A 56355-nucleotide genomic window follows, 5' to 3' on the forward strand; every position below is an offset into this window, starting at 1 on the left:
GCATTCTCCCTCTCCCACCGGGAGAGGGCCGGGGTGAGGGGNNNNTATCAGGCGATTGTCACTTTGCTGTCGAGATAGACATCCTGCACGGCGTTAATCAGCTTCACGCCGTCCGTCATGGATTTCTTAAAGGCTTTGCGGCCCAGGATCAGCCCCATACCGCCCGCGCGTTTGTTAATCACCGCCGTGCGTACCGCATCGCTCAGGTCGGTGTCGCCCCCTGACGCGCCGCCGGAGTTAATCAGCCCGGCGCGGCCCATATAGCAGTTCGCCAGCTGGTAGCGCACCAGATCGATAGGGTTATCGCTGGTCAGTTTGCTGTAGACGCGTTCGTCGGTATAACCGTATTTCACCGCGTTATAACCGCCATTATTTTCCGCCATTTTCTGCTTCACAATATCCGCGCCAATGGTGGCCGCCAGATGGTTGGCCTGGCCGGTTAAATCGGCGGAGGCGTGATAATCGACGCCGTCTTTCTTAAAGCCGCTGTTGCGCAGATATGCCCAGAGCACCGTCACCATGCCCAGTTCGTGCGCCCGCTCAAAGGCGGCGGAGATCTCCTCGATCTGGCGACGGGACTCCGGCGACCCAAAATAGATGGTCGCGCCCACGGCCACCGCCCCAAGGTTAAACGCCTGCTCGACGCTGGCATACAGCGTCTGATCATAGGTGTTGGGGTAGCTCAGGGTTTCGTTATGGTTAATTTTTACCAGGAACGGAATACGGTGCGCGTAGCGTCGGGAGACAGACGCCAGCACGCCATAGGTGGAGGCCACACAGTTACAGCCCGCCTCGATAGCCAGCTCAACAATATTTTTGGGATCGAAATAGAGCGGATTCGCCGCAAAGGATGCGCCAGCGGAGTGCTCCACGCCCTGATCGACGGGCAGGATAGATAAATAGCCGGTGCCTGCCAGGCGGCCGGTGTTGTAAAGCGTCTGCATGTTGCGCAGTACCGCAGGCGGACGGTTGTTATCCATCATCACGCGGTCAACGTAATCATGTCCAGGAAGATAAAGCTGATCGGCCGGAATGGTCATACAACGATGTTGCAGCAGGCTGTCGGCGTCGTTGCCCAGCAATTGCGTAATATCAGTCATAGCGATGCTCCCGTAAGTTGATAAGCAGAGTAAGCCTGGTACCGACCTTTGCTTAACGCCACCCTGGAATATTTATTCAGCACAATCTGATGGCACGATCCATAACTCAAAAAAATGTTATTCTGATCAAAGATCCAGCACAAAGGTATCTAAAAGGTATTATTAACTGGTATGGTCATACCGTACCCTTTGCTTGTCATGAAGGAAGACCGATGAAAACAACTGCTAAGCTGTCGTTCATGATGTTTGTGGAATGGTTTATCTGGGGAGCGTGGTTTGTCCCGCTGTGGCTGTGGTTAAGCAAAAGCGGCTTTACCGCCGGGGAGATTGGCTGGTCCTACGCCTGTACCGCCATCGCCGCGATCCTCTCGCCTATCCTTGTGGGTTCGCTGACTGACCGCTTCTTCGCGGCGCAGAAAGTGCTGGCGGTGCTGATGTTTGCCGGCGCCGTTCTGATTTACTTCGCCGCCCAGCAAACGGAGTTTGCTTACTTCTTCCCGCTGCTGCTGGCCTACTCTCTGACCTATATGCCAACCATTGCGCTGACCAATAGTATTGCTTTCGCGCATGTGAAGGATGTCGAGGCTGACTTCCCGCGTATCCGCGTGATGGGCACCATTGGCTGGATCGCCTCAGGGCTGGTCTGCGGCTTTCTGCCGCAAATGCTCGGCTATGCGGATATTTCCCCGACCAATATTCCGCTGCTGATCACCGCGGGCAGTTCGGTGGTGCTGGGTGTCTTCGCGCTGATGCTGCCGCATACGCCGCCGAAAAGCACCGGCAAGCTGGACGTCAAAGTTATGCTCGGGCTGGACGCGCTGGTGCTGCTGCGCGACCGTAATTTCCTCGTCTTTTTCTTCTGCTCCTTCCTGTTTGCCATGCCGCTGGCGTTCTATTACATCTTCGCCAACGGTTACCTGACCGAAGTCGGCATGAAAAACGCCACCGGCTGGATGACGCTGGGGCAGTTCTCTGAAATCTTCTTTATGCTGGCGCTGCCGTTCTTTACTAAGCGTTTTGGTATTAAAAAGGTTCTGCTGCTGGGCTTACTGACCGCCGCTATCCGCTATGCTTTCTTCGTCTATGGCGGGGCGGATCACTACTTTACCTATGCCCTGCTGTTCCTTGGCATTCTGCTGCACGGCGTGAGCTACGACTTTTACTACGTCACCGCCTATATCTACGTCGACAAAAAAGCCCCGGTGCATATGCGTACTGCCGCGCAGGGTTTGATCACCCTTTGCTGCCAGGGCTTCGGCAGTTTGCTGGGCTATCGTCTTGGCGGCGTGATGATGGAAAAAATGTATGCCTACAAAGAGCCGGTTAACGGCCTGACCTTTAACTGGGCAGGTATGTGGGCGTTTGGCGGCATCATGATCGCCGTCATCGCGGTGCTGTTTATGCTGTTCTTCCGTGAATCGGATAGAGAAATTACCGCGATTGTGGTGGACAACGATAAGAGCCCCACTCGCGGAGAGGTCCCACAAGGAGAGGTAAAATGAAATCAGAACGTATTCTCGGTGCGTTATATGGCCAGACATTAGGCGATGCGATGGGGATGCCGTCAGAGCTGTGGCCCCGGTCACGGGTGAAGGCGCATTTCGGCTGGATCGACCGTTTCCTGCCAGGTCCGGCGGAAAACAACGCCGCCTGTTATTTTGATCGCGCCCAGTTCACCGATGATACGTCGATGGCCCTTTGCCTTGCCGATGCCATTTTCGAATGCAACGGCAGGATTGACGCCGAGGTTATCGCCCGGCACATCCTGCGCTGGGCCGAAGATTTTGATGCCTTTAATAAAAACGTGCTTGGCCCCACCTCAAAAATCGCCCTGCGGGCGATCCGCGAGGGGCGTCCGGTGAGCGAGCTGGAAAATAACGGCGTGACCAACGGGGCGGCGATGCGCGCCTCCCCGCTGGGCTGCCTGTTGCCGACCCACTCCCTCGATCAGTTTATCGATCAGGTGGCGCTGGCCTCCAGCCCGACCCACAAGTCCGATCTGGCGATTGCCGGGGCGGTGGTGATTGCCTGGGCGATTTCTCGCGCAATTGACGGCGATCGGTGGCAGGATATTGCCGATGCCCTGCCCGCCGTGGCCCGCCATGCGCAGGAAAAACGCGTCACCACCTTTAGCGCATCGCTGGCGGCACGCCTCGAACTGGCGTTAAATGTGGTGCGCAATGCCTCCGGCGTGGAGTCTGCCAGCGAGCAGATTTATCAGCTGGTCGGCACCGGCACCAGCACTATTGAATCGGTGCCTGCCGCCATTGCGATGGTGGAGTTGGCGCAAACTGACCCGAACCGCTGTGCGATCCTGTGCGCGAATCTGGGGGGCGATACGGATACCATCGGTGCCATGGCTACTGCCATCTGCGGCGCGCTGCACGGAGTTTCCGCCATCAATGCCGCCTTTAAGCAGCAACTGGATGACGTCAATCAGCTCGATTTTTCGCATTACAGTGAAAAGCTCCTGGCTTATCGTCAGGAGCGGGAGGAAGCATGAAACCAGGCTATCTCGTCAGCCTTCTGCACCGGCTTGAAACCCGGCGTCCGGTGACGGTGTTAGGGGGCGCGGTGATCGACGTTATCGCCAGCGCCTATGCGCTGCCATTTCGCGGCTGCGACATTGAACTGAAACAGCAAAGCGTCAATATCGGCGGCTGCGCGCTGAACATCGCTGTCGCCCTGCATCGTCTGGGCATGCGCGCGCAAAACGTGCTGCCGGTAGGACACGGCATCTGGGCAGACATGGTCAGCAACGCGCTCAATTCGCACGGCATTGAAAGCGTGCTGAACGTGGATGAAGGGGATAACGGCTGGTGTCTGGCGCTGGTGGAGCCGGACGGCGAGCGTACCTTTATGACCTTTTCCGGCGTCGAAACCCGCTGGGCGAAAGCCTGGCTGGATCCGCTTACCGTGCCGCCGGGCAGCCTGATTTCACTGTCGGGTTATCAGCTCTCCGCCGCCTGCGGTGAAGTGCTGGTCAACTGGCTGGAAACGCTGCACGACGTGACGCCTTATATCGATTTCGGTCCGCGTATCGAAGACATTGATCCGGCGTTGCTGGCGCGTATCCTGGCGCTGAAACCGATCGTCACCTTAAACCGCCGCGAATCAGAGATCGCCGCGCAGCTGCTGGACGTGGAGCCGGAACTTTTAGGCCCGGCGTGGCAGAAAGCGTACGGCGCGCCGCTGATTATTCGTCACGATCGCGACGGGGCCTGGTACTATGATGGCGATGAGCAGGGCTTTGTGCCGCCTTTCCCGGCCACCATGGTTGACACCATAGGCGCAGGGGACAGCCATGCGGGCGGCGTGCTGGCGGGGTTATCCTCCGGCCTGTCGCTGGCGGATTCAGTCTGCCTGGGCAACGCCATTGCGGCGATAGTGGTCAGCAAGCGCGGCGGCGACTGTGCGCCGACGCGCGAGGAATTACTCCTCGCATACAAAGACGTATAAATCGCTGCGACAGGTACTGATGCTGTATTCAATGGGCCGGTTTTGTTGATCAAGAGCCACCTGGCTTATCACCAGAACCGGCACCGTGTTTTCCAGCTGAATATGCGTCTGAAATTCAGCGTCCGGCATCCGGGCGCTGACCCGCGACTTCGTGCGCTGGGGATAGATACGCTGGCTGCGGAAATAATCGTATAGCGATACGCCAATCGCATCGACATCCTTGATCAGCGGCGCAGGCACCCAGGATTCCTCAATGGAGACAGCGTCTTCATCCGCATAACGAATGCGCTTGAGCAGGAACACGTCGGAATCGGTATCGATGGCGAGTTTTTCCGCTACCTCCGCCGGACAGGCAACGATGCGCTTGTTCACCCATAAGGTATCCGGCTTCTTACCGCGCAGCACTACCTGCTGGGAAAATCCCCGCGCCTCCTTGAGGGAATATTCAAAGATGTTATTGATTTGCGTGCCATAACCGCGCGAACGCGTGACCACGCCTTCATCTTCCAGCGTTTGCATCGCCTTGCGCACGGTAATGCGCGAAATCCCCGTTAATCCGCTGAAATCGCGCTCGCCCGGCAGAATATTACCGTGGGCCAGCAGCCCGCTCCGCACGGCGTCTTTCACCGTCCCGGCAAACTTCAGGTACAACGGCATGTTGTCCGCGGCGGCAATCCGCTCTTTCAGCTGTTCGATTAACTGGATATGCGCTTGTTCCATTTCGGGTATCCTGGCAAAAAAGTCCGGTGGTTATACTACCACCACTCATGGAAATGATGCACCGGCCCGATCCCCTCCCCCACTTCCAGCGTGTCGGCCTGCGCCAGCGCGGCGCTGAGCCAGCCTTTGGCGTGCGCCACCGTGGTCGCCCAGTCAGCATAGCGCGGGCGCAGCGCCGCCAGCGCCGCCGACAGGGTACAGCCGGTGCCGTGAGTATTTTTGGTGTGAATACGCGGTGCGGTAAAACGCGTCGCCCCGTCGCGGGTAAACAGCCAGTCCGGGCTTTCGGCATCCTCCAGATGACCGCCTTTCATCAGCACCGCTTCACAGCCGAGCGCCAGCAACGCGCGGCCCTGCTCATGCATCTCCTGCTCGTTGCGGGCGTGAGGCGCGGCCAGCAGCGCGGCGGCTTCCGGCAGGTTGGGCGTGATCAGCGAGACCTGCGGCAACAGATGCCGACGCAGGGCGTCAACGGCACCGGGGGAGAGCAGCGCATCGCCGCTTTTGGCGAGCATCACCGTGTCCAGCACCACATTCTGCACCTGATAACGCCGCAGCCGCTCCGCCACGGCTTCCACAATGTCAGTTTCGGCCAGCATGCCGATTTTGGTGGTGTCGATACGCACATCGCTGAACACCGAGTCCAGCTGTGCGGCGACAAATTCCGGTTCGATGCGGTACACCGACTGCACGCCGCGGGTATTCTGCGCCACCAGCGCGGTAATGACCGAACAGCCATAGGCGCCCAGCGCCGAGAAGGTTTTCAGATCTGCCTGGATACCCGCGCCGCCGCTGGGATCGGTACCTGCAATGGTCAGGGCATTGATACGTTTCATGCCAGCGCCTCCCCGTCCAGACGATACAGCGCATCGAGAAACGCCGGGATAAACGAACCCGGCCCCTGACTGGCAGCGACGGCACGGCTGCCCGCCTGCGCCATAATGCCGCAGGCAGACGCCACGTTAGTCAGGCGATCCCCCGGCAGCGCACAGCTGGCGGCCACCACCGCCGAGAGCGCGCAGCCGGTGCCGACCACCCGCGTCATCAAAGGATCGCCCCCCGGCACCGCGAGCATACGCTCGCCGTCGGTGATGTGATCCACCTCCCCGCTCACCGCCACCACCGCCCCGCTCTGCCGCGCCAGCGCCACGGCCGCAGGCAGCGCCGCACGGATAGTATCTGTGGTATCGACGCCGCGACCGCCCGCCTGCATGCCCGCCAGCGCGAGGATCTCCGACGCATTGCCGCGAATAGCTGCCGGGCGCAGGATCAGCAGTTCCCGGCAAAAATCGGTGCGGAACGTCAGGCCGCCAACCGCCACGGGATCGAGCGTCCAGGGTTTTCCCGCCTCGCGGGCGCTGTTAATGGCGACACGCATAGCTCCGGCGCGATCCGCCGTCAGGGTGCCGACGTTAACCAGCAGCGCGTCGGCGATAGCGCTGAACTGCACGGCCTCTTCCGGCTCGATCACCATCGCCGGGGACGCGCCGAGCGCCAGCAAAACGTTAGCGGTAAAGCTCTGCACCACGTCGTTAGTCATACAGTGAACAAGGGGGGAATGGCGGCGGAAGTGTTGTAACAGAGTGGCGATATGCGCCGGATTTAGCAGGTCAGGTTGCATTTTTTGCTCCTGCCAGACTGCGAAGAAGGGACGCCGGCAGAGGCATCTGACTTCCCTACGCTGGCATTATCCAGATCAGGTGGTACGGGTATTTCTCAGCCTTCACGCAGAAGGGCACCCCGAGTCATTTGAATCAAAATCAATTATTTACAGTTAACACTGCAACAGAATTTAGTGTAGCCGCGGGCTGTTATCGGGCACAAGGAATTTCATAAAGTTTCTGCCGCCCGGCTTTTAGCCTCTTTTAGGTATTCATGCTTAGTGTGATCTGGATCAACATTTACAAATCTTGACAGGAGGATAGTAACGGCGCTGAACTAATGCGTCTCTTTTATAGATACAATCTTTACTATTCACGAAGTCAATCAATATGAAAATCTCTACTCTCGCCGCGGTCGTATTAGCGGCAATTGCCTTTAACGCAGCGGCAAATGAAAGCGTTTCCATTATGAACAATCGCCTTTCAAGCGCCATGCAGGATCAAGCCAATAACCATAATGATGCGACAGCAAGCCGTGTACATGATGCGTACAACGCCGTTAAGCAAGCTGAAAATGGTTCAATGGATAACTCGCACATGGGGAGCACGACGCAAGCCACACCAACCGCAGCCAGCTATGGTTTTAACGCGTACTCCGGATACTCAACCCGCCCCGGCACCTTCGCGCCAACGGCAGACGATCGCAATAATCATATTCCGGACGCCATACCCTCTGTGAAAACAGATGGCGTTCCGCAGGCAACGCCGCAGCGCGTGCCCGCTTTGCAGCTGACTCCGAAAGCGGTTGAACAACGTACGCCTGTGCTGAATCTCACGCCTGCGGCCATTGCACAGAAAACACCGCAACTTACCAACGCTGTGCCCACGCAACTCACGCCGCAGCGCGTGCCTGGCGCTATTCCGGCACAGCGTTATCAAAAAGTGCCTGTTGCCAATTTACAGGCGCCGGGCACGCTAACGCCTGTAGCCACCTATTCTGTAGCCAAGCAGGCAATCAGCTATAGCGGTGCTTCTCGCCGACCGGGCACTTATCAATCTTCTGTGACCGCTCCCGCCATGGTGAAAGGTATTATGCAGTCTCCTGCAGTCGCCACACCTGAGCAGGTTGACAGCATTAATGTCAGCGTTAACAGCCTGAAACCAGATACACAGGTTAACGTCACTGTCGAAGGCAAAACCTTCACCACAACGGCGGGCGCTATTGCTAAGGTCGATCCTCAGGCGCAAATTAGCGTGCCACATATGCCGGTACTGGTTCGCACCCAATATAACGGGGCTAATCACGGTAACAATGGCGCACGGAAAGGCGAGTCTAATGGTCGCGGTGCAGATAATGCCCATTCCCATGCCTTTGGCGGACATGGCTATGGTCATGATAATAGCCGATCAGAAGGCTTCGGCGGCCATTCGCATTTTCATTAATAACCTTAGTCTGTATTTGATAAGAATACAGCAAATTACCGGGTTGATTCATAATAATCAGCCTGCTCAATATAAAAAATGCTCAAATACATTTTATGTAGCGCCCTGCTCTATCTGTCCTGTTTTGTCATTGGTTTTACAGGCGGCATGGAGTATATAAAAATATTTACCGACTCATGTGATATTTATAAAATAAGCGATAGCAATAATGAAAAAGTTAATGATGATAGCAATCATAACTGGATTAGTCACTTCTAATGCCTATGCCATAAATGCCAGCTTTCGTAAGCAACTTGAAAAATCAGGCTGCACACAAGTTACTGAAGCTAATGGTACATGTGACATAAATAAAACAAAGGCACAAAACAAGAAAAGTAAAAGCGAGGAAACTAAGAATATCCGGAATAAATAATTAACGTCACTGCTGCCCATTCTGCACAACGGGCGGCAGTGACAGCTTGCCGCAAAAGTTTTACTTATCCTCACGCCCCGCCGATTAAACTTACTTAATGCGAAGTGAAAATTTCTCACTTTGTCACCCTCTCTTACACGCCAGCATGATTAATGTAGATGTTTATCAAACACTTAAATTTAATATTTACTTACCTGACTAAGCGTTCCGCATCCGGTTAGCTCATTTTTTAATCAAATCCTGAAATCTCATACAAGAGATATTCTGCCTGCCATGCAAAATGAAGTTCGACTACAGACGCATTAACTTTTGGGCAGGAGAGAACCGTGAGTATCGAAGAAAAAATTGAAAATCATATACGTCAATTTCCGGTATCGCTGGTGAATTACCTTAAAAGCGATTACCAGGAAGATCTGATGGTGGTGATAGATGATTTGCTGCCGCATGACGTTCGTGAAGGGATGGAAACGGAAGCGCGCCGCCTGTTGAGTGAAGAAGCATTACGGCGTGAAGTGATAATTGCCCAGAGCGGCAATACGCCGCGCGCTTACGACAGCGTTGGACGGAATGTCATCCGCGAACAGGGGGAATATATTCCCGCGTTTTTTGACAGCCCAAGCATTCTCAATTTTTTCAGCCGCATTACCGGCGAAACGCTTTATCGGGTGCCTTACGCCCCGGAAGAATTCATTATTAATTCACAAAACAAAACCGGCGACACCCACGGCTGGCACTGGGATGACTACTCCTACGCGCTGGTATGGGTGATCGACGAGCCGGACGTTTTCGCCGGTGCGCGCGTGGAGTTTATTCCCCGGGTACCCTGGAAAAAAACTGCCACCCGGGAATGGATTAAAGATGTGCTGACGGAAAACACTATCCGTAGCCGCCATGTCTCGCAGGGACAATGTTATCTGCTGCGCGCCAGAGATGCGTTACACCGTATCTCCCCGTTAACCAGCGCGTCCCGCAGAACCGTTATCGTCTTCACTTATGCCAACGATTTAGATCTTAACGATCCTGAACTCACCCATGACTCCATGGAAACTATTTATCCGCAGGACACTCAGGCGCAGCTGTAAATAATAACGAAGAAGGAAGACACCATGAGTATTAATGAATGTTCGGGCGGGATGAATGACCAGGGCGGATTCCCGGTATTTTTTACTGAAATCTCTGACGATCTGGGTCGCTATGATGAATATACCGATGCCGCCCGGGCAATTTCACAGGCTTTTCCTCCGGCTTCTTATCCCGCCGCGCTCGATATTTGCTGCGGCATTGGCAAGATGAGTAAAGCGCTCCATGAGTGTGGCTATCGCGTCACGGGACTGGATTTATCCGCCGCGCAGCTGGAGATTGCCCGTCAGATTTCCCCTGGCCCGCACTATATCCGCGCCGACATGGCAACGCTGCCTGCCGGAGAGTTTGATTTATTACTTAACGTTTATACCAGCTTTGGTTATTACCAGAGCGAAGAAGAGGATCTCAGCGTGCTGCCCGCCTGGTTCGCCGCGCTGAAGCCCGGCGGCGTGCTGATCATGGAACTCGCCGACATGGATCGGGCGCGTAATCGTATAGATACCTCAGGTCTGCTGGTACGTCAGCATAACGGCGTACAGGAGACATTAACCATGGACTGGGAAAAACGAATTCTTACCGTTGCCTATGAAAAAGATAACAGTCAGTGGACCTGCTTAACCCGCCTGTATGAAAAAGAGTATTTGCGGGAGGCATTACTTGCCGCCGGGTTTATTGATGTCGGGATCTTCGGCAGCTTCGATCTCAAATCGAAAGAAGTTGACGACAACCTTGTTCTTATTGCCACCAAAGGTAAATAACATGTCTAAAACAATCTGCATTGTTGATGGTTATTCCACAGGCGCGGAACTGGCGCCGCTGTTCAGAAAAGAAGGCTGGCGCTGCGTTCATATTCAAAGCAATCCGGTGATCCCTGGGGATTATCTTTTATCGTATCGCCCTGAGACTTTTGATAAGCATTTAATCTTAAGAGACCATTCGCCTGCGGCGATGCGGGAACTGGCAGTAAGCCTCGCGTTTTATGGCCCGACGGTTATTATTCCCGGCACGGAAACGGGCGTCGAACTTGCCGATTTTCTCTCAACCGAGCTTGGCACCGCGGGCAATGACTATGCCACCAGCGCATTACGCCGCAATAAATTCAAAATGCAGGAAGCGCTGCGCCAGGGTGGTTTACGCGCCATCCCGCAGATGGTGACGGATTCGCTGGCCGATGCCTGGATTTGGGTGAAAACCTCCGCCTGCTGGCCGGTGGTGGTAAAACCGGTCGACAGCGCAGGGGCCGATGGCGTGCGCTTTTGTCATAATTTTGAAGAGCTGAACGAGGCCTTCAACGATATTCACGGCAAAACCAACCGTCTGGGTTTACATAACAGCGAAGTGCTGTTGCAGGAGAGATTAATTGGCCGCCAGTTTATCGTGAATGCCGTCAGTATTAACGGCGAGCATTTGATCAGTGAAATCTGGTCTGACGATAAAAAGCAGGTCAGAAACGCTTCACTCATTTGTGAGAAAGAGGTGCTGCTGCCCTATCAGGGTAAAGAGCAAGAAGCGTTAATTGCCTATGTGCAAAAAGCCCTGACGCTGTTAGGCATTAAAAACGGCCCGTCGCACAGTGAATTAATGATGACCGCCAGAGGCCCGGTATTAATCGAAACGGCAGCCCGTATGCAGGGCACTATTATGCACAATGCGGTAGTGGCAGCCCTGGGTTACAGCCATGTGACCTTAACCGCTGAGCGTTATCTTAATCCGCAACGCTTCGCCGCCCGGCTACAGCAGCATTATCAGCTCATGAAAACGCTCTATTGCGTCACGCTGGCGTCGGATGTGGATGGCGTGGTAAGACAAAACCGTTGTCAGGAATTGCTCGCGCAACTGCCCTCTTTTTATGGCGTTATGCATACGCCGGATGCGGGTGAAAAAATCTACCGCACCACCGATCTGTTTACCAACCCTGGCATTATTTATCTGTGCCATGAAAGCCAGCAGCAGATCGAAGCGGACTATGCGCAGATCAGAGAGTTTGAAAAAAATGGCGTCTTATTTGAATTAGCCTGAGATAACTATGAATAATTATAGTGGTGCAGTGTTCGGTTTTATTATGGTTTTCATTTACAACTTTCTGGACGCCGGAAAAGAGGTCTATTCGGGATTCCTGGTACAGTCTGCGCATCCGATGATGGTCACCTGTATTGTCTTCTCAACCGTGCTGGTATTTTTTCAGATCTTCTGCCTGCTCCGCTTGCGAAAGGAATACCTGCGTCCTTACAGAACCTGGAAGCCTCTGGTTGCGCTTAATATGACAACAGCGGGATCGTGGATCACGTTCTTCTACTGTTTAAAATATTTAGAGCCTGCCAGCGCGTCGGCGATTATCACCGGCGTTGCACCACTTTTAATGGTTATGATTGTGCCTTTCTTTATCAGAACCGAAAAACGGGAATACCGCTGGTTGTTGCTGACAGGCATTGCCTGTAGCTCATTATGGCTGGGTGTTATCAGTCTGCAGGAGGGGCGTAATACCTATAATTTATCCGTACAGGAAGTGATCATCGGTATTGCCCTTTCCGTCGGCTGCGCCCTGTTCAGCATTTTCTCCAATATCCTCAGTAAGAAACTCAGTGAGGATGAATGCCGCCCGGAATCCATTATGGCGCACCGCTTTTACCTGACGGTGCTGGTGACGCTGCTGTTCAGTTTTCAGCTACAGGATGTACAAAGCGATCTGCAAAACCTGTTTCCCGGCGTGCTGCTGCTGGCAGTGCTGGGGTTGATTATTCCGCTATGGTGCCTGCAATATGGCATAAAATCCTTACCACCTTCGCGGGTGATGGTATTAATTTCTGTCAGCCCGGTCTTTACCTTTGGCTTTCAGATTTTTGACCCCCGACTGTCGCCGACAGCGTCCTCCTTTGTTGCCATTCTGTTAATATGCTTCTTTTCTCTGGCTGCGGAAGTGTGGCGTATTCAGCATACAGGACGGGTGAACGATGGCTATCACAGGGTATCGGAAGACAGGAACGGTTGAGATCACGCTTTCTGACAGCACCAACCATGTTTTTCCCCGGCACTCCCACGATGAATTTTATCTGGGCGCAAACCTGGCCGGCAGGGAGAAAATCTGGCTTGACGGTAAACGTTCTGAAGCCAGTATTGCGGATATTACCGTTTATAATCCCGGCCAGGTACAGGCCGCCACGCCCACCCCCTATAACTGGGTTTATTACAGCTTTTACATTCCGCCTCAGGTGCTGGCCGAACTTACCGGCCTGCCTGAGGATGATGAATTCAGAAAGAGCGTATTCACCGCGCCCGATATTGCCGACGACATTATTAAAACCGGGGCGTATTGCCTGGATTACGCGCATTCCGATGATGAAGTGCTGGAACGCCTGGCGGTATTATTAAAAAAGGTGCTGCAACGCACCGGTTGCCGCACCAAACTTATTCTGTTCGATCAGGACGCGGTGCTGGCCGCGAGGATCGCCGCCCAGCTGAAAGATGAACTGCTCGAACCGCCGTCCCTCAACGATCTTTCCGCGCAGTACGGACTCAGCGCCGTGCAGCTGGTGCGTATTTTTTCCGCCTCTTATGGCCTGCCGCCCTTCGCCTGGCTAAAAGTGGAAAAGTTAAAAATAGCGAAAAATTTATTATTACGCGGCCTGAGCTTATCGGATATTGCCGCCGGTCTTAATTTTGCCGATCAATCCCATTTCACCCACAGCTTTAAGGAAATGTTTAATATCACCCCCGGGCGAATGTCGCGTTTATATAAAGGGGCGTGATTTTCACTCCCGGAGGATAAGTCCTGCTTTTTAAGCCGGGTGTTTCCCGCGCCGGCGGGCGGCTATGCTGAATACATTCGCTCAACACCATGGAGTAGTTATGAAAGCAATCGCCATTACCGCCGCCGCGCAGAACGGCAGCAACCTAGATTTCCTGCGTGACATCGACACCGAAAAACCTGTTGCCCGGGGTCACGATCTTCTGGTGCAGATCCAGGCCATTTCCGTCAATCCGGTGGATACCAAAGTGCGCGCGGGCTTTAACGCTGACGCGCCGCGTATTCTGGGCTGGGATGCTGTGGGCGTCGTGAGTGACGTGGGCGAGTCCGTGACCCTGTTTAAGCCAGGCGATACCGTCTGGTATGCCGGGGCGCTGACCCGTCCGGGCAGCAATGCCGAATATCAACTGGTGGACGAGCGCATCGTGGCGCATAAACCGGCATCGCTGGATAATGCCTCTGCGGCCGCGCTGCCGCTCACCGCCATTACCGCCTGGGAGATGCTGTTTGATCGCCTTGGCGTCGCGGAAAACGGCAACGAAGGCGATGTGCTTTTGATCGTCGGCGCGGCGGGCGGCGTGGGTTCGATCATGACCCAGCTGGCGCGTAAGCTGACAAAAATGACGGTGATCGGCACCGCCTCACGACCGCAAAGCCAGCAGTGGGTGCGCGATCGCGGCGCGCATCATGTGATTGACCACAGCAAACCGCTCAGCGAGGAGCTGGCGCGCATCGGCATCAAACAGGTGACGCACGTCGCCAGCCTGACCAATACCAGCGATCACTATCAACAGCTGATTGATGCGCTGATGCCGCAGGGAAAACTGGCGCTGATTGACGATCCCGACACCCTGGACGCCCGTCCGCTGAAAGCGAAAAGTATCTCCCTGCACTGGGAATTTATGTTCACCCGCTCCATGTTTGAAACCCCGGACATGATCGAGCAGCACCACCTGCTGACCCGCGTGGCCTCCCTTATCGACAGCGGCGTGATTGAAACCACGCTGGGGGAGCATGGCGGCACAATTAATGCGGAAAATCTGCGTAAGGCGCATAAGCTGATCGAGACACAACGGGCGGTGGGCAAGATTGTCCTTGAAGGTTTCTGAGCCAGGAATCATCCCAAAAGCCTTTCCACGATGAAAGCGGAGCGCGGTTAACGCGCTTCGCTGCTTCTGCTTTGCCCCGCCTTTGCTTACACTTTTTCGCAAAGCGCTGTTGCTTTCAGTCATAAATCGCAGCAATGTTAGCGCGCATGATTTACCAGAGGGCGGTAGAAAAATAAAACGCCTGTCAAAAACGGAGAGATTATGGGTAAGACGAAGATGTTACTTCTGGGCGCGCTGTTGATGACCTCAGGCGCGGTACTGGCTGCGCCGCAGGGAACCGGTATTCAGAAGTATGAAATTCAGGAATTTATTGCCGACTTCACCAAATTTAAACCAGGCGATACGGTGCCGGAAATGTACCGCACTGAAGAATACAATATTAAACAGTGGCAGGCGCGTAACCTGCCGGCGCCGGATGCCGGAAGCCACTGGACCTATATGGGCGGCAACTACGTGCTGATCACCGATGCCGACGGGAAAATCCTTAAAGCCTACGACGGTGAGATTTTCTACCACCGCTGATCGACAGGCCGGGATAAGAGATGCGCATACGCAACTGGACAGAGAGCGATCGCCCTTTTTTACGCACGCTTTATTTGCAGGCACGTCGTCACAGCTGGACATGGCTTGAGGGCGAGGAGTGGCAACTGGAAGATTTCGACGCCGCCACCCTGGGCGAACAGATTTGGGTTGCGGAAGAAGACGGGCACCGGCTGGGCTTTGCCTCGGTTTCGGTGAGCAATAACTTTCTGCACAATCTGTTTGTGGATCCCCACGCGCAGGGAAAAGGCGTCGGCAGCGCGCTGCTGAAAAAGGTGCAGTCGGAATTTACCAGCACCGGGGCGCTGAAATGTCTGGCGCAAAACAAGGCCGCGCTGGCATTTTATCAGCGTCATGGCTGGCATGTGGAAGCGAAAGGCGAGTCGCCGGAAGGGGAATATGTGCTGCTGCACTACCGGCTAAGCTGATGAACGAAAAAGAACCCCTCACCGGACGGCGAGGGGTTTTGTTTTACAGCGCGCGGAATGCGATTTCCGCCGGGATCACATCGCCCTGCCAGTACAGCTGCGCGGCGACACGCCCCGCCAGCTTACGGTACATTGCCGTAAACTCGCTGTCCGGACGGCTGACCACGGTCGGCGTGCCGTTATCCAGATCTTCACGCAGGCTGATGTGCAGCGGCATCTGGCCCAGAAGCTGGGTGTGATACTGCTCCGCCAGCTTCTCTGCGCCGCCGGTGCCGAAAATCGGTTCGTGGTGACCACAATTGCTGCAAATGTGCACGCTCATGTTTTCCACGATGCCCAGCACCGGCACTTCCACTTTCTCAAACATCACGATGCCTTTTTTCGCATCGATCATCGCAATATCCTGCGGCGTGGTGACGACCACTGCGCCGGTCACCGGCACGTTCTGCGCCAGCGTCAGCTGAATGTCACCGGTGCCCGGCGGCATATCCAGCACCAGATAATCCAGATCCGGCCACAGAGATTCCTGCAACAGTTGCAGCAGCGCTTTGCTGGCCATTGGCCCGCGCCACACCATCGCGTTCTCGTCGGTGACCAGATAGCCAATGGAGTTGGTGGCAAGGCCGTGGGCCATGATTGGCGCCATGTGCGTACCGTCCGGCGATGTCGGACGTTCACCTTCGGCACCCAGCATGGTGGGGATCGACGGGCCATAAATATCGGCATCGAGAATGCCAACTTTCGCCCCTTCCGCCGCCAGCGCCAGCGCCAGGTTGACCGCAGTTGAGGATTTCCCTACCCCACCCTTACCGGAACTGACCGCGATGATATTTTTCACGCCGTTGATGCCCGGCTGATTTTTCACGCGCTTTAAGGTGGCGACCGTGTGCGACAGCTTCCAGTCGATGGCTTTCGCGCCGGTAAGGCGCAGCAGCTCGGCGCTGCACTCCTCTTTCAGCTCTTCAAAAGCGCTGCGCCACGGGAACGGCATCAGCAGTTCGATGTGCAGCGTGTCATCCATCCAGGCGACATGATGGACGGCTTTCAGGGCCGTAAGATTATGGGTCAGCGTGGGGTGCTGGAAATTTGCCAGGGTTCCGACAACTATTGCGCGCAAGGCTTCCGGGGATTTGGCCTGGGATTGCGAGTTCATCCCGACTCCTTTGTATTTGTATGATTAGCTCGTCATGCAAGTTTACCTGAAAGAGGCGGGTTTGTGCTTACTTAATAATTGCTGTTTTGGTAATATCAAACCCCCTTTTTTCACAGAAGAAGTAATGTTCACTATGACTCAAGTCGCGAAGAAAATTCTGGTAACGTGCGCGCTGCCGTACGCCAACGGCTCCATCCACCTCGGCCATATGCTGGAGCACATCCAGGCTGATGTCTGGGTCCGTTACCAGCGAATGCGCGGCCACGAGGTAAACTTCATCTGCGCCGACGATGCCCACGGCACGCCAATCATGCTGAAAGCTCAGCAGTTGGGTATTACTCCGGAGCAGATGATTACCGAAATGAGTCAGGAACATCAGACTGATTTTGCCGGCTTCAACATCAGCTACGACAACTATCACTCCACGCACAGCGACGAAAACCGCGAGCTGGCCAGTGTGATTTACGGTCGCCTGAAAGAGAACGGGTTTATTAAGAACCGCACCATCTCTCAGCTTTACGATCCGGAAAAAGGCATGTTCCTGCCGGACCGTTTTGTGAAAGGCACCTGCCCGAAATGTAAATCTCCGGATCAGTACGGTGATAACTGCGAAGTGTGCGGCGCGACCTATAGCCCGACCGAACTTATCGAGCCGAAATCCGTGGTGTCCGGCGCGACGCCGGAAATGCGTGATTCCGAGCACTTCTTCTTCGATCTGCCGTCCTTCAGCGAAATGTTGCAGGCTTGGACCCGCAGCGGCGCGTTGCAGGAGCAGGTGGCGAACAAAATGCAGGAGTGGTTTGAATCCGGTCTGCAACAGTGGGACATCTCCCGCGATGCCCCTTACTTCGGCTTCGAAATTCCGGACGCGCCGGGTAAATATTTCTACGTCTGGCTGGATGCGCCTATCGGTTATATGGGTTCCTTCAAGAACCTGTGCGACAAGCGCGGCGATAGCGAAAGCTTCGACGCTTACTGGAAAAAAGACAGCGATGCCGAGCTGTATCACTTCATCGGTAAAGACATTGTCTATTTTCACAGCCTGTTCTGGCCGGCGATGCTGGAAGGCAGCGGCTTCCGCAAGCCGACCAACCTTTTTGTCCACGGCTATGTGACGGTGAACGGCGCGAAGATGTCTAAATCCCGCGGCACCTTTATTAAAGCCAGCACCTGGCTGAACCATTTTGACGCTGACAGCCTGCGCTATTACTACACCGCCAAGCTCTCCTCGCGTATCGACGACATCGACCTGAACCTGGAAGATTTCGTCCAGCGCGTGAACGCCGACATCGTTAACAAAGTGGTCAACCTGGCATCCCGTAACGCAGGCTTTATCGCCAAACGCTTTGACGGCGTGCTGGCGTCTGAACTGGCTGATCCGGCGCTGTATAAAACCTTCACCGATGCCGCACAGAGCATTGGCGAAGCCTGGGAGAGCCGCGAATTTGGCAAAGCGGTGCGTGAAATCATGGCGCTGGCTGACGTGGCGAACCGCTACGTTGACGAGCAGGCACCGTGGGTGGTGGCGAAACAGGAAGGCCGCGACGCCGATCTGCAGGCCATCTGCACCATGGGTCTGAACCTGTTCCGCGTGCTGATGACCTGGCTGAAGCCGGTGCTGCCGGAGCTGAGCGCCCGCGCCGAAGCTTTCCTCAACACCACCTTCGAATGGGATGCCATTAACCAGCCGCTGCTGGCACACAAGGTCAACACCTTTAAGGCACTCTACAACCGTATCGAAATGAAACAGGTTGAAGCGCTGGTGGAAGCCTCGAAGGAAGAAGTGAAGGCGGCAAGCGCACCGGTTTCCGGCCCGCTGGCAGACGATCCGATTCAGGACACCATCACCTTTGATGATTTCGCGAAAATCGATCTGCGCGTGGCGCTGATTGAAAACGCCGAATTTGTGGAAGGTTCAGATAAGTTGCTGCGCCTGACGCTGGATCTGGGCGGCGAGAAACGTAACGTCTTCTCCGGCATCCGTTCCGCGTACCCGGATCCGCAGCCGCTGATCGGCCGCCTGACGGTCATGGTCGCCAACCTTGCGCCACGTAAAATGCGCTTTGGCATTTCTGAAGGCATGGTGATGGCCGCCGGTCCTGGGGGCAGCGACATCTTCCTGTTAAGCCCGGATGACGGTGCAAAACCTGGTCAACAGGTGAAATAATCCCAAATACGCTTAATTGGGCGCTGTTTATACAGCGCCCTTTTTTTATTGCACTATGATTTCAGGGATGGTGATTATTTCTAATATTAAGGAGCAGTATGAACATCTTAAAAAAATTGGGCGCACTCGTATTTACAGCGTTTGTGGTTGTTGCGCTGAGCGGCTGTGGCGATAAAGAAGAAAGCAAAACCTTTACCTGGTCAGACGGTAAAACCGATTTATCCCTGACCTATTACTACAAAAATGACGTAGTACTGCGTCAGACAGCGAAAAATACCCTGCACTATGCGGGTCTGGGCGTTGCGAATAAAGAAGAAGCGATGCAACGTCTGGGGCCAATCAGCGAAAAATATAAAGAGATTAAGGGCGTGGAAGAGAGCCTGGAATATGGCGATACCTCTGCAACCGAAACCCTGACCGTGGATTACAGCAAAGTTGACCGCGACGCGCTGCAAAAAATTCAGGGCGCGGAGTTTACCGGTGATGTGAAAGAAGGCGTCAGCATGTCTAAGTCTGAAGCCCTGCTGAAATCTCGTGGTTTTAAAGAAGTTAAAGAGTAAGTGTGATATTGCCCGGCGGCGCAAGCTTGCCGGGCCTACACAAACCTCATCGCCCTGTAGGCCGGCGTAAGCGCAGCGCCACCCGGCAAATCCCACGCCAATTCACCCTACCCGTAGGCCGGCGTAAGCGAAGCGCCACCCGGCGCAAAATCCTTATTTCGCGGCGTGCACACGGGTCGCCAGACCACGCAGGAAATAGCGCAGGAACTGATCCCCACATTCACGGAAGTTTTTATGATCCGCCGCGCGCATCATGGCGGTGATCTCCGGCATCGACACACGGAACTGCTGCGCGGTTAAAATCGCGAGAATATCGTCGGTTTTCAGGTTATAGGCGATACGCAGTTTTTTCAGCACGATATTGTTATTCACGCGACGCTCTACCGCCAGCGCAGGCGCCGATTCATCCCGGCCACGCTTTTCATAAATCAGACCATTCAGGAAGCAGGCGAGCAGAATATCCGGGCAGCGCACAAAGCCCTCTTCATCTTCCTTGCGCAGCCATGGCACCAGCTGTTCTGCGGTGACATCCGCTTCACCCAGCGCGAAAATACGCAGCAGATCTTGATTGTTGAATTTAGAGATATAGCGGACGCTTCGTAAAATATCGTTACTGATCATAGTGCCTTCGGTGGAGAAAAATACAAAAACGCAGTTTACCACGATCCCCGCGTTTTACAGACCCAGCGCTTCTTTTAGATGTTTCAGATAACGACGGCTGACGGGCACCGTATGCCCTTCACGCAGCAGCAATTCAGCCTGACCATTATCCTCAAAGCGGATCTCTTTTAAGTGCGCCATATTCACCAGATATTGCCGGTGACAGCGCATCAGCGGCGTACGGCTTTCCAGAGTGCGCAGCGTCAGCTCCGTAAAGCCCTCTTTGCCTTCGTGACTGGTCACATACACCCCGCTCAGGCGGCTGCTGACGTACGCCACATCGTCCATCTGCAACAGATAAATGCGGCTGTGCCCGGTGCAGGGAATAAACTTCAGCGGCGCCTGATTTTCCGGCAGCACCGAGACGTCCTGCACGCCGCGCTCCTGGCGTAAACGCGTCAGGGTTTTTGCCAGTCGCGGCGATGCAATGGGTTTGAGCAGATAATCAAAAGCATGCTCTTCGAAAGCCTTCACCGCATATTCATCAAAGGCGGTGAGAAAGACCACGTAAGGCCGGTGCTCAGGATCGAGCATGCCCACCATCTCCAGCCCGCTGATGCGCGGCATCTGAATATCCAGAAACAGCACGTCCGGGCACAGTTTATGCACCGCGCCTATGGCTTCCACGGCGTTGGCGCACTCGCCGACGATCTCAATATCGCTTTCATCTTCCAGCAGAATACGCAGATTTTCCCGCGCTAAGGGTTCGTCATCGACGATCAGCACTTTTAACATGCGCTTTCCTCCACAGGTAAACGTAGGGTAATTCGGGTAAAGCGATCCGGCTCGCAGGTCACGGCGATACCGCAATCATCGCCAAAACGCGCCCGCAGGCGCTTATCCACCAGGCTCATGCCCAGCCCGCTGGCATTGGCCTTCGGCTGGTACAGACCCGCGTTATCTTCAATATCCAGCACCATATACTGCCCGTCGAGACTCGCCCGGATAGTGATCTCCCCCACGCCCAGCAGCTGTGAAGTACCGTGCTTAATGGCATTTTCAACGATGGGTTGCAGCGTAAAGGCGGGCAGTTTGTGCCAGGACAGCGCCTCCGGCACAAACAGCTGCACCTGCAAACGCGACTGGAAACGCGCCTGCTCGATTTGCAGATAGGCGTTCACATGCTCCACTTCATCCGCCAGCGTCACCACTTCCGACGGGCGTTTTAAGTTTTTGCGGAAAAAGGTCGACAGGTACTGCACCAGTTGCCCGGCCTGCTCGCTGTCGCGGCGGATCACCGCCTTCAGCGTGTTAAGCGCATTAAACAGAAAATGCGGGTTCACCTGCGCATGCAGCAGTTTGATCTCCGACTGGGTGAGCAGCGCTTTTTGCCGCTCGTACTGCCCGGCAAGGATCTGCGCCGACAGCAGCTGCGCGATCCCCTCCCCCAGCGTGCGGTTAATGGAACTGAACAGGCGGTTTTTCGCTTCATAGAGTTTGATGGTGCCCATCACCCGCTGATTCTCGCCGCGCAACGGGATCACCAGCGTCGAGCCCAGCTTGCACTGGGGATGCAGTGAACAGCGGTACGGCACTTCATTGCCATCCGCATAGACCACTTCCCCGGTTTCCAGCGCTTTTTGCGTCCAGCGCGAGGAAATGGGCCGCCCCGACAAATGGTGATCGTCGCCGATGCCTTTAAAGGCCAGCAGCTTTTCGCGATCGGTGATGGCCACCGCGCCAATGTCCAGCTCCTGATAGAGCACCTGCGCCACCTTCATGCTGTTTTCTTCGTTAAACCCCTGGCGCAAAATGCCTTCGGTGGAGGCCGCCACCTTCAGGGCAGTGGCGGAAAAGGCGGAGGTATACTTCTCAAACATCGCCCGTTTATCCAGCAGGATGCGCATAAAGAGCGCCGCGCCGACGGTATTGGTTACCATCATGGGCGCGGCGATGCTGCTCACCAGATGCAGCGCGTCTTCAAACGGGCGGGCGATCAGCAGAATGATCAGCATCTGCACCAGTTCCGCCACCAGCGTAATGGCCCCGGCGGTCAGCGGACTGAATACTTTATCGGTGCGGCCGCGTTTGATGAGGAAACTGTGCACCAGGCCGCCCAGCAGCCCTTCGACGATGGTGGACACCATGCAGCTGAGCGCCGTCATGCCGCCCATGGAGTAACGGTGTAACCCGCCGGTCAGCCCCACCAGCCCGCCGACCACCGGCCCGCCGAGCAGACCGCCCATCACCGCGCCAATGGCGCGCGTGTTGGCGATGGAGTCTTCAATGTGCAGGCCGAGATAGGTGCCCAGAATGCAGAAAATGGAGAAAGTGACATAGCACAGCAGTTTATGCGGCAGCCGGACGGTGACCTGCATCAGCGGAATAAACAGGCGCGTTTTGCTCATCAGCCAGGCGATGACCAGAAACACGCACATCTGCTGCAGCAGCAGTAACACCAGATTAAACTCGTACATACCCAAACACCGAAACCGCATAAAGCGCGTAACATACAGGGCGCCGGGGATCCTTTCTGTGAAACCGCCGGAAAAAATCAAAAAAACGTGCCCGCCATCACAATAACGCCGCCTGTTGTCACCCTTTCGTATGCCTGGCGAATAAAAAACAAGCAAATGAGAGCCGTTCGCATAACAGCGTCTACAGTTAGACCAGGACCCGTGCAAAGGTGAAACTATGGCGCTATACACCATCGGTGAAGTGGCTCAGCTGTGCGACGTTAATCCTGTTACCCTGCGGGCCTGGCAACGCCGTTACGATTTGCTGACGCCACAGCGCACTGATGGCGGGCACCGGTTATTTAATGATGCGGACATAGATCGCATCCGCGAAATCAAACGCTGGATCGACAGCGGCGTGCAGGTCGGCAAAGTCAAAACCCTGCTGTGGAATGGCGCGGCGGACAGCGAATATAACTGGCGGGAGCAACAGGAGCGTCTGCTCGGTTATCTGCAATGCGGTAATCTTCCCCGTCTGCGGCTGTGGATCAAAGAACAGGGGCGCGCGTTCCCGGCCCATACTATCATCACGCAATTACTCATTCCTTTGCGTCTGCGCCTGCGCTGCCAGGATCCGACGCTGCTCGCCATGCTGAGTCTGCTGGACGGCGTGCTGATCAACCATATTTCGCTGTGTCTTACCTCGTCGCGGAAGAAAAGCAGCAATGATGCGCTGGTGGTCGGCTGGAATATTCACGATACCACGCGGCTGTGGCTGGAAGCGTGGATCGCAAGCGAGCAGGGCTGGCGCACCGGTGTGCTGGCGCATTCCCTGACGCAGTTGCGCCCGGAGCAGTTTACCGGGCATACCTTAATGGTGTGGTGCGGCGATGCGCCGACGATTTCACAGATACAGCAGATGGCCAGCTGGCGGGATGCCGGGCATGCGATCCAGATGCTCGGCATTTAATGGTTCGTTAACACTTGCGCTTCACGGTATACTCCCTGCGTTAATCATCAGGAGTAAAACATGAAGGCGTCCAAAATCCTTGTCACCACCCTCTTTCTACTTATGGCTATCGGCGGCACAGGCGGCGTGATGCTGGCGGGTTACTTCTTTATTCTGCGTGCTTAGTCATTGTCCGCGCCAGGCGCTCGAATCCGCGATCGACAATAATCGCGGCCAGCGCCACCAGTAGCGCCCCCTGAATGACATAGGCGGTATTAAAGCCGGAAAGTCCGATGATAATTGGCGTGCCGAGGGTATTCGCCCCCACGGTCGAGGCGATCGCCGCCGTGCCAATATTGATGATCACCGAGGTGCGCACGCCAGCTAAAATCACTGGTGCCGCCAGCGGTAATTCCACTTTCACCAGCCGCTGCCAGGCGCTCATCCCCATGCCTTCCGCCACGCTTATCACCCCCGCCGGTACGGCGCTAAGCCCTGCCAGCGTGCCCTGCAAAATCGGCAATATGCCGTAGAGGATCAGCGCGATAATCGCCGGATCGCGGCCAAAGCCCATCACCGGCACGGCAATCGCCAGCACCGCTACCGGCGGAAAGGTTTGCCCCACCGCGGCGATGGTTTCCACCAGCGAGCGAAATTCAAGCCCTGCCGGACGCGTCACCGCGATCCCCGCGCCGACGCCGATGATCACCGCCGTCACGCTGGAAATCCCCACCAGCCAGAAATGCGCCAGGGTTAAGGTAAGAAAGGATTCCTGCTGATAAACCGGGCGCGGCAGCTGCGGAAACCAGGCGCTGAACAGCGTGGCGCTGTGCGGCAGGGCCACCAGCAGTGCAATAAACAGAGCAATAAGCCACAACAGCGGATCACGGATGACCTTCACGGTTGGCCTCCGTACTGAGCAGATCGCGAAAATGCAGGCTGCCGCAGGCAATGCCCTGCGCATCCACCACCGGCAACACGTCGCGCTGCTGTGCCACAAAGGCCGAGAGGGCGTCGCGCAAGGTCAGGTTTTCACTGAGCGGTTCGCCTGCGGTCGCATCCCCGGCGCGCTGATAATCTCCTACGCGGCGCAGGGAGAGCAGACGCACGCCCAGTTCGCTGCGACCGAAGAATTCGCGCACGAATGGCGTGGCCGGATGGGTGAGCATCTCCAGCGGCGTGCCCTGTTGCACCACTTTACCGTTATCCATCAGCACCAGATGATCCGCAAGCTGTAAGGCTTCGTCGATGTCATGCGTGACCAGCACAATGGTGCGCCCGAGCAGCTGATGAATGCGGCGCATCTCCTGTTGCAGCGCCCCGCGCGTCACCGGATCGAGCGCGCCGAACGGCTCGTCCATCAGCAGCACTTCCGGATCCGCCGCCAGCGCCCGCGCCACGCCGACACGCTGTTGCTGACCGCCGGACAGTTCATGGGGATAGCGCGAGCGCAGGCCGGGATCCAGCCCCAGCAGCGCCATCAGTTCATCCACCCTTGCGGCGATACGCGCCCGCGGCCATTTCTGCAACTGCGGCACGGTGGCGATGTTTTCCGCCACCGTCCAGTGGGGAAACAGACCGATGGACTGAATGGCGTAGCCCATGCGCCTGCGCAGCGTCAGCATCGGAAAGGAGCGGATCTCCTCACCGGCAAACAAAATGGTGCCGGTATCGTGCTCCACCAGCCGGTTGATCATCTTCAGCGTGGTGGATTTACCGGAGCCGGAGGTGCCGATCAGCACTGTGAACGCGCCGGTTTTGAAATGCAGATTCAGATCGCTGACCGCGTCCTGACCATTGAATGCTTTGCTGACCTGTCGAAATTCAATCATGCCTGTTTTACCTTCAGCAGCGCGAGCCACAATCCGAATAATGCGTCCACCACCACTGCCAGCGCGATCACCGGGATCACGCCGAGCAGCACCAGATCCAGCGCGCTACTTAGCAATCCCTGGAACACCAGCGCGCCAAACCCGCCCGCGCCAATCAGTGCCGCAATGACCGCCATGCCGATGGTCTGCACCGTCACCACCCGCAGACTGCGCAGCAATAAAGGCAACGCCAGCGGCAGGCGCACCTGCAAAAAGCGCTGCCGTGCGCTCATGCCCATGCCGGCGGCGCTTTCCAGCACCTCGCGCGGTACCTGGTTTAAACCGGCCACCACGCCGCGCACCAGCGGCAGCAGCGCATAAAGAATGAGAGCAATCAGCGCAGGTGTCAGGCCGGTTCCAGCAATGCCAAGCTGTCCCAGCACCGGAAAGCGTTGCACCAGACCGGCGAGGGGCGCGATCAGCAGACCAAACAGCGCCACCGAGGGCACCGTCTGAATAACGTTAAGCACCGCGAACAGCGGCCCCTGGCGCGACGGATGGCGGTAACACCACAACCCCAGCAGCCCGCCCACCAGCAGCGCAGGCAGCAGCGTGCCGACCAGCAACAGCAGATGGCGGGCCAGCGCATCATCAAACACGTCCTGACGGTTGGCGTACTCTTTCAGCAGGGAGAGATCGTTAAGATAGCCATAGTGCAGCAGAAAAAGCGGCAGGATCCAGATTTGCGCATGTAACAGCCAGCGCCAGACCGGGCCTGCCGTCAGGCGACGAATGGTATCGCTGGCGGCAAGCAGCGCAAGCGCCAGCCACAGCCACAGACCGCTGCCCATGGACGTACGGGCAAGCGTACTGCCCTGCTGCGCCAGATCCGTCGCCGCCTGGCCTGCCGCCCATACCAGCACGATAAACAGCCCTTCCGCGAGGATAAGCGTGGCGGCCTGCGGCCAGCGACGGGGCAGAAAACAGAGCGCCATCAGCAGCAACGGCGCTGCCAGCCACAGCCATGACGAGGCCGGCCAGATTTGCCATAACAGGCGGGTTTCGCCGGATACCAGTCGGTTCGGCGCATAATTAACAAAGGGCAGCAGCGAGGCTGCCAGCGCGATCAGCGCCAGCAGCAACACCACGCGATTATGACAACGGATCAATACCATCCCATCCTGTGATTACTTCACCAGTCCTTTTTGCTTCAGGTAGTCAGCGGCGACTTTCTTCGCGTCCAGCCCTTCCACGGCGATGCTGGCATTCAGCTGTTGCAGCGTTTTTTCATCGAGGCTGGCGAAGACCGGCTTCAGCCATTCGTCCAGCTGCGGATACGCTTTCAGCACCGACTCGCGCACCACCGGCGTTGGGGCGTAAATCGGCTGTACGCCTTTCGGATCGCTCAGGGTTTGCAGACCCAGCGCCGCCACCGGGCCGTCGGTGCCGTAGGCCATGGCGGCATTCACGCCGGAAGTTTGCTGCGCCGCGGCTTTAATGGTCACAGCGGTATCGCCGCCCGCCAGCGACAGCAGCTGATCCTGATTCAGGTTAAAGCCATAGGCTTTTTCAAAGGCGGGCAGCGCATCGGCGCGTTCGATAAATTCCGCCGACGCCGCCAGTTTGAAGGTGCCGCCCTCTTTCAGGTAACGGCTCAGATCGTCAAGGGAGGTCAGCTTGCCCTTCTCCGCCACGTCTTTACGCACGGCGATAGTCCAGGTGTTGTTGGCGGGCGCAGGCGTCAGCCAGACCAGCTTGTTCTGTTCGGCATCCAGTTTTTTGACTTTTTCATAGCCCTGCTGCGCGTTTTTCCACGCCGCGTCGTTTTCATCTTTAAAGAAGAACGCGCCGTTGCCGGTGTATTCCGGATAAATATCCAGCTCGCCGGAGGTGATCGCCCCGCGCACCACCGGCGTGGTGCCGAGCTGCACTTTATTAACGGTCTTCACGCCGTGGCTTTCCAGCACCTGCAAAATGATATTGCCCAGCAGCGCGCCTTCGGTATCAATTTTGGACCCGACTTTAATCGGCTCTGCCGCCAGCGCCGGCAGGCTCACCGCCGCGATCAACGCCAGTGAGCCGAGCATCCCCTTCTTAATTGTCATCGTGCTTTCCTCGTTATTTGCCGTCTGCTATCAGCAGCTTGTGTAAAAAGCGTAGACGATATATCGCTAGTCTGCGGCCTTCCCGGGCAGCTTTAACGGTACGGTCATGATACTGGCCGAAAAATAGAGCAGCGCAATGACCCACAGCGTGCCTTCGACGCCCAGCGGCCCCACGCACAGCGTGACGATAACAGGCCCGGCAAAATTGCTCAGCCCCGAGCCAAGATTAAGACAGGAGATGGCGGCCCCTTTGTTATCCGGCAGCAACGAGGGGATCAACGCGCTCAGCGGTCCAAACGCACCAAGGCCGATGGCATAGAGCGCAAGCGCCAGGAACAGCGCGGCATTGCTGTGACCAAAGATCACCGGCGCATAACAGACCGCCAGCGACGCCAGCCCGCAAAGGGTGCCGGAAAACCACATCACCGTATTGCGCCAGCCGATGGTGTCCCCCAGCCAGCCGAACAGATAGCTGGCGAAAATATTCACCGCGTTGACCAGCCCCCAGATGGTCAGCCATTCGGCAATGCTGAAGCCGAAGCGCGGCAGATACACCGGCATGAGGATCACCAGCGAAAATTTGCCGATGTCATTGATGGTTTTGACGATCACCGCGAGGCGCATTTTCGGTTCGCGCACCAGCACCATAAGTCCCTCGCCCATCGCCTGGCGGATGCTCTGGCTGCGGGTGAAACGGGGTCTGTCGCTATTGAGGATCAGCGCGCATACGGCCCCCAGCGCAACAAAAATAAAACCGCTGGCCAGGGTGGCGGTTTCCCCGATGGCAGGCAGCATCAGTCCTGAATACCAGGGTCCGACAATGGTCATGCCGACGCCAAAGGCGATCCAGAACCACGATACCGCGCGGCCTAATATCCGCGCTTCGCAGCGCTGGTTGATCCACACCAGAAAGGAGTAGGCAAAAAGCGGATAGGCCACACCGCGCAGGGCATAGCTGACGATCATCATCGGATAGTGGTTATCCGGCAGAGCGACAAAAATAAAGGGCACCGATCCGGCGAAATAGCACACCGTCGCCGCCCACATCAGCCGCCGCACGCCCAGTACGCCCGCGCCGATGCCGGAAAACCACGACACCGCCGCCACGCACAGGCCGAAAATTGAGGACAGCAGGCTGATATCGGTGGCCGCGAAGCCGCGCGTTTGCAGCATCGACGCCAGCCAGCTCTGTTCGATGGTCGCGCCGGTGATAAAGAGAAAGACGCCGATAAATCCCCAGCAAAGCTCGCGGGGCAAGCCGAGGCGCGCCCAGACGCCCCGCTGGATAAAAAGGCTTTGATCCATGATGTTATCCTTAACAAGATTTTCGTCCCTGAAGGTGAAGGCCGCATTATGCGGATTACCGCCCGCCATTTTTGTGACGCGCTTTCTGAGTCTGGTGAAAACGTACTACAGTGTGCCGATAAATCTTTTACAGGACAGGTTAAGCGAGTATCAGATGTCACAATACTGGTGGAAGGATTTACTCGACCGCAATGGCCACTGGCAGGGGCTGGAACTGCAGGTGCAGGAAAGCGACTCTCCCGTGCAGGCCATGGAAATGTTAAGCGGCCATCATGGCCGTATGGCGCTACAGCTCCAGGGAGAAACACTGTTCTGGGCCACGATGCTTGCGGATCACTCAGGCGTCTGGCTGGTGTTTAATGCCGATCATCCGGGCCAGCAATCCTTGTTGCCGCCGGTGACTTCCGCAGACGTGGAATGGGTCCAAAAGCAGGCCGTACACGATCCGCTAAGCGAATGGTGTCGCTATTTTGCCCGACAGTTAATGACGGCCCCCACGCCGTTGTTGCCCGCGCGTCGGTGGTTGTTAAGACCCATGATGCCAGTAAGCGCAGCTCCGCGCCCCCTGGCGCAGCGACAGCCCGTTGCCGACTGGCGTTTTGAGTCGCCGACAAGCGCCGGAAATATCGGCTGCGACTGGGTGCTCTATGGCGAAGATTTCCCGGATGTAGCAGACCCGCAAAAAGTCATGCTGGTGGACTGGTGGTGGGGAGGCAATTTACTGCGGGGCCGCTATCCGATCGACCGCGATGCGGGACGCCTGAAATGGTGGCGGAAAAAAAGCCGTGAAGGGACATTGCCGCCGGTACTGGTCTGGTACATTGCCGGGCTGGCCTCCTTTGTGATCCTCGACGGACATTATCGCCTGCAGGCAGCAATCGATGAGGGCATTGCCCCTGAATTTGTGGTGCTCAGTGAACTGAATGAGCGGACGTTTACGCCGGATCCGGGCCAGCAGGCGCGGGTCGTTAAGGCATTAGAGATGCAGCAGCAGCGTAATCCGGGGTTTAACGTTGAGGGGATCAATCAGACCTTGATTAACCTTTATGATACCCGCTATCTGTACGCGTCCACCCACAGTCGGGCGATCCTCGGCGAGGGCACGGGCTGGGCGCGGGATTTAAGGAATTATTTGCAAAAGCATCAGTTGAGTGAATATCTGGGACGCATCATGGCACGGGTGAGTGAATAATAAATTTTGTATCCATTGTGACGCGCAGGAAGGCTTTGGCATGTTACACATGAGCAATGCGTTGCCCGGCGGCGCAAGCTTGCCGGGCCTACAAATTAGTCCGTAGACCGGATAAGCCCGTAGGCCGGGTAAAACGGTAGGTCGGGTAAAACACAGTCGCCACCCGGCGAAAAAGAAAAGCAAAAAAAACGCCACCGGACGGTGGCGTTGGGGATTACGGAAAAAGGATCACAGCAGTTCGAACTCGCCCTGCTTCACGCGGGCGGAATCGGTGCCGATAAAGACGTTAAATTTGCCCGGTTCCGCATCGTATTTCATCTGCTGGTTCCAGAACTTCAGCGCATCAATATCGATCGGGAAGCTGACGGTCTGGGTTTCACCCGGTTTCAGGGTGATTTTCTCAAAGCCTTTCAGCTGTTTCACCGGACGGCTCATCGAGGCGGTCACGTCCTGCAGATACATTTGCAGTACCGTTGCGCCTTCACGTTTGCCGGTGTTAGTCACCTCAACGCTTGCCGTCACCGTGCCGTCACGCTTCATGGTTGGCGCAGACAGTTTCACATCAGACACGCTGAACGTGGTGTAGCTCAGGCCATAGCCAAACGGATACAGCGGGCCGTTCGCTTCGTCGAAGTAGCGCGAGGTGTACTTGTTCGGCTTATCAGCGTTATACGGACGACCGGTGTTCAGGTGGCTGTAGTAGACCGGGATCTGCCCGACAGAGCGCGGGAAGGACATCGGCAGCTTGCCGGACGGGTTGTAATCGCCAAACAGCACATCGGCGATAGCGTTTCCGCCTTCGGTGCCCGCAAACCAGGTTTCGAGGATCGCATCCGCCTGCTGATCTTCTTTCACCAGCGCCAGCGGACGACCGTTCATCAGCACCAGCACCAGCGGTTTACCGGTGGCTTTCAGCGCCGCGATCAGATTGCGCTGGCTTTGCGGCAGGGTGAGATCGGTACGGCTGGAGGCTTCATGGGCCATACCCTGGGCTTCGCCGACCACGGCCACCACCACGTCAGACTGATTCGCCGCTTTCACCGCTTCGTCGATCATCGCCTGCGGGGTGCGTTCATCCACCTGCACCGCCGGTTCGTACTGGTTTAAGAAGGTGACGATGTCTTTGTCATCGGTGATGTTCGCGCCTTTCGCGACTATCACTTTGCCCTGATCGCCGATGGCATTTTTAATGCCGGTCAGCACAGTTACGGACTGATCCGCCACCCCTGCCGCCGACCAGCTGCCCATCACGTCGCGCTTGCTGTCAGCCAGCGGGCCCACCACCGCGATGGTAGCGTTCTTTTTCAGCGGCAGCGTATCGAGACGGTTTTTCAGCAGCACCAGGCTTTCGCGCGCCACTTCACGGGCTTCTTTGCGATGCAGACGGCTTTCGGCGTTAGTGTCCTGCGGATCGGTCTCTTTCGCGCCCAGGTGGCTGTACGGATCGTTAAACAGCCCCATGTCATATTTCACGTTCAGCACGTGACGGGTGGCGTCGTCCAGCTCGGCCATGGTCACTTTGCCGTTTTTGATCAGATCCGGCAGGTATTTACTGTAATACTCATCGGCCATGCTCATATCGACGCCGGATTTCAGCGCCACGCGTACCGCATCAGCCGGATCGGCGGCGGTGCCGTGTTTAATCAGCTCTTTGATCGCGCCGTGGTCAGAAATGGTGATGCCTTTAAACCCCCACTCCTTGCGCAGCAGATCTTTTAACAACCAGGGATCGGAGGCGGCAGGGGTACCGTTAAGGGAGTTCAGGGCGATCATTACCCCGCCGCTGCCGGCGTCCAGCGCCGCTTTGTACGGCGGCATATAGTCGTTGAACAGACGCTGCGAACTCATGTCGACGCTGTTGTACTCTTTACCGCCTTCCACCGCACCGTAAGCGGCGAAGTGTTTCACGCTGGTCATTACCGAATAGCGATCCGCCGGGCTTTTACCCTGCATGGATTCCACCATGGTTTTACCCATGCTGGCGGTCAGGTAAGTATCTTCCCCGAAGCCTTCGGAACCCCGTCCCCAGCGCGGATCGCGGGAGACGTCGACCATCGGCGCCCAGGTCATGTTCAGGCCATCGTCAGCGGCTTCATAAGCGGAAATGCGGCCGACGGTTTTCACCGCCTCAAGGTTAAAGGAGGACGCGAGACCGAGGCTAATCGGGAAGACGGTGCGCTGACCGTGCACCACGTCGTAGGCAAAGAACAGCGGGATTTTCAGGCGGCTGAGCTGCATCGCCTGATCCTGCATGGCGCGAATGTCCTGGCGGGTAACGGTGTTAAAAATCGCCCCGACCTGACTTGCTTTGATCATCTCGCGGATGGCTTCTTTCGGGTTATCCGGCCCGACGCTGATAAGACGTAACTGACCGATTTTTTCATCGGTGGTCATTTTGCCGAGTAATTCGGTGACAAAGGCATCACGCGCTTCCGGCGTAAGGGGATGATTGCCGGTCGTTTCTTCCGCCAGCGCGGGTTGCAGCGCCAGACTCACAGCGACACCTACAGAACATAGCCATTTCATGTCGTATATCTCTCGTAATTACAGCCGTATCAGCGGCAGAGCGTGCGAAAACCGCAGTGTGCCATAATCGTAGTAGCTGTTGCAGGGTTATTCTCTTATTTTTCTGACGATTACTTCCGCGTGATGTATTTTCCCGCGCTATGCTTTAAAGCGTCAATTTTGCCCCGCCACAAGGAGTGGATCATGTCTGGTCATCATCCTGATAATAACGCTGCTTTTTTGCAGGAACTTACCCGCCTCGTGGGCCACGCCCATCTGCTGACTGAACCGGCCAAAACCGCGCGCTACCGTAAAGGCTTCCGCTCGGGCCAGGGCGATGCGCTGGCCGTCGTCTTCCCCGGCTCGCTGCTGGAACTGTGGCATGTGCTGAGCGCCTGCGTGCGCGCCGATAAAATTATTCTTATGCAGGCGGCGAACACCGGTCTTACCGCAGGATCAACGCCGGACGGCAATGATTACGACCGCGAGATCGTCATCATCAGCACGCTGCGTCTCGATAAGCTGCACCTGCTGGAAAAAGGCGAGCAGGTGCTGGCGTATCCGGGCACCACCCTTTATTCGCTGGAAAAAGCGCTCAAACCGCTGGGTCGCGAACCCCACTCGGTGATTGGGTCTTCATGCATAGGCGCGTCGGTCATTGGCGGCATCTGTAACAACTCCGGCGGCTCGCTGGTACAGCGCGGTCCGGCCTACACCGAAATGTCGCTGTTTGCGCGTATTAATGAAGACGGCCAGTTACAGCTGGTGAACCATCTGGGGATCGATCTGGGCAGCACGCCGGAGCAGATCCTCAGCAAGCTGGACGACGATCGCATTAACGACGCCGATGTGCGTCACGATGGCCGCCACGCCCACGATCACGACTATATTACCCGCGTACGCGACATCACGGCTGACACTCCGGCGCGCTATAACGCCGATCCGGATCGCCTGTTTGAATCCTCCGGCTGCGCGGGCAAGCTCGCGGTCTTTGCCGTGCGTCTGGACACCTTCCCGGCGGAAAAACGCCAGCAGGTATTTTACATCGGCACCAATCAGCCGGAGGTGCTGACGGAGATCCGCCGTCATATTCTGGCGAACTTCACCCATCTGCCGGTGGCGGGTGAGTATATGCATCGCGATATTTACGACATCGCCGCGCGCTACGGGAAAGACACTTTCCTGATGATCGACAAGCTCGGCACCGACAAAATGCCGATGTTCTTCACCCTGAAAGGCCGCACGGATGCGATGCTGGAAAAAGTGCCGCTGGTGAAACCGCACTTTACCGACCGGGCGATGCAGAAGCTCGGCAATCTGTTCCCGAACCATCTGCCGCCGCGCATGAAAACCTGGCGGGATAAATATGAACACCATTTGCTGCTGAAAATGTCCGGCGAGGGCATTGCGGAAGCGCAGAGCTGGCTGAAGTCGTACTTCGCTGATGCAGAGGGCGATTTCTTCGCCTGTACCACCGAAGAAGGCAATAAAGCCTTCCTGCACCGCTTTGCGGCGGCGGGGGCGGCGATCCGTTATCAGGCGGTGCATGCGGATGAGGTGGAAGATATTCTGGCGCTGGATATTGCCCTGCGCCGCAACGACGAGCAGTGGTTTGAAACGCTGCCGCCGGAAATCGACAGCCAGTTAGTTCACAAGCTCTATTACGGGCATTTCATGTGCTACGTCTTCCACCAGGATTACATCGTGAAAAAAGGCGTCGATGCCCATGCGCTGAAAGAGCAGATGCTGGCGCTGTTGCATGCGCGCGGGGCGCAGTATCCGGCGGAACATAATGTCGGTCACCTGTACGAAGCGGCAGAAAGTTTAAAACAATTTTATCGCAGCAATGACCCGACAAACAGCATGAACCCCGGCATCGGCAAGACTTCAAAGCTAAAAAACTGGGCGTAATACAAACCAAAAGCGTAACCGCATAGCGCAAGCCCGGCGCTATGCATTGCACTGTGATGTATGGGGTATTCCGTGTTCCTTTTTCGTACTAGAGTAGCGCTATGTCGCCATAGAAACGTTTCTATGGCATGCCATTCAGGAGCCTATGCCCATGTCTGTTATTGATGTTTTAACGGGAATTGAAGTGGAGGTTCGCGATGCACGGCCTGACGATGCCCATGCCGTAGCCGCGATCTACGCCTGGCATGTGCTCCACGGGCGTGCCTCTTTTGAAGAAGTCCCGCCCACCGTCGATGAGATGCGCGAACGCATCGAGGCGGTGACCGCCGACGGGCTGCCCTGGCTGCTGGCGCTCTATCGCGGCATTGTGGTCGGCTACTGCTACGCCAGACCTTATCGTCCGCGCCACGCCTACCGTTTCACTATTGAAGAATCCATTTATGTGGACGCCAGCATGACCGGTCACGGCATTGGCGGCGCGCTGATGGATGCGCTGATCGCGCGCTGCGAAGAAGGCCCGTGGCGGCAGATGATCGCCATTGTCGGCGACGGCCATAATAATGCCGGTTCCCTGCGCCTGCATGAAAAACACGGCTTTACCGTGGCAGGCCAGCTGCGCAGCGTCGGCTATAAGAAAGGTGACTGGCGGGATACGTTGATTATGCAGCGCCCGCTCAACGACGGTGACTGGACGCTGCCGGAATAATTAATCGTTCTGCGCGGTTTGCTCGCCTGCGGCACTGCCGCCGCTGCTGACCATTTGCGCCGCTTTCTGGCGCTTATAGGCCAGCGCCGCCGCCGGTACAGGCTGCGCTTTACCGGTTTCGATCCAGGTGCGCAGACGGCTGGCATCCGCAAAGTGGGTGTATTTTCCGAAGGCATCCATCACCACCAGCGCCACGGATTTGCCGTTAATCACGGTACGCATCACCAGGCAATGACCCGCCGCATTGGTGAAGCCGGTTTTGGTCAGCTGAATATTCCAGTTATCGCGGTATACCAGATGGTTGGTGTTACGGAACGGCAGCGTGTAGGCCGGGCTGCTGAAGGTCGCCATCTCTTCCCGCGTGGTGCTTAACTGACCGAGCAGCGGATACTGTTTGGTCGCCACCAGCAAGCGCGTCAGATCCCGCGCCGTAGAGACGTTATGGATCGACAGCCCCGTCGGCTCCACAAAGCGCGTGTTTCGCATTCCAAGGGCTTTGGCTTTGGCATTCATCGCGCGGATAAAGGCGTCATAGCCCCCCGGATAATGGTGCGCCAGGCTCGCCGCCGCGCGGTTCTCCGAAGACATCAGCGCCAGCAGCAGCATATTCTTACGGCTGATTTCACTGTTTAAGCGCACGCGGGAATAGATACCTTTCATCTCCGGCGTATGGCTGATATCCACTTTCAGTTTTTCATCCAGCGGCAGGCTGGCGTCCAGCACCACCATCGCCGTCATCAGCTTGGTAATGGACGCGATCGGACGCACCAGATCGGGGTGACTGGAATAGATCACCTCATTGGTTTTCAGATCGACAATCATCGCGCTGCCGGAGGCAATTTCGGGCTGGGCAGAAGTTGCGACTGCGGAGGTTTTCGCCAGCGCCTGTGGCATTACAGGCACGCTCAGTAATAACGCAAGGCTTAATAAGGAAACACGGAATTTCAGCATGGTGAGGCTTCTGATAATTATTCACGCACGTAATAACGCGCACCGCTAATGTCGGCAATTAAAAAATAACAAAAGCTGGCTAAGGCATGATAGCCGCCCGTTCGGGTTGTCGCCATAGAAGAATCGTTGCATAAGGTTGCATTGCTGGCATTCACGCCAGCAATGCAATTAGCTCAGAACAGCCGGTAACCGTAGCCCCAGAGGATCACCGTCAGCGCCAGCAGCACTTCCAGCACCAGCACGCCGATGGCGAGGGTCGAACCGGAAAAGTTTAGGCTTTCTTCACGATTGATATTGAGGAAGGTGGGAATGCCGACATAAAGCAGATAACCGGTCCACAACAGCGCCGCGGTGCCCACCAGCGCGCACAGCCAGACCAGCGGATAAAGCGCGACGATACCGCTTAAAAACAGCGGCGTGGCGACATAACCGGCAAACACCATACAGCGCGCCAGCGACGGACGCTGCGGTATGTTACGCGCCATCCAGTAAATCACCCGGCCCATCACCGCCACCCCTGCCAGCATCAGGGCGTAAAACAGAACGCCAAGATAAAAGCCGGTGAACAGTGAGAGTTGCATGACGTTGCCATCGCCAAAGTCCCAGCCGATCTGCGTGGTGCCGATAAAGGCGCAAATCACCGGAATGGCGGCCATCAGTAAAACGTGGTGCGTATAGTGGTGCGAAACCGTTTCGTTTTCGCGTTTAATTACCTGCATTTCACGATCGGGATGGGAAAAGAGTCCCCAGACATGGTTCATAACGCCCCCTTGCAGTCAGCCGAACGTCGACCCTGTAAGTATAATGCATGAATTGGTTATTTTTTGAGCGAAACGATAAGTCTGATAAATAGTCAGTCACCGGACGTTGCGATCCGGTTCGCGTTTGAGGGTGTATGCTTTAAAAAATGGATGTAAACAATGAGTTGAATTTGTCGTGGATATAAACGGTCTGATAGCCCAGTACGGCTATGCGGCGCTGGTGATCGGCAGCGTGGCGGAAGGTGAAACCATTACCCTGCTCGGCGGCGTGGCGGCCCATCAGGGTTTGCTTCGTTTCTGGCTGGTGGTGGCGGCGGTGGCGCTCGGCGGTATGATTGGCGACCAGCTGTTGTACCTGCTCGGGCGGCGTTACGGCGAGCGCATTCTGCGGCGCTTTTCCCGTCACCAGAAGAAAATCACCCGCGCGCAGAAACTGATCCAGCGGCGGCCTTATCTCTTTGTGATCGGCACGCGCTTTATGTACGGTTTTCGCATTATCGGCCCGCTGCTGATTGGCGCGAGCCGCCTGCCGCCAAAAGTCTTTCTGCCGCTGAATATTCTGGGGGCCATTGTCTGGGCGCTGATTTTCACCACCCTGGGCTATGTGGGCGGCGAGGTGATAGGTCCCTGGCTGCACCATCTGGATCAGCATCTGAAGCATGGGGTATGGATCGTGCTGGCGCTGGCGATTGCCCTGGCGCTGCGTTACTGGTTTACCCGCCGTCGCGATAAGGACGACGAATAAGCCGGGCTACTGCCCGGCCTGTAAAGCTTATTTTGCGTTGAACTGCGGGTTCGCCAGCATAAAGCCGCCATCGACGATAAACGACTGGCCGGTGGTGTAGCTCGACTCTTCCGAGCACAGCCAGCCCACCAGGCTTGCGATCTCCTGGGTTTTACCAGGGCGGGTCAGGGGGACAATCGGCAGCGAGCCGTCTTTGGCGTCTTCGTCGTCCATATCGTTCATCGGCGTGGCGATAGCGCCAGGGGCGACGGCATTAACCAGAATACGGTGATCCACCAGCTCCAGCGCCATGGATTTGGTCAGCCCGCCCAGCGCATGTTTGGCGGCGGTGTAGGCGCTGGCTTCCGGCAGCGGGGTGTGTTCATGCACCGAGGTGATATTTACGATGCGTCCGCCCTGCCCCTGCTCCGCCATTTTGCGCGCGGCGATTTGCGAGCACAAAAACGCGCCATCGACATCAACGGTAAACACCTTACGCCAGTCGTCAAACGCCACTTCAAGGAAGGGCGCTTTACTCATCGCCCCGGCGTTATTCACCAGCGCATCAATACGACCGAAACGTTCAATCAGCGTGCTGATTGCCTCTGCGCCTTCCGGCAGGTTTCCCAGATCAAGGTGCACATGTTCTGCGCGTCGCCCCAGCGCCTCCACTTCCTTAGCGGTGGCTTTGGCGCCTTCCTCATCGGAATGCCAGGTAATACCAATATCGAAGCCCTGCTTAGCCAGCACCAGCGCGCACTGTTTGCCGATACCTGAATCTGACGCCGTAACGATGGCGACTTTATTCGTCGAAACCATGTAGAACTCCTCCGGGAAATGGGCCTTTAACGGCAAAGAGGTAAGTATAGGTAATTCACGAGGGTTAACAGGCTGATGCAGAAACGATCTTCCCGATTGACCAGGCAAAGCTGCCAATGTGTGCCTAAACTTATTCGTGCAGGCATATGACTCTTAAAAGGAAAGGACGATGAAAATTTTACTATGGGCGGTTTTGATTATTTTTCTGATTGGGCTGTTGGTGGTGACCGGCGTGTTTAAAATGATTTTCTGAAAATTGCCCCCGTTACGGGGGCAAGTCATTTATAAAGCTACCGAATCTATCGCCGCCGCAATGGCGGCCGAATGTTTCAGGATGCGCACCTGATCAAAGAGCGCGGTGGCTTCAGCATATTCTTTACGTAAATACCCTAACCACTGCTTGATACGCGCCACGTGATACAGCCCGGTATCGCCCTGCTTCTCAAGCTGGCTGTAGCGTTGCAACAGTTGCACCACTTCCGGCCACGGCATGCGCGGCGCGTTGTATTTCACCACCCGGCTTAAGTTCGGCACATTGAGCGCCCCGCGGCCAATCATCACCGCATCGCAGCCCGTTGCCGCCATGCAATCCTGCGCGCTTTGCCAGTCCCAGATCTCACCGTTAGCCACTACCGGAATAGTCAGGCGTTTGCGGATCTCGCCAATCGCCGCCCAGTTGATGCGCTCGGCTTTATAGCCGTCTTCTTTGGTACGGCCATGCACCACCAGCTCGCTGGCTCCTGCCTGCTGCACGGCATCGGCGATTTCAAACTGTTTATCGCCGGAATCCCAGCCGAGGCGGATTTTTACCGTCACCGGCAGATGTGCAGGCACCGCTTCGCGCATCGCTTTTGCGCCCCGGTAGATGAGGTCGGGATCTTTCAGTAAGGTGGCCCCGCCGCCGCTGCCGTTCACCAGTCGCGATGGGCAGCCGCAGTTGAGATCGACGCCCCAGGAGCCCAGCTCGACGGCGCGGGCGGCGTTTTCAGCCAGCCATTGCGGATATTGTCCCAGTAACTGCACGCGCACCGGCGTTCCGCTGGGCGTGCGGCTTTGATGCTGTAATTCCGGGCAGATTTTATAGAAGGATTTTACCGGCAGCAGCTGATCGACCACGCGCAAAAATTCGGTGATGCAGTGATCGTAATCGTTCACGCTGGTCAGCAGCTCACGCACCAGCGAATCGAGCACGCCTTCCATCGGAGCCAGTAATACACGCATAACAATACCCAATAATTAAGAGGCGCGTATGGTAGCGTCTCTGTGGCGGGGAGGAAAGAGGCCAGCCGCCGGAGGGCGGGCGGTTTTACGCCTAATCTTGTGTGAATGCATAACGTTAATCTCAGGATTCTTTGTTATGCTCGGCTGCATGTTGTGATCGGTAGCACATTTCAGATTTTAATTGTATGATGAATGCATCTCGTCAAGGGTAGTCACCATGAATAAATCACTCATTGTTGTCTGGCAATATCTGCGTGCGTTTGTCCTGATTTATGCCTGTCTGTACGCGGGTATCTTTATCGCCTCGCTGCTGCCGATCACCATTCCGGGCAGCATTATCGGCATGCTGATTATGTTCCTGCTGCTGGCGCTGCAAATTCTGCCGGCAAAATGGGTGAACCCCGGCTGCTATGTATTGATCCGCTATATGGCGCTGCTGTTTGTGCCTATTGGCGTCGGCGTGATGCAATATTATGACGTGCTGATCGCCCAGTTCGGGCCGGTGGTGGTCTCCTGCGCCGTCAGTACGCTGGTGGTATTTCTGGTGGTCAGCTGGAGCTCGCACATTGTACACGGCGAACGCAAAATCGTCGGTGAAAAGGAGCAGAAACAATGATGGCTTCGATCTGGTGGTCATTGCCGCTGACGCTGGCGGTATTCTTCGCAGCGCGCAAGCTGGCGACCCGTTTTCGTATCCCGTTACTAAACCCGCTGCTGGTTTCCATGGTGGTGATCATCCCTTTTCTGCTGCTGACCGGCATTCCTTATGAGCGCTACTTTCAGGGCAGTAAAATTCTCAACGATCTGCTGCAACCGGCGGTGGTGGCGCTGGCGTATCCCTTATACGAACAGCTGCATCAGATCCGCGCCCGCTGGAAATCCATCATCACCATCTGTTTTGTCGGCAGCCTGGTGGCGATGATCACCGGCACGTCTATCGCGCTGCTGATGGGGGCAACGCCGGAAATCGCCGCCTCCATCCTGCCCAAATCCGTGACCACGCCTATTGCCATGGCGGTGGGCGGCAGCCTCGGCGGTATTCCCGCCATCAGCGCCATGTGTGTAATTTTTGTCGGTATTCTGGGCGCGGTATTCGGTCATACTCTGCTTAATGTGATGCGTATTCGCACCAAAGCATCGCGCGGTCTGGCGATGGGTACCGCCTCGCACGCGCTGGGCACTGCCCGCTGCGCGGAGCTGGATTATCAGGAGGGCGCGTTCAGTTCGCTGGCGCTGGTGATCTGCGGCATTATCACCTCGCTGCTGGCCCCCTTTGTCTTCCCGCTGATCCTTGCGGTGATGGGCTAAAATTTGCGATGCGTCGCGCAATTTTCATTTGAATTTCATAAGTTGCATATACAGTGTGATATGAATCACATATAAAGGCCTGACCGGCCCGTAAACTACGCTCCCATTACACTGTTATGAGGCAATGCCATGCATTCACGTTTTCACGCTGCTTTCGCAAGTGTCGCGGCGGATCTGCAATCCGCGCTGGCGCCGGTTCTGGCGGATGAGCACTTCCCTGCCCTGCTGACCGCGGAGCAGGTCGCCATGCTTAAAAACGCAACGCGACTGGACGAAGACGCACTGGCTTTCGCGCTGTTACCCCTCGCCGCGGCCTGCGCACGCACGCCGGTGTCGCATTTTAACGTCGGCGCTATTGCCCGTGGCGTCAGCGGCACCTGGTATTTTGGCGGCAATATGGAATTTATCGGCGCGACCATGCAGCAAACGGTACATGCCGAGCAGAGCGCCATCAGCCATGCCTGGCTGCGCGGCGAAAAATCCCTCGCGTCCGTCACCGTTAACTACACCCCTTGCGGCCACTGCCGTCAGTTTATGAACGAGCTGAACAGCGGCCTGTCGCTGCGTATTAACCTGCCGGGGCGCGATCCCCATACGCTGGCGGATTACCTGCCGGATGCCTTCGGGCCGAAGGATCTGGAGATTAAAACGCTGCTGATGGACGAAGAAGATCACGGTTTTGCCGTTACCGGCGATGCGCTGGCGCAGGCGGCCATTACCGCGGCGAACCAGAGTCATGCGCCTTACAGTCAGGCTCCGGCCGGGCTGGCGCTGGAGTGTCGCGACGGCACGGTATTCTCCGGCCGTTACGCCGAGAACGCCGCCTTTAACCCGTCGCTGCCGCCGTTGCAGGGCGCGCTGAACCTGCTCAGCCTGAATGGTTATGATTACCCGGATATTCAGCGCGCGGTACTGGCCGAAAAAGCCGATGCGACCCTGACCCAGTGGGACGCCACCGCCGCCACGCTGAAAGCCCTGGGCTGCCAGAATATCGATCGCGTACTGCTGGCCTGATCCCCTTTACTGCGGGCGTTCGCGTCCGCAGTGATGAAAATCCCCGCAATCGAATCGCCGTTTCTTGCGCAAAACCGGCGCGTAAAGTAGCCTGAGTGAAATTTCTTCCTTTACTGAGCTATCTGCATGTTGAAGCGTTTGTTTTACAGCCTGTTAGTCCTTATCGGCTTGCTGCTGTTTACTGCGCTTGGACTGGACCGCTGGATCAGCTGGAAAACCGCGCCTTATATCTACGACGATTTGCAGGATTTGCCCTACCGCCAGGTGGGGGTGGTGCTCGGTACCGCCAAATATTACCGCACCGGCGTCATCAATCAGTATTACCGTTACCGCATTCAGGGAGCGCTCAACGCCTATAACAGCGGCAAGGTGAATTACCTGTTGCTGAGCGGCGATAACGCCCAGCAGAGCTACAACGAGCCGGTGACCATGCGTAAGGATTTGATTGCCGGTGGCGTCGATCCGCAGGATATCGTGCTGGATTATGCGGGCTTCCGTACGCTGGATTCCATTGTGCGCACGCGTAAAGTCTTCGATACCAATGACTTTATTATTATCACCCAGCGTTTCCACTGCGAGCGGGCGCTGTTTATCGCCCTGCATATGGGGATCCAGGCGCAGTGTTATGCCGTGCCGTCGCCGAAAGATATGCTGACCGTGCGCATCCGTGAATTTGGCGCGCGGCTCGGCGCGCTGGCGGATCTGTATGTCTTCAAACGCGAGCCGCGTTTCCTGGGGCCGCTGGTGCCGATTCCGAACGTCAGTGAAACTACTGACGACGCGCAGGGCTATCCGGCGGTGACGCCGGAGCAGCTCAGTGAGCAGCTGAGCAAGCCTAAAGGCCGTTAGGCCGAGATATTATCGGCCCACTCAATCGACTGCTGCATCGCCCCGATAACCGTCGCCTGATCCAGCTTAAAGCTGTCCAGCAGCGCGCCGGCGTTATCCCAGTCCTGTTCCTCGTAAAGACGGGCCAGCGTCAGGAATTGCCAGATCACCCCTTCGTGCTTCGTTAACGCATTCATGACGTTCTCCGGCAGCAGAATTTGCCGGAACAGATCTTCCATGGAAATGCCCAGAATGGTATCGAGCAGCGAGAACAGGCCGCAGAAAAAGGCATCGCCCGAAAGCCGGGCGTTGCCGGTTTCTTTCGCCATCAGTTCACAGAACATGCCGCGCACCAGGCTCATATGATAGAGCTGGTCGGTTTTCACATCCGCCATATTGGTCAGGCAGGAAATGGAGACAAAGCGCCGCACTTCGTTAATGCCTAGATAAAGCAGCGTATCCCTGAGAGTGGCGTTTTTACCCAGTACAATGCCGCGGTTTTTGAACAGCACATTTTTGGTGTAACGCATCAGGGTATAGGAGAGGGTCAAATCACGCTTGAGGTAATTCTCAACTTTGAACATATCAGGATTAGGGGTGTTCACTTCCTGAATAAGCTGAAGCTGTAATACCTTACCGGGGGCCAGGCGCTTGTTTTTGATAATTTCCGGCTTACTGTAGAAATAACCCTGATATAAGTGAAAACCGAAGGCTTTGTAGCGTTCAAATTCCTCGGCGGTTTCGACTTTTTCCGCCAGCAATTTTACCTTACTGAGGTGTTTCTTATGCTGGTTGATGTACTGGGTAATTTCTTCAAAGGAGTAAGCGCGGATGTCGAACTTCACAATGCTGATGTACGGCATAAAGCGTTCCCAGCCGTTCTCCAGCGTAAAGTCATCCAGGGCAATCTTGAAGCCCCAGCCAAACAGACGACGCACCGCGTCAAAGAGCTCATCGGTGGGTTTTGCCGTTTCGAGGATTTCGATCACCACTTTGTCATGAGGCAGCGTATCCGCAAAGCCCTGGACGATCATCTCCGGCGGGAAATTGATAAAACAGTTATTATTGCCGACCAGCTTGGGTAGTGAGGTCGAGAGAAACAGATCGGAGATGATCTGTCTGGTGGCGTATTCCGGCGAGACATCCGGAAACCGATTCGTCATGCCGTCGCGAAAGAGCAACTCATAGGCGACCGTCGACATGTTCTTGTCAAATACCGGTTGCCGGGCGATGAATGAATACATGAGATTGCCTCCATGGCGTATACGCATTGACGGAAATGACTGTCGCGATCCGCCCTCTTAAAACCTGTTTTATCTTATACCATGATTTGGCAATTTATTCCCGGCACGCACGGTGACCAGCTTTAATAGTAATAGCATAGTCTGGCAGCTTTAAACGCGCCTCGTTAAACATCTCACCTATACTGATGGCAGGATTTACAAAACATGACGAATTAGTACGTTTTCCATTTTGCATGGAGAGGCTATGAAAATCAGGTCATCATCTTCCACACCCCCTTCCCCTTCACAACCCGTATCGGAAAATGCGTTCTGGCTGAATTTTGAAGCGAATGCCCGACGCTACGGCTTTTTTCTGCTGCTATTGATCGTCATCGCGGCGCTGTGCGGCGCGTTTTCTAAAGGCTGGCTCAGCCACCAGCAACGTACCACGGCGGATGGCGGCCTGACGCTGGAGTATGAGCGCTTTAACCGGCTGATGAGCGATACGGAAATGAAAATCGTCGTCCACGCAGGCATCCGTAAAGAGGTCACTGTGGTGCTGGGTGGCGATTTTATGGAAACCTTCCAGATTACCACTCTCCAGCCGCAGCCCGATCGTATGCAGGCGCAGAACAACCGGCTGGTGCTGAGCTGGTCACGTGACGCGCTTCCGGCAGACCATGCCATCTGGCTGGGCGTGCAGCCTTTGCAGTGGGGCCAAAGCCAAAGCACGGTAGCAGTGGATCAGGGCCCCTCTCTCCCCTTCTGGCAATTTATTTATCCGTAGGAGCTTGTCATGGATATGGTTTTAAGAGCGATTGCTATCTATCTGATCCTGGTGGTGGTGTTCAAGATTGCCGGACGGCGGGCGCTGCTGCAAATGACCTCCTTTGATTTGATTTTACTGCTCATCATCAGCGAAGCGACCCAGCAGGCGCTGCTCGGTAATGACTTTTCCGTGACCGGCGCGGCCCTGACCATCATTACGCTGGTGGTGGTGGACATTCTGTTTGGCTTACTGAAAAAATATCTGCCGTCCGTGGAAGCCGCCATTGACGGTACGCCGGTGATCCTCGTCGAAAACGGGCGACTGCTGGAAGCGAAAATGAAGAAAGCAGATATTTCCTGTGCTGATATTATGGTGTCCGCCCGCAATAACCACGGCATTGATAAGTTGTCGGATATTAAATTCGCTATTCTTGAACAAAACGGGCACATCTCGATTATTCCGCTGTCAGAGTCTTCATAAAGGCCGACAGGCACATCTTAAGGTTACCTTAAGCTGATAAGCACTATACTTACTGAGGCTTTAACATTATTTTTACACTGAGCCAGCAAGAAGGGGCCTCACCATTGACAGAATAGCCAAAATCGCACTGCGTCGCCGGGGCATTGGCGTAAGAGAAAAAATTGTTCGCTATCGCGGTCAGTCGGTCTTATTCCGGCTGAACGGCGAGGCGTATGATGTGTATACCAACGAAGAAAAGATCGCTTCTCTTGAAACCAATAATATTAACGAAGCCATCCAGCTGTATAAAATTTTAGAAGCGAAACATTAAGTTGCCGGGTGGCGGTTAATTGCAGGCCCGGCAAGCAGAGCCATAAAAAAACCCACGCTAACGTGGGTTTTTTGTTTAAGCCGGTACTTATTTTTTGCGCGCGTACTTCAGGGAGTCCAGCGCCACGGCGAAGATGATGATGCCGCCTTTAATAATGTACTGCCAGTACGGGTTCACGCCGATATAGGTCAGGCCGTAGTTGATGACGGTAAAGATGATCACACCAGTCACCACGCCAAACACCGTACCCACGCCGCCGCTGAAGGAGACGCCGCCCACCACGCAGGCTGCGATGGCGTCCAGTTCATACATAAAGCCAAGGTTGTTGGTTGCAGAGCCGATACGCCCCGCTTCCAGCATCCCGCCGAAGGCGTAGAACACGCCGGACAGGGCATAGATCATCAGCAGGTTCAGCGCCACGTTCACGCCGGAAACTTTTGCCGCTTCCGGGTTGCCGCCGATAGCAAAAATGTTTTTGCCGAAGCGGGTTTTGTTCCACAGCACCCAGACGAAGGCTACGGCGATCAGGGCGTAGAAGGTGATGTAGGACAGACGGAAGGTGCCGAGCGCCACAAAGCCCTGGGTAAAGGTCGAGAAGCCGCTGTCAAAGCCGGAAATCGGCGACGCGCCCACGAAGTCGTAGTACAGGGAGTTGATGCCGTACACGATGATCATGGTGCCGAGGGTGGTGATAAACGGCGTCACGTTCAGGTACGCAATGATGATGCCGTTGATAAGGCCGATAATCGCGCCAATCACGCAGACGATAGCCACAACCGCAATAATCGGCATGGTCGCCATTTCCGGGAACACTTTGTTGGCGTTCTCCATCGACTGCAACAGCGTCGCCGCGACCACCGCCGCCAGACCGACCTGACGACCAGCCGACAGGTCAGTACCCTGGGTGACGATCAGCCCTGCCACGCCCAGCGCGATGATAATACGCACTGAGGACTGGGTAAGAATGTTACTTAAGTTCAGCAGGCTTAAGAAGGTTGGATCCTGGAAAATAATAATGGCCAGTAACACTAAAAGAACGACGTAAATACCGCCCTCTTTCAGATAAGTGAGAAAGCTTTTTTTATTTAACGCACTCATGAGGAGCCCCTGATCTTAAAGGTGCAAAGACGCAAGACGCAAAATTTCGTTTTGCGTTGTCGTTTTAGTGTCAACAATTCCGGAAACGAGGCCATTGCTCATTACCAGAATACGGTCAGTGATCCCTAACAATTCCGGCATTTCAGACGAAATGATAATGATCCCTTTGCCTTTCTTAGCCAGCTCTGCAATCAACTGGTAAATTTCGAATTTCGCACCCACGTCGATACCGCGCGTCGGTTCATCGAGCATCAGGATTTCCGGCTGGGTCAGCAACCAGCGGCCGATAATGACTTTCTGCTGGTTACCACCGGAGAGGGAACCAATCTGCGTGCGATGACCCGGCGTTTTAACACGCATGGCGTCAATTACCCACTGGGTATCGCTCTTCATGCGGGAGTTATCCAGCAGACCGACTTTGTTTTTGTAGTTCTGAATATTGGAAATAAGTGAGTTAAATCCAATGTCCAGATAGGCGTAAATGCCCGTTGAGCGGCGCTCTTCCGTCACCAGCGCAAAGCCGTTATTAATGGCTTCGTTAGCGGTGTGGTTATTAATCGGCTTATCGTGCAGCTTAATGGTACCGGATGATTTTTCGCGGATACCAAACAGGGTTTCCACAATATCGGTACGCTTCGCCCCCACCAGCCCGGCAATACCGAGGATTTCGCCTTTACGCAGATCGAAAGAGACATCGCGAATGGAAGGCTGGCGCAGTGAGGTCAGGTTGCGCACTTCCAGAATGGTTTCGCCGGGGACGTTTTGTTTGTCCGGGAAACGCTGGTTCAGCGAGCGGCCTACCATCATGGCGATGATCTTGTCCATATCCAGCCCTTCCAGCGGCTGGGTGGCAATCCACTGTCCGTCGCGCAGAATGGTGATTTCATCACACAGCTGGAAGATCTCTTCCATTTTGTGCGAGATATAGACGATGCCGCAGCCGCGATCTTTCAGCTTGCGGATAATTTTGAACAGATGATTAACTTCTTTTTCCGTCAGCGATGAGGTCGGTTCATCCATGATGACGATTTTGGCGTCATAGGAGAACGCTTTAGCGATCTCAATCATCTGCATTTGCGAAACAGATAAGGTACCGACGCGCGCTTTCGGGTCAATATCAATATCCAGTTCGTCGAAAATATCTTTGGTGTCTTTATACATTTTGTCCTGATCGACAAACACGCCTTTGGTGGGATAACGTCCCAGCCACATGTTGTCCATTACAGAACGCTGTAATACCAGGTTTAATTCCTGGTGAACCATAGAGATACCGTTTTCCAGTGCTTCTTTAGTAGAATGGAAATCGATCTCTTTCCCCTGAAAAAGAATGCTGCCGGAATCTTTTTGATAGATCCCAAAAAGGCATTTTAATAATGTGGATTTGCCCGCCCCGTTCTCACCCATTAATGCATGGATGGAATGTGGACGAACTTTTAAATTCACATTATCGAGCGCCTTAACGCCAGGAAACGACTTGTTGATACCGCTCATTTCCAACAAGAATTCGCCTGACGACTGAGTAGTATTGCTGACCATATTTATACCTTGTTGGCCTGGCACATCGCGTTATAAAAGGGCGCAAATTAATGCGCCCAGTGGAACGTTCTTATTTGTTGCTGAACTGAGAGAGGTTTTCTTTATCAACACCAACGTAAGGAATACGGACAACTTTATTGTCGAGTTTCCAGTTGGTGCCGGCAGTGGCTTCTTTACCGTCGGCCAGGTTTTTCGCCAGATCGAAGGTGGCTTTCGCCTGGTTGTTGGCATCGTTCAGAACGGTACCGGCCAGCGCGCCAGATTTAACCAGTGCCAGCGCTTCTGGCAGGGCATCCACGCCAAATACCGGCACGGCTGATTTGTTGTGGGCTTTCAGCGCTTCTACCGCGCCCATTGCCATCGCATCGTTGTTGGCGATAACCACTTCGATTTTGTTAGCGTTCGGGCCAGAGAGCCACGCGTCCATTTTGTCTTTCGCCATTGCGGTATCCCACATGGCGGTATCCATTTGCAGCTGCTGGGTTTTGATGCCCTTGTCATTCAGCTCTTTGATAACGTAAGTGGTACGTGCTTCAGCATCCGGGTGGCCCGGCTCGCCTTTCAGCAGCACGAACTGGATCTGGCCGTCTTTGTTCAGATCCCAGCCCTGGTTAGCCGCCCAGTGTTTGGCAATCAGATCGCCCTGGATAATACCGGACTCTTTAGAGTCAGTACCGACGTAATAAGCTTTGTCGTAGCTGTCCAGCGCTTTACGTGAAGGTTCTTTGTTGTAGAAAACGATAGGAACGTTTTGACCACGTGCTTTTTCGATAACCGTGCCCGCCGCTGCCGGGTCAACCAGGTTAATAGCCAGGGCTTTCACGCCTTTTGCCAGCAGAACGTCGATCTGGTCGTTCTGTTTGGACTGGTCGTTCTGCGAGTCGTTCATCAGCAGTTCAACGCCCTGCGCTTCTTTAGCATCTTTCTCAATTGCTTTACGTACAACAGACATGAAGTTGTCGTCGTATTTATAAATGGTCACACCAATACGGGTATCCGCAGCATTTGCAGCCGCGCCAAAAAGCATGCTTGCCATAACAGCAGACAGAGTCAAAACCTTCTTATTCATGGTATCTCCGGGTTTATGCAGGGTAGTTCTTGTGAATAATGATCGGCAGGACAGCAGGTTGGTGAAACGTTACTGTCGCCGAAGGTCACTTAAAATTATTTTCTTCCGTGTTCGGTAACGCTCCAGAATTCGAACGGTTCGTCGTTTTGGGGCCACGGTACGACGAATTAGCTTCATTACCGTTACATGATGTTTCAGCCCCTGGAACGCTGACATCATAGACATGGCGATGTTAAGATACTGTGAATTTACTCACAGATTGAAAACGGTTACATACAACATCGTTATAAGTTAGTGATCGGCGACACAGTTTGCCGCACCGCCACGGAATGACGGCGTACCAGCGTGGGCATAAAGCAATGAGAATCAGCAGGATCCAGCATTCCCGCCGCGCCCTGCAGGGCCAGCTCCGTCGCCAGTTTCGCCATAGAGGCTATCGGATAACGCACCGTGGTGAGCTGCGGATCGGTGTAGCGGGCAATGGGAATATCATCGAAGCCAATGAGTGATAAATGCTGCGGCACCGCAATGCCATTATCTTTCAGCGCCGTCAGCGCCCCGGCGGCCATGCTGTCGTTATAGGCAAAAACGGCGGTGAGTTGCAGGTTGCGGCCCAGCAGTTCCACCATCGCCGCCTCCCCGCCCTGCATGTCCGGCTCGCCGGTGCCGATCCAGTTCTCCGGGGCCACAATCCCCTGCTCTGCCAGCGCCCGCTGCCAGCCTTCACGACGTAAGTCGTTGTCTTCAATCTGATGTCTGGACGCCAGATAGCCGATGCGCTGATGACCCTGGCTCAGCATCATGCGCGTGGCCATCATCGCCCCGCTGACGTTATCCAGCGCCACGCAGCGATGGGCATAGCCCGGCACCACGCGGTTGATTAATACCATACCGGGGATCTGCTCCATAAAACCGGCCAGCTCTTCATCACTTAAGGCTTTTGAGTGCACAATCAGGGCGTTACAGCGCTGACGTATCAGCACCTCAATGGCATGACGCTCTTTTTCAGCTTCATGATAACTGTTGCCGATCAGCACATATTTTTGATGCTGTTGGGCGACCATATCCACCGCTTTGACCAGCGCGCCGAAGAAGGCATCGGAGACATCCATCACCACCACGCCAATGGTATCGCTGACCTGCGTCGCCAGCGCCTGGGCGTTGGCATTCGGGCGATAGCCCAGCTGCGCCACGGCTTTCATGACGGTTTCACGCGTATCAGGGCTGACCAGCGCGCTGTTATTCAGCACACGGGAAACCGTCGCGACGGAAACGGCCGCAAGGCGGGCCACGTCACGAATGGTGATCATAGATATTTTCCTTTCTCAGGTTGCAACAGCTCACAGACACCCCCTGTGTTAAGCAAGGGGGTATTCTGTCAGGCAGAGCGGACAACCAGCGTGAAGGACATCACACAGATGGAAACGGTTACATCCGTTTTGTTAATGATTGTGATCCAGATCGTTATCTGGATGTATGGGACAATGAAACGCCTGACGCCCGCGCGGTAAGCTGACGCCACAGCCATTCCACCGGTCCCTGACGGAAGCGGCGCAACCAGCAGACCGAGAGCAACAGATTAACGGCCCAGATGAATGGCACAAAGGCCAGCAGTTGCAGACGGTCAAATTTCATAAACAGCCCCAGCTGATAAAACAGCGTGGTGCATATCAAAGTTTGCAGCAGATAGTTAGTGAGCGCCATGCGGCCGACGCAGGCCACCGCATGCACCAGCTTCAGGCGGCTTAACTGCGGCCAGTAGCCATAGGCCAGCGCAGCATACCCCAGGGTTTGCAGCGGCGCGCTCAGTTCGCGTGGTACCTGCAGAAAGAAGGCGCACCAGCGATAATCCCAGCCGAGCTGCCACTGGACGAGGGTTGACGGAAGGTTGATCAACAGGCCGACCGCAATCAATACCAGGGCGGTGCGGCGATAATGACGCAGGCTGAACTGCCCTTTTAACCAGCCGCTGCGCATCAGCGCCGCGCCCACCAGCATCAGCCCCGCCAGCTGCCAGCCATACTGCGCGCCGATGGCGAGCAGCGTGTCGGACAGCATATCCGCCCGGTTGCCGATAGCTTCCAGACCGCCGGTGGTTTTCCACCAGGCTTCATATTGCAGGTTAGCCGCATCGGGGATCCAGGCGCGGTTCGGCTCATTGCCGGCGATAAATCCCAGCAGCAACAGCACCGCAATACCGATGAGATAGAGCGCCACGCCGGTGTTAAACAGCGTTTTCAGGGATGCCGCATCGCGTATCATGCGCCAGCACACCAGCCCGACCAGGCCATAGGCGAGCAAAATATCCCCGTCCCAGAACAGCAGCCCGTGGATAAATCCCAGCAGCACCAGCAGCGTTAAGCGACACTGGATCCAGCGCTTGCCCCGCCCCTGCAACAGTTGCAGCCCGGCGCCGAACAGAATGGCAAATAAAGAGAGGAATTTCGCCTGCGCGAAGATGTCCAGCAGTGCCCAGGTCCAGGCGTCCCGCGAGGTGATCTCGCCATACCAGGCCGGATTCAGATAAGCCGCCTTTGGTAAACCAAAGGCGTTAATATTCAGCAGTAAAATACCCAGAATGGCAACGCCACGAATGAAATCCAGCGTGACATGACGTTCCATGGGGTTTGCCTGCCTCAATTATTGTGATGACGCACAGCGCGCAGGAACTCCTGGCGGGTGTTCTGGCTGGATTTGAATAACCCGCCCAGCGAGGTGGTGGTAGTGGCGCTGGTGGCATCGCGAATGCCGCGCGCTTTAACGCAGTAATGCACCGCATCAATAGACACAGCCACATTGTTGGTGCCAAGCAGCGTTTGCAGGGCGATGAGGATCTGCTGGGTTAAGCGCTCCTGCACCTGCGGACGTTGGGCAAAAAACTGCACAATGCGGTTAATTTTGGACAGGCCGATCACCGCATCTTTCGGGATATAGGCCACGGTCGCTTTGCCGTCGATGATCACAAAATGGTGCTCGCAGGTGCTGGTCAGCGTGATGTCACGCACCGTCACCATCTCGTCGACTTTCATTTTGTTTTCAATAACGGTGATCTTCGGGAAATTGGCGTAATCGAGGCCGGAGAAGATCTCATCGACGTACATTTTGGCGATACGCTGCGGGGTTTCCATCAGGCTGTCGTCGCTCAGATCGAGATTTAACAGTTGCATGATCTCGGTCATATGCCCGGCAATCAGGCGTTTACGGGTTTCGTTGTCCAGGTCGGCCGGTGCGCGCAGCGGTGTTTCCAGGCCGCGGGCGACAAGGGCTTCATGAACCAGCGCGGCTTCTTTACTCAGTGATGGCATCTCTTTATTCTCCTGCAGGTGTCGCTACCTTTGCCGCTCAGCAGGCAAAGTGCGCAGTCATTGTGCGTGAGGTCACGCACATAATCCAGTGTATTCACCGCGATAATTAGTGAAATCGTTACGGCCTTTCATGCTGACGTTTCCACACCAGCCCGCCGCCGATAAACAGCGCCGCCCCCGCCAGGCCAAGGGCAGGCTCCAGCTGATGCGTCAGCCAGGTGGAGAGCGCAGAGGTCATCGGGCCGACCAGTTGTCCGATGGCGTAACCGGTGGTCAGCAGCCCGGCCATATAGCGCGCATGGGCCGGAGCCAGTTCACGACCACAGACCAGCGACAGCTGCACCGCGCAGAGAAAACCGCCGCCCACCAGCAGCGCCCCGCTCACCAGCCCCGCCATACCCGGCAGCAGCCAGGCGGCAATCACGCCCGCGCCCTGTAACCACAACACCACCGCCAGACGCTGATGGCTGTGTCCGACATGACGTAAGGCGATGCTGAGCGCAATGCCGATCACCGCCGCCGCGCCGAACACCGGCCAGACAAACTGGGCGAAGACGCTGCCGGGGAAGCGCTGCGCCGCCATCTGCGATAAAAAGGTAGCCGGAAGGATGTAGCCAAAGCCCGCGAGACTGTAGCTCCAGACCAGCCGTTTAATATCGGCGGTGAGCTGTAACGGCTGCGGTTTGTCGCCGCTGCGGTGTAACTGTCCCGGTCGCGGCAGCCAGCGGGCGATGAACGCGATCAATACCAGCGCCAGCACGCCGTACACCTGCCAGCCCGCTGAGGCGGACAGCGCCTTTGACTGGATGCCGATGGCCAGCAGACCGCTCAGGGCGATACCTGCCCCCGGCCCGGCAAACACCGCCGCGTTCAGGCCCGGTTTGCCCGCATGGGCCAGCTGGTCGGTGATCCAGGCTGCGGTCAGCACCATCGCCCAGCCGCTCATCATGCCGATCACCAGCCGCAGCAGACCGTGTGCAATGGCGGTATCCGCCAGCGCGGAAAGAAAAGTCAGCGCCACCGCCCCGAACACACCGGCATACAGACGGCTTTCCACGTGCCGGTGCGCGCGCATGGCATCCCATGCGCCAAGCAGATAACCGAGATAGTTCATGGCGGCCACCAGCCCGGCGCTGGTCAGACTGAGCTGACCGTCGCGGATCATCAGCGGAACCTGCGGCGTAAAGGCGAAGCGGCCAATTCCCATCGCCACAATGAGCACCACAAATCCACTGAGCGCAATTCTGAGCGCCATGGTTATCCCGTAAGTTAATGTAAAGTTGTGTTTATGATGCAATATGTTGCAGGGATGCGGAAGTGAAAGTTACTCACAGCAAAGTGAATGCCTGTATGATGATGCCTTCATTCTGAGTATGACGAGTAGAGGAACTTCGCATGGAAATGCTTGAAGAACATCGTTGTTTTGACGGCTGGCAGCAGCGCTGGCGTCATCACTCCGCCGTACTGAACTGTACGATGACGTTCAGCGTGTTTTTACCGCCGGAACGCCGGGAAACGCCGCCGCCGGTGCTCTACTGGCTCTCCGGCCTGACCTGTAATGACGAGAATTTCACCACCAAAGCCGGGGCGCAGCGCGTGGCGGCAGAGCTGGGGATTGTGCTGGTGATGCCGGATACCAGCCCGCGCGGCGAGGATGTCGCCGACAGCGAGAGCTATGATCTGGGCAAAGGCGCAGGTTTTTACCTGAACGCCACGCAGCAGCCGTGGGCAGCGCATTACCGGATGTACGATTATCTGCGTGACGAGCTACCGAATCTTATCCGTGAGCAGTTTAACGTCAGCGATCGCTGTGCCATCAGCGGGCATTCGATGGGTGGTCACGGGGCGCTGATCATGGCGCTGAAAAATCCGGGCCGTTATACCAGCGTGTCGGCCTTTGCGCCTATTGTGAATCCCTGCCAGGTGCCCTGGGGGCAGAAAGCCTTCAGCGCCTATCTTGGGGATAATCCTGCCGACTGGCAGGCGTGGGACAGTTGCGCGCTGATGCTGAACAGCAAGCCGGATGATGCGATCCCGACGCTTATCGATCAGGGCGACAGCGATCAGTTTCTGGCCGATCAGCTACAGCCTGCCCGCCTTGCGGAAGCCGCACGTCAGACCGGCTGGCCGCTGACCCTGCGCGTGCAGCCAGGCCACGATCACAGCTATTACTTTATTGCGTCCTTTATTGAAGATCATCTGCGCTTCCATGCGCAGCATTTATTGAAGTGACGTTTTGCCCGGCGGCGCAAGCTTGCCGGGCCTACAAATCTGTCCGTAGGCCGGGTAAGGCGCAGCCGCCACCCGGCACCCGGCACCCGGCACCTCCATCAGAACCGGTAATCCACCGCCATAAAGTATCGACGTCCGTCTTCGTTATAGCTGTAGTCGTCGCGGCTGAGATCTTTATCCATCAGGTTCAGCACACCCGCACGCAGCTTGACGTTTTTCGTCGCCTGCCACGCACCGCCGGTATTCCAGATCACATAGCCGCCCGGCGTGGTGCCGGTGGCGCTGATATTGCGTTTTTCGCCGCTGTAATTCCCGGACACATAGAATGACCAGTCCTGCACCGGCTGCCAGTCCAGGGTGCCGTTAGCGGTGTGGAACGGCAGCTCCTGCAACGGCGTATTGCCGCCGTTACTCAGATCGCGCCCGTCGTTATAGGTGTAATTCAGCGTCAGCTTCCACTGATCGTCGAACGGCACTTTCAGCTCGGTTTCCACGCCGCGAATACGCGCCTTGTTAACGTTGTAATAGCGGAAAATCGGTTCACCATCGGCATTCAGACCGACATAGTTCGGATAGCCCTGCGCCGCGTTAACGTCGGCCGTACGGCTGATGCTGATACGATCTTCCACGTCATTCTGGAAGGTAGTGATGCTCGCCTGCACGCCTTCCAGCCAGCCCTCTTCACCGGCGTAATACAGACCGAATTCGTAGCTTTCGCTGGTTTCCGGCTTCAGATCCGGGCTGCCGACGATTTCGCACGCGCCGCGGCAGGAGCCGGTGACCCAGTCCGGGCTGAGCTGTAACAGGGACGGCGCTTTGAAGGCTTTCGCCCAGCCGCCTTTCACCGTCAGCGTGTCGGTGGCGTTGTACACCAGATAAGCACGCGGGCTCCAGTGATCGCCATAGGTCTCGTGATCGTCCATACGCACGCCGGTGGTCAGCGCCAGCGGCTCAAGGAGACGCCATTCATCTTCAACAAAGAGTGCGTACTGACTGGTGGAGGTTTCGCTGCTACTGCTGCCGGTAATGTTAACCGGATCTTTCAGCTTATCGTGCCGCCATTCGCCGCCAAAGGTGACGAACTGATTAATCGCCTCCACCGGCAGCACGTATTTGCCGTCGATGGTGTTGCTTTCAGAGGTGATGGTGTGGCTGTTGCCGGGGTTTTTGTTATCGACTTTCTCGCCGTAATATTTCAGCTCGCTGTTACCCAGATCCCATCGTCCGTTATGGCTGAAGGAGAAGTTCTGCCGCTCCAGGCGGTTCTGGTCGAGGGAGTCGGAGCTGCGATCCTGGCGGTCAAAACCATAACCGGCAGTGAAATCGTGATTGTCATTCGGCGTCCAGGCGAACTCCACGTTCGCATCGCGGCTGGTAAAGCCTTCAATTCGCGGCGTTTCGCCGGTAGCGGCCGTGTCTGAGGGTTCCGCTTTATCTTTTTCGCGTTTCGCCACGCTGCCGAACGCTTTCATGCCGAGCACGCCGTCAATCAGCGGGCCGCTGGTGAAGAACTGACCGTTCCAGGTATCGCCGCGATCGCGTTTTTCCTGAATAGTGTTGTCGGCGGTGAGGCTGCCGGTCCACTGTTGACCAATTTTTTTGGTAATGATGTTGACCACCCCGCCGAGGGCATCTGAACCATACAGC

The 56355-nt window shown here is 55.9% G+C and carries 55 protein-coding genes, 1 pseudogene and 1 riboswitch (1 of these 57 cut by a window edge); of the genes and pseudogenes, 29 read left to right on the forward strand and 27 right to left on the reverse strand.

Features of this window, described 5'->3' with window-relative positions:
* Positions 1-47 precede the first annotated feature (47 nt).
* On the reverse strand, positions 48-1100 hold the full coding sequence (gene fbaB, locus QRD42_RS17640) for a class I fructose-bisphosphate aldolase (protein ID WP_318376606.1): 1053 nt from the start codon (positions 1098-1100) through the stop codon (positions 48-50).
* A 212-nt stretch (positions 1101-1312) separates the two neighbouring features.
* Here fbaB and QRD42_RS17645 point away from each other — a divergent pair, with 212 nt between their 5' ends.
* The 3 genes from QRD42_RS17645 to QRD42_RS17655 are packed head-to-tail and all read left to right on the forward strand — an operon-like array spanning position 1313 to position 4559.
* Complete coding sequence (locus QRD42_RS17645; RefSeq protein ID WP_072569081.1) at positions 1313-2602, forward strand: nucleoside permease; 1290 nt, start codon at positions 1313-1315, stop codon at positions 2600-2602.
* Positions 2599-3603 (forward strand): ADP-ribosylglycohydrolase family protein, encoded by a 1005-nt coding sequence (locus QRD42_RS17650; RefSeq protein ID WP_318364007.1) that lies wholly within the window; start codon positions 2599-2601, stop codon positions 3601-3603. The genes QRD42_RS17645 and QRD42_RS17650 overlap by 4 nt, the downstream gene beginning before the upstream one ends.
* Positions 3600-4559: a PfkB family carbohydrate kinase gene (locus tag QRD42_RS17655; RefSeq protein WP_072569083.1), complete on the forward strand. Its 960-nt coding sequence runs from the start codon at positions 3600-3602 to the stop codon at positions 4557-4559. Before QRD42_RS17650 ends, QRD42_RS17655 begins: the two co-directional genes overlap by 4 nt.
* On the opposite strand, the gene QRD42_RS17660 is transcribed toward QRD42_RS17655, so the two are convergent.
* From QRD42_RS17660 to thiM, 3 genes are read right to left on the reverse strand one after another with little or no spacing between them, the layout of a single operon-like run.
* On the reverse strand, positions 4533-5279 hold the full coding sequence (locus QRD42_RS17660) for a GntR family transcriptional regulator (RefSeq protein WP_321987751.1): 747 nt from the start codon (positions 5277-5279) through the stop codon (positions 4533-4535). The genes QRD42_RS17655 and QRD42_RS17660 overlap by 27 nt on opposite strands.
* A 35-nt stretch (positions 5280-5314) precedes the next feature.
* Entirely contained in the window at positions 5315-6115 is an 801-nt protein-coding gene (thiD, locus tag QRD42_RS17665; RefSeq protein WP_321987752.1) for a bifunctional hydroxymethylpyrimidine kinase/phosphomethylpyrimidine kinase, read from the reverse strand.
* On the reverse strand, positions 6112-6900 hold the full coding sequence (gene thiM / locus QRD42_RS17670) for a hydroxyethylthiazole kinase (RefSeq protein ID WP_321987753.1): 789 nt from the start codon (positions 6898-6900) through the stop codon (positions 6112-6114). Before thiM ends, thiD begins: the two co-directional genes overlap by 4 nt.
* A 35-nt stretch (positions 6901-6935) precedes the next feature.
* Positions 6936-7032: riboswitch (TPP riboswitch) on the reverse strand.
* 238 nt (positions 7033-7270) lie between these two features.
* Here thiM and QRD42_RS17675 point away from each other — a divergent pair.
* The 10 genes and pseudogenes from QRD42_RS17675 to QRD42_RS17720 all read left to right on the forward strand — a co-directional run bounded on the left by QRD42_RS17675 (position 7271) and on the right by QRD42_RS17720 (position 15640).
* Complete coding sequence (locus QRD42_RS17675; RefSeq protein WP_321987754.1) at positions 7271-8323, forward strand: hypothetical protein; 1053 nt, start codon at positions 7271-7273, stop codon at positions 8321-8323.
* 208 nt (positions 8324-8531) lie between these two features.
* Positions 8532-8690 (forward strand): annotated as a pseudogene (locus tag QRD42_RS17680) (hypothetical protein); the annotation flags it as partial.
* 371 nt (positions 8691-9061) lie between these two features.
* Positions 9062-9817, forward strand: a complete 756-nt coding sequence (locus QRD42_RS17685; RefSeq protein ID WP_072569089.1) for a hypothetical protein — start codon at positions 9062-9064, stop codon at positions 9815-9817.
* Between the two features lie 24 nt (positions 9818-9841).
* Positions 9842-10576 (forward strand): class I SAM-dependent methyltransferase, encoded by a 735-nt coding sequence (locus tag QRD42_RS17690; RefSeq protein ID WP_321987756.1) that lies wholly within the window; start codon positions 9842-9844, stop codon positions 10574-10576.
* 1 nt (position 10577) lies between these two features.
* Positions 10578-11837, forward strand: coding sequence for an ATP-grasp domain-containing protein (locus QRD42_RS17695; RefSeq protein ID WP_321987757.1), 1260 nt, complete (start codon positions 10578-10580; stop codon positions 11835-11837).
* A gap of 352 nt (positions 11838-12189) precedes the next feature.
* The gene (locus QRD42_RS17700) at positions 12190-12807 is read left to right on the forward strand and encodes an EamA family transporter (RefSeq protein ID WP_321987758.1); all 618 of its coding nucleotides are present in this window, start codon (positions 12190-12192) and stop codon (positions 12805-12807) included.
* Positions 12770-13564 carry an AraC family transcriptional regulator gene (locus tag QRD42_RS17705; protein WP_072569093.1) on the forward strand — a complete coding sequence of 265 codons (795 nt, stop codon included), beginning with the start codon at positions 12770-12772 and terminating at the stop codon, positions 13562-13564. The genes QRD42_RS17700 and QRD42_RS17705 overlap by 38 nt, the downstream gene beginning before the upstream one ends.
* A 100-nt stretch (positions 13565-13664) precedes the next feature.
* Positions 13665-14672: a zinc-binding alcohol dehydrogenase family protein gene (locus QRD42_RS17710; protein ID WP_321987759.1), complete on the forward strand. Its 1008-nt coding sequence runs from the start codon at positions 13665-13667 to the stop codon at positions 14670-14672.
* A gap of 201 nt (positions 14673-14873) precedes the next feature.
* Positions 14874-15194 carry an RcnB family protein gene (locus QRD42_RS17715; protein WP_072569095.1) on the forward strand — a complete coding sequence of 107 codons (321 nt, stop codon included), beginning with the start codon at positions 14874-14876 and terminating at the stop codon, positions 15192-15194.
* A 20-nt stretch (positions 15195-15214) separates the two neighbouring features.
* A complete protein-coding gene (locus QRD42_RS17720) occupies positions 15215-15640 on the forward strand; it encodes a GNAT family N-acetyltransferase (RefSeq protein ID WP_072569096.1) in 426 nt (141 codons plus the stop codon).
* A gap of 43 nt (positions 15641-15683) precedes the next feature.
* Here QRD42_RS17720 and apbC read toward each other — a convergent pair whose 3' ends face one another.
* Entirely contained in the window at positions 15684-16793 is a 1110-nt protein-coding gene (gene apbC / locus QRD42_RS17725) for an iron-sulfur cluster carrier protein ApbC (RefSeq protein ID WP_321987760.1), read from the reverse strand.
* 133 nt (positions 16794-16926) lie between these two features.
* On the opposite strand from apbC, the gene metG reads away from it, so the two are divergent.
* Positions 16927-18960 (forward strand): methionine--tRNA ligase, encoded by a 2034-nt coding sequence (gene metG / locus QRD42_RS17730; protein WP_072569486.1) that lies wholly within the window; start codon positions 16927-16929, stop codon positions 18958-18960.
* Positions 18961-19058: 98 nt separating this feature from the next.
* Positions 19059-19520, forward strand: coding sequence for a YehR family lipoprotein (locus tag QRD42_RS17735; protein WP_072569098.1), 462 nt, complete (start codon positions 19059-19061; stop codon positions 19518-19520).
* Positions 19521-19673: 153 nt separating this feature from the next.
* Here the strand turns inward: QRD42_RS17735 and QRD42_RS17740 are convergent, their stop codons facing one another.
* From QRD42_RS17740 to QRD42_RS17750, 3 genes are read right to left on the reverse strand one after another with little or no spacing between them, the layout of a single operon-like run.
* Positions 19674-20141, reverse strand: a complete 468-nt coding sequence (locus QRD42_RS17740) for a DUF1456 family protein (RefSeq protein WP_072569099.1) — start codon at positions 20139-20141, stop codon at positions 19674-19676.
* 54 nt (positions 20142-20195) lie between these two features.
* Positions 20196-20915 (reverse strand): two-component system response regulator BtsR, encoded by a 720-nt coding sequence (gene btsR, locus QRD42_RS17745; protein ID WP_321987761.1) that lies wholly within the window; start codon positions 20913-20915, stop codon positions 20196-20198.
* Positions 20909-22597, reverse strand: a complete 1689-nt coding sequence (locus QRD42_RS17750) for a sensor histidine kinase (RefSeq protein WP_321987762.1) — start codon at positions 22595-22597, stop codon at positions 20909-20911. The genes btsR and QRD42_RS17750 overlap by 7 nt, the downstream gene beginning before the upstream one ends.
* Positions 22598-22814: 217 nt before the next feature.
* Here QRD42_RS17750 and QRD42_RS17755 point away from each other — a divergent pair, with 217 nt between their 5' ends.
* Positions 22815-23546 (forward strand): MerR family transcriptional regulator, encoded by a 732-nt coding sequence (locus QRD42_RS17755; RefSeq protein ID WP_321987763.1) that lies wholly within the window; start codon positions 22815-22817, stop codon positions 23544-23546.
* 60 nt (positions 23547-23606) lie between these two features.
* Positions 23607-23711, forward strand: a complete 105-nt coding sequence (locus QRD42_RS17760) for a protein YohO (RefSeq protein WP_072569103.1) — start codon at positions 23607-23609, stop codon at positions 23709-23711.
* Here the strand turns inward: QRD42_RS17760 and QRD42_RS17765 are convergent.
* The 5 genes from QRD42_RS17765 to QRD42_RS17785 form a co-directional block, all read right to left on the reverse strand.
* A complete protein-coding gene (locus QRD42_RS17765; protein WP_321987764.1) occupies positions 23695-24426 on the reverse strand; it encodes an ABC transporter permease in 732 nt (243 codons plus the stop codon). The two genes, QRD42_RS17760 and QRD42_RS17765, sit on opposite strands and share 17 nt — an antisense overlap.
* Positions 24410-25357: an ABC transporter ATP-binding protein gene (locus QRD42_RS17770; RefSeq protein WP_321987765.1), complete on the reverse strand. Its 948-nt coding sequence runs from the start codon at positions 25355-25357 to the stop codon at positions 24410-24412. Before QRD42_RS17770 ends, QRD42_RS17765 begins: the two co-directional genes overlap by 17 nt.
* Positions 25354-26511, reverse strand: coding sequence for an ABC transporter permease (locus QRD42_RS17775; protein WP_321987766.1), 1158 nt, complete (start codon positions 26509-26511; stop codon positions 25354-25356). The genes QRD42_RS17770 and QRD42_RS17775 overlap by 4 nt, the downstream gene beginning before the upstream one ends.
* Before the next feature lie 12 nt (positions 26512-26523).
* Entirely contained in the window at positions 26524-27441 is a 918-nt protein-coding gene (locus tag QRD42_RS17780) for an ABC transporter substrate-binding protein (RefSeq protein WP_321987767.1), read from the reverse strand.
* Positions 27442-27507: 66 nt separating this feature from the next.
* Positions 27508-28746, reverse strand: a complete 1239-nt coding sequence (locus QRD42_RS17785; protein ID WP_321987768.1) for an MFS transporter — start codon at positions 28744-28746, stop codon at positions 27508-27510.
* 154 nt (positions 28747-28900) lie between these two features.
* Between QRD42_RS17785 and QRD42_RS17790 the strand changes: the two genes are divergently transcribed.
* The gene (locus QRD42_RS17790; protein WP_321987769.1) at positions 28901-29938 is read left to right on the forward strand and encodes a hypothetical protein; all 1038 of its coding nucleotides are present in this window, start codon (positions 28901-28903) and stop codon (positions 29936-29938) included.
* A 228-nt stretch (positions 29939-30166) separates the two neighbouring features.
* On the opposite strand, the gene bglX is transcribed toward QRD42_RS17790, so the two are convergent.
* Positions 30167-32464, reverse strand: a complete 2298-nt coding sequence (gene bglX / locus QRD42_RS17795) for a beta-glucosidase BglX (protein ID WP_321987770.1) — start codon at positions 32462-32464, stop codon at positions 30167-30169.
* 183 nt (positions 32465-32647) lie between these two features.
* Between bglX and dld the strand changes: the two genes are divergently transcribed.
* Both dld and QRD42_RS17805 read left to right on the forward strand, forming a co-directional pair.
* Positions 32648-34354, forward strand: coding sequence for a D-lactate dehydrogenase (dld, locus tag QRD42_RS17800; protein ID WP_321987771.1), 1707 nt, complete (start codon positions 32648-32650; stop codon positions 34352-34354).
* A gap of 151 nt (positions 34355-34505) precedes the next feature.
* A complete protein-coding gene (locus QRD42_RS17805; protein WP_072569111.1) occupies positions 34506-35060 on the forward strand; it encodes a GNAT family N-acetyltransferase in 555 nt (184 codons plus the stop codon).
* Here the strand turns inward: QRD42_RS17805 and pbpG are convergent, their stop codons facing one another.
* Positions 35061-36011 carry a D-alanyl-D-alanine endopeptidase gene (gene pbpG / locus QRD42_RS17810; protein ID WP_072569112.1) on the reverse strand — a complete coding sequence of 317 codons (951 nt, stop codon included), beginning with the start codon at positions 36009-36011 and terminating at the stop codon, positions 35061-35063.
* A 173-nt stretch (positions 36012-36184) separates the two neighbouring features.
* Positions 36185-36772 (reverse strand): Yip1 family protein, encoded by a 588-nt coding sequence (locus tag QRD42_RS17815; protein ID WP_072569113.1) that lies wholly within the window; start codon positions 36770-36772, stop codon positions 36185-36187.
* A gap of 175 nt (positions 36773-36947) precedes the next feature.
* Between QRD42_RS17815 and QRD42_RS17820 the strand changes: the two genes are divergently transcribed.
* A complete protein-coding gene (locus QRD42_RS17820) occupies positions 36948-37517 on the forward strand; it encodes a DedA family protein (protein ID WP_072569114.1) in 570 nt (189 codons plus the stop codon).
* Between the two features lie 27 nt (positions 37518-37544).
* On the opposite strand, the gene QRD42_RS17825 is transcribed toward QRD42_RS17820, so the two are convergent.
* Positions 37545-38315 (reverse strand): SDR family oxidoreductase, encoded by a 771-nt coding sequence (locus QRD42_RS17825; protein ID WP_318374700.1) that lies wholly within the window; start codon positions 38313-38315, stop codon positions 37545-37547.
* Between the two features lie 169 nt (positions 38316-38484).
* Between QRD42_RS17825 and yohP the strand changes: the two genes are divergently transcribed.
* A complete protein-coding gene (gene yohP / locus QRD42_RS17830) occupies positions 38485-38568 on the forward strand; it encodes a small membrane protein YohP (RefSeq protein ID WP_071785213.1) in 84 nt (27 codons plus the stop codon).
* A gap of 29 nt (positions 38569-38597) precedes the next feature.
* On the opposite strand, the gene dusC is transcribed toward yohP, so the two are convergent.
* Positions 38598-39536, reverse strand: a complete 939-nt coding sequence (gene dusC, locus QRD42_RS17835; RefSeq protein ID WP_321987772.1) for a tRNA dihydrouridine(16) synthase DusC — start codon at positions 39534-39536, stop codon at positions 38598-38600.
* A gap of 217 nt (positions 39537-39753) precedes the next feature.
* Here dusC and QRD42_RS17840 point away from each other — a divergent pair, with 217 nt between their 5' ends.
* The 4 genes from QRD42_RS17840 (at position 39754) to sanA (ending at position 42707) form a co-directional block, all read left to right on the forward strand.
* Positions 39754-40152 carry a CidA/LrgA family protein gene (locus tag QRD42_RS17840; RefSeq protein WP_072569117.1) on the forward strand — a complete coding sequence of 133 codons (399 nt, stop codon included), beginning with the start codon at positions 39754-39756 and terminating at the stop codon, positions 40150-40152.
* Positions 40149-40844 carry a CidB/LrgB family autolysis modulator gene (locus QRD42_RS17845; RefSeq protein ID WP_072569118.1) on the forward strand — a complete coding sequence of 232 codons (696 nt, stop codon included), beginning with the start codon at positions 40149-40151 and terminating at the stop codon, positions 40842-40844. Before QRD42_RS17840 ends, QRD42_RS17845 begins: the two co-directional genes overlap by 4 nt.
* A gap of 129 nt (positions 40845-40973) precedes the next feature.
* The gene (gene cdd / locus QRD42_RS17850) at positions 40974-41858 is read left to right on the forward strand and encodes a cytidine deaminase (protein WP_321987773.1); all 885 of its coding nucleotides are present in this window, start codon (positions 40974-40976) and stop codon (positions 41856-41858) included.
* Between the two features lie 126 nt (positions 41859-41984).
* A complete protein-coding gene (sanA, locus tag QRD42_RS17855; RefSeq protein WP_072569120.1) occupies positions 41985-42707 on the forward strand; it encodes an outer membrane permeability protein SanA in 723 nt (240 codons plus the stop codon).
* On the opposite strand, the gene QRD42_RS17860 is transcribed toward sanA, so the two are convergent.
* The gene (locus QRD42_RS17860; protein ID WP_072569121.1) at positions 42704-43930 is read right to left on the reverse strand and encodes an EAL and HDOD domain-containing protein; all 1227 of its coding nucleotides are present in this window, start codon (positions 43928-43930) and stop codon (positions 42704-42706) included. The two genes, sanA and QRD42_RS17860, sit on opposite strands and share 4 nt — an antisense overlap.
* Positions 43931-44174: 244 nt before the next feature.
* Between QRD42_RS17860 and QRD42_RS17865 the strand changes: the two genes are divergently transcribed.
* The gene (locus tag QRD42_RS17865; protein WP_321987774.1) at positions 44175-44696 is read left to right on the forward strand and encodes a hypothetical protein; all 522 of its coding nucleotides are present in this window, start codon (positions 44175-44177) and stop codon (positions 44694-44696) included.
* Between the two features lie 9 nt (positions 44697-44705).
* Positions 44706-45158 (forward strand): DUF421 domain-containing protein, encoded by a 453-nt coding sequence (locus tag QRD42_RS17870; RefSeq protein WP_318362867.1) that lies wholly within the window; start codon positions 44706-44708, stop codon positions 45156-45158.
* Between the two features lie 397 nt (positions 45159-45555).
* Here the strand turns inward: QRD42_RS17870 and mglC are convergent, their stop codons facing one another.
* From mglC to QRD42_RS17905, 7 genes are all read right to left on the reverse strand, one after another.
* Entirely contained in the window at positions 45556-46566 is a 1011-nt protein-coding gene (mglC, locus tag QRD42_RS17875) for a galactose/methyl galactoside ABC transporter permease MglC (RefSeq protein ID WP_072569125.1), read from the reverse strand.
* Positions 46567-46581: 15 nt separating this feature from the next.
* Positions 46582-48102: a galactose/methyl galactoside ABC transporter ATP-binding protein MglA gene (gene mglA / locus QRD42_RS17880; RefSeq protein WP_072569126.1), complete on the reverse strand. Its 1521-nt coding sequence runs from the start codon at positions 48100-48102 to the stop codon at positions 46582-46584.
* A gap of 70 nt (positions 48103-48172) precedes the next feature.
* Positions 48173-49171 (reverse strand): galactose/glucose ABC transporter substrate-binding protein MglB, encoded by a 999-nt coding sequence (gene mglB / locus QRD42_RS17885; protein WP_072569127.1) that lies wholly within the window; start codon positions 49169-49171, stop codon positions 48173-48175.
* Positions 49172-49455: 284 nt separating this feature from the next.
* Positions 49456-50481, reverse strand: a complete 1026-nt coding sequence (galS, locus tag QRD42_RS17890; protein ID WP_072569128.1) for an HTH-type transcriptional regulator GalS — start codon at positions 50479-50481, stop codon at positions 49456-49458.
* A gap of 154 nt (positions 50482-50635) precedes the next feature.
* Positions 50636-51793, reverse strand: coding sequence for a DUF418 domain-containing protein YeiB (yeiB, locus tag QRD42_RS17895; RefSeq protein WP_321987775.1), 1158 nt, complete (start codon positions 51791-51793; stop codon positions 50636-50638).
* 14 nt (positions 51794-51807) lie between these two features.
* A complete protein-coding gene (gene folE / locus QRD42_RS17900) occupies positions 51808-52476 on the reverse strand; it encodes a GTP cyclohydrolase I FolE (RefSeq protein WP_072569131.1) in 669 nt (222 codons plus the stop codon).
* A 118-nt stretch (positions 52477-52594) separates the two neighbouring features.
* Complete coding sequence (locus QRD42_RS17905; RefSeq protein ID WP_072569132.1) at positions 52595-53731, reverse strand: YbfB/YjiJ family MFS transporter; 1137 nt, start codon at positions 53729-53731, stop codon at positions 52595-52597.
* Positions 53732-53871: 140 nt separating this feature from the next.
* Between QRD42_RS17905 and fghA the strand changes: the two genes are divergently transcribed.
* Positions 53872-54708, forward strand: a complete 837-nt coding sequence (gene fghA / locus QRD42_RS17910) for an S-formylglutathione hydrolase (RefSeq protein WP_321987776.1) — start codon at positions 53872-53874, stop codon at positions 54706-54708.
* A gap of 98 nt (positions 54709-54806) precedes the next feature.
* Here the strand turns inward: fghA and cirA are convergent, their stop codons facing one another.
* Positions 54807-56355, reverse strand: partial view of a catecholate siderophore receptor CirA gene (gene cirA / locus QRD42_RS17915; protein ID WP_321987777.1) — the 3' portion only. Its footprint extends 413 nt past the window's final position; only the last 1549 of its 1962 coding nucleotides appear in the window; the start codon falls outside the window, past its right edge — the gene reads right to left on this strand; the stop codon is at positions 54807-54809.

This window comes from Enterobacter sp. PGRG2 (genome assembly GCF_030291195.1).
GTDB lineage: Bacteria > Pseudomonadota > Gammaproteobacteria > Enterobacterales > Enterobacteriaceae > Enterobacter_D.

Bases quoted from the DNA above. Each gene is read 5' to 3' on its own strand.
- QRD42_RS17715 (WP_072569095.1), top strand. From the start codon at position 14,874: ATGGGTAAGACGAAGATGTTACTTCTGGGCGCGCTGTTGATGACCTCA.
- QRD42_RS17840 (WP_072569117.1), top strand. From the start codon at position 39,754: ATGAATAAATCACTCATTGTTGTCTGGCAATATCTGCGTGCGTTTGTC.
- QRD42_RS17790 (WP_321987769.1), top strand. From the start codon at position 28,901: ATGTCACAATACTGGTGGAAGGATTTACTCGACCGCAATGGCCACTGG.
- QRD42_RS17750 (WP_321987762.1), bottom strand. From the start codon at position 22,597: ATGTACGAGTTTAATCTGGTGTTACTGCTGCTGCAGCAGATGTGCGTG.
- QRD42_RS17760 (WP_072569103.1), top strand. From the start codon at position 23,607: ATGAAGGCGTCCAAAATCCTTGTCACCACCCTCTTTCTACTTATGGCT.
- thiD (WP_321987752.1), bottom strand. From the start codon at position 6,115: ATGAAACGTATCAATGCCCTGACCATTGCAGGTACCGATCCCAGCGGC.
- QRD42_RS17660 (WP_321987751.1), bottom strand. From the start codon at position 5,279: ATGGAACAAGCGCATATCCAGTTAATCGAACAGCTGAAAGAGCGGATT.
- yeiB (WP_321987775.1), bottom strand. From the start codon at position 51,793: ATGGAACGTCATGTCACGCTGGATTTCATTCGTGGCGTTGCCATTCTG.
- QRD42_RS17905 (WP_072569132.1), bottom strand. From the start codon at position 53,731: ATGGCGCTCAGAATTGCGCTCAGTGGATTTGTGGTGCTCATTGTGGCG.
- QRD42_RS17705 (WP_072569093.1), top strand. From the start codon at position 12,770: ATGGCTATCACAGGGTATCGGAAGACAGGAACGGTTGAGATCACGCTT.
- fghA (WP_321987776.1), top strand. From the start codon at position 53,872: ATGGAAATGCTTGAAGAACATCGTTGTTTTGACGGCTGGCAGCAGCGC.
- dld (WP_321987771.1), top strand. From the start codon at position 32,648: ATGTCTGGTCATCATCCTGATAATAACGCTGCTTTTTTGCAGGAACTT.
- QRD42_RS17825 (WP_318374700.1), bottom strand. From the start codon at position 38,315: ATGGTTTCGACGAATAAAGTCGCCATCGTTACGGCGTCAGATTCAGGT.
- QRD42_RS17675 (WP_321987754.1), top strand. From the start codon at position 7,271: ATGAAAATCTCTACTCTCGCCGCGGTCGTATTAGCGGCAATTGCCTTT.
- QRD42_RS17815 (WP_072569113.1), bottom strand. From the start codon at position 36,772: ATGAACCATGTCTGGGGACTCTTTTCCCATCCCGATCGTGAAATGCAG.
- QRD42_RS17650 (WP_318364007.1), top strand. From the start codon at position 2,599: ATGAAATCAGAACGTATTCTCGGTGCGTTATATGGCCAGACATTAGGC.
- folE (WP_072569131.1), bottom strand. From the start codon at position 52,476: ATGCCATCACTGAGTAAAGAAGCCGCGCTGGTTCATGAAGCCCTTGTC.
- QRD42_RS17770 (WP_321987765.1), bottom strand. From the start codon at position 25,357: ATGATTGAATTTCGACAGGTCAGCAAAGCATTCAATGGTCAGGACGCG.
- QRD42_RS17775 (WP_321987766.1), bottom strand. From the start codon at position 26,511: ATGGTATTGATCCGTTGTCATAATCGCGTGGTGTTGCTGCTGGCGCTG.
- pbpG (WP_072569112.1), bottom strand. From the start codon at position 36,011: ATGCTGAAATTCCGTGTTTCCTTATTAAGCCTTGCGTTATTACTGAGC.
- QRD42_RS17690 (WP_321987756.1), top strand. From the start codon at position 9,842: ATGAGTATTAATGAATGTTCGGGCGGGATGAATGACCAGGGCGGATTC.
- QRD42_RS17780 (WP_321987767.1), bottom strand. From the start codon at position 27,441: ATGACAATTAAGAAGGGGATGCTCGGCTCACTGGCGTTGATCGCGGCG.
- QRD42_RS17740 (WP_072569099.1), bottom strand. From the start codon at position 20,141: ATGATCAGTAACGATATTTTACGAAGCGTCCGCTATATCTCTAAATTC.
- cdd (WP_321987773.1), top strand. From the start codon at position 40,974: ATGCATTCACGTTTTCACGCTGCTTTCGCAAGTGTCGCGGCGGATCTG.
- QRD42_RS17785 (WP_321987768.1), bottom strand. From the start codon at position 28,746: ATGGATCAAAGCCTTTTTATCCAGCGGGGCGTCTGGGCGCGCCTCGGC.
- yohP (WP_071785213.1), top strand. From the start codon at position 38,485: ATGAAAATTTTACTATGGGCGGTTTTGATTATTTTTCTGATTGGGCTG.
- apbC (WP_321987760.1), bottom strand. From the start codon at position 16,793: ATGAACTCGCAATCCCAGGCCAAATCCCCGGAAGCCTTGCGCGCAATA.
- btsR (WP_321987761.1), bottom strand. From the start codon at position 20,915: ATGTTAAAAGTGCTGATCGTCGATGACGAACCCTTAGCGCGGGAAAAT.
- galS (WP_072569128.1), bottom strand. From the start codon at position 50,481: ATGATCACCATTCGTGACGTGGCCCGCCTTGCGGCCGTTTCCGTCGCG.
- QRD42_RS17805 (WP_072569111.1), top strand. From the start codon at position 34,506: ATGTCTGTTATTGATGTTTTAACGGGAATTGAAGTGGAGGTTCGCGAT.
- QRD42_RS17720 (WP_072569096.1), top strand. From the start codon at position 15,215: ATGCGCATACGCAACTGGACAGAGAGCGATCGCCCTTTTTTACGCACG.
- QRD42_RS17695 (WP_321987757.1), top strand. From the start codon at position 10,578: ATGTCTAAAACAATCTGCATTGTTGATGGTTATTCCACAGGCGCGGAA.
- QRD42_RS17860 (WP_072569121.1), bottom strand. From the start codon at position 43,930: ATGTATTCATTCATCGCCCGGCAACCGGTATTTGACAAGAACATGTCG.
- dusC (WP_321987772.1), bottom strand. From the start codon at position 39,536: ATGCGTGTATTACTGGCTCCGATGGAAGGCGTGCTCGATTCGCTGGTG.
- mglA (WP_072569126.1), bottom strand. From the start codon at position 48,102: ATGGTCAGCAATACTACTCAGTCGTCAGGCGAATTCTTGTTGGAAATG.
- QRD42_RS17735 (WP_072569098.1), top strand. From the start codon at position 19,059: ATGAACATCTTAAAAAAATTGGGCGCACTCGTATTTACAGCGTTTGTG.
- QRD42_RS17710 (WP_321987759.1), top strand. From the start codon at position 13,665: ATGAAAGCAATCGCCATTACCGCCGCCGCGCAGAACGGCAGCAACCTA.
- QRD42_RS17645 (WP_072569081.1), top strand. From the start codon at position 1,313: ATGAAAACAACTGCTAAGCTGTCGTTCATGATGTTTGTGGAATGGTTT.
- QRD42_RS17845 (WP_072569118.1), top strand. From the start codon at position 40,149: ATGATGGCTTCGATCTGGTGGTCATTGCCGCTGACGCTGGCGGTATTC.
- mglC (WP_072569125.1), bottom strand. From the start codon at position 46,566: ATGAGTGCGTTAAATAAAAAAAGCTTTCTCACTTATCTGAAAGAGGGC.
- QRD42_RS17655 (WP_072569083.1), top strand. From the start codon at position 3,600: ATGAAACCAGGCTATCTCGTCAGCCTTCTGCACCGGCTTGAAACCCGG.
- thiM (WP_321987753.1), bottom strand. From the start codon at position 6,900: ATGCAACCTGACCTGCTAAATCCGGCGCATATCGCCACTCTGTTACAA.
- QRD42_RS17870 (WP_318362867.1), top strand. From the start codon at position 44,706: ATGGATATGGTTTTAAGAGCGATTGCTATCTATCTGATCCTGGTGGTG.
- QRD42_RS17755 (WP_321987763.1), top strand. From the start codon at position 22,815: ATGGCGCTATACACCATCGGTGAAGTGGCTCAGCTGTGCGACGTTAAT.
- fbaB (WP_318376606.1), bottom strand. From the start codon at position 1,100: ATGACTGATATTACGCAATTGCTGGGCAACGACGCCGACAGCCTGCTG.
- bglX (WP_321987770.1), bottom strand. From the start codon at position 32,464: ATGAAATGGCTATGTTCTGTAGGTGTCGCTGTGAGTCTGGCGCTGCAA.
- sanA (WP_072569120.1), top strand. From the start codon at position 41,985: ATGTTGAAGCGTTTGTTTTACAGCCTGTTAGTCCTTATCGGCTTGCTG.
- QRD42_RS17865 (WP_321987774.1), top strand. From the start codon at position 44,175: ATGAAAATCAGGTCATCATCTTCCACACCCCCTTCCCCTTCACAACCC.
- mglB (WP_072569127.1), bottom strand. From the start codon at position 49,171: ATGAATAAGAAGGTTTTGACTCTGTCTGCTGTTATGGCAAGCATGCTT.
- metG (WP_072569486.1), top strand. From the start codon at position 16,927: ATGACTCAAGTCGCGAAGAAAATTCTGGTAACGTGCGCGCTGCCGTAC.